Origin of the sequence: Arthrobacter sp. SRS-W-1-2016, assembly GCF_002009585.1 — a bacterium.
GTDB lineage: Bacteria > Actinomycetota > Actinomycetes > Actinomycetales > Micrococcaceae > Arthrobacter > Arthrobacter bambusae_A.
Map to the genome: position 1 here is coordinate 1 of NZ_MTPV01000013.1, position 51,247 is coordinate 51,247.

General features: G+C 64.8%; 47 protein-coding genes and 1 tRNA gene. 15 read left to right on the plus strand and 33 right to left on the minus strand.

Features of this window, described 5'->3' with window-relative positions:
* Positions 1 to 103: 103 nt before the first annotated feature.
* Together BMF89_RS02925 and BMF89_RS21860 are read right to left on the minus strand one after the other, a co-directional pair.
* Positions 104 to 457: an Rv2175c family DNA-binding protein gene (locus BMF89_RS02925; RefSeq protein ID WP_059389151.1), complete on the minus strand. Its 354-nt coding sequence runs from the start codon at positions 455 to 457 to the stop codon at positions 104 to 106.
* Positions 450 to 725: a hypothetical protein gene (locus tag BMF89_RS21860; RefSeq protein WP_216353781.1), complete on the minus strand. Its 276-nt coding sequence runs from the start codon at positions 723 to 725 to the stop codon at positions 450 to 452. Before BMF89_RS21860 ends, BMF89_RS02925 begins: the two co-directional genes overlap by 8 nt.
* On the opposite strand from BMF89_RS21860, the gene BMF89_RS02930 reads away from it, so the two are divergent.
* Together BMF89_RS02930 and pknB are read left to right on the plus strand one after the other, a co-directional pair.
* Entirely contained in the window at positions 682 to 2,052 is a 1,371-nt protein-coding gene (locus BMF89_RS02930) for a lytic transglycosylase domain-containing protein (RefSeq protein ID WP_078105584.1), read from the plus strand. The two genes, BMF89_RS21860 and BMF89_RS02930, sit on opposite strands and share 44 nt — an antisense overlap.
* A gap of 73 nt (positions 2,053 to 2,125) precedes the next feature.
* Positions 2,126 to 4,216 carry a Stk1 family PASTA domain-containing Ser/Thr kinase gene (gene pknB, locus BMF89_RS02935; protein WP_078105585.1) on the plus strand — a complete coding sequence of 697 codons (2,091 nt, stop codon included), beginning with the start codon at positions 2,126 to 2,128 and terminating at the stop codon, positions 4,214 to 4,216.
* 71 nt (positions 4,217 to 4,287) lie between these two features.
* Here pknB and BMF89_RS02940 read toward each other — a convergent pair whose 3' ends face one another.
* Positions 4,288 to 5,658 (minus strand): class II 3-deoxy-7-phosphoheptulonate synthase, encoded by a 1,371-nt coding sequence (locus BMF89_RS02940; RefSeq protein WP_253190678.1) that lies wholly within the window; start codon positions 5,656 to 5,658, stop codon positions 4,288 to 4,290.
* Positions 5,659 to 5,781: 123 nt separating this feature from the next.
* Positions 5,782 to 6,582, minus strand: coding sequence for a lysophospholipid acyltransferase family protein (locus BMF89_RS02945; protein ID WP_078105587.1), 801 nt, complete (start codon positions 6,580 to 6,582; stop codon positions 5,782 to 5,784).
* 156 nt (positions 6,583 to 6,738) lie between these two features.
* Here BMF89_RS02945 and BMF89_RS02950 point away from each other — a divergent pair, with 156 nt between their 5' ends.
* Complete coding sequence (locus BMF89_RS02950; protein ID WP_078105588.1) at positions 6,739 to 7,554, plus strand: alpha/beta fold hydrolase; 816 nt, start codon at positions 6,739 to 6,741, stop codon at positions 7,552 to 7,554.
* Positions 7,547 to 8,095 carry a hypothetical protein gene (locus BMF89_RS02955; RefSeq protein ID WP_078105589.1) on the plus strand — a complete coding sequence of 183 codons (549 nt, stop codon included), beginning with the start codon at positions 7,547 to 7,549 and terminating at the stop codon, positions 8,093 to 8,095. The genes BMF89_RS02950 and BMF89_RS02955 overlap by 8 nt, the downstream gene beginning before the upstream one ends.
* Before the next feature lie 41 nt (positions 8,096 to 8,136).
* On the opposite strand, the gene BMF89_RS02960 is transcribed toward BMF89_RS02955, so the two are convergent.
* The gene (locus BMF89_RS02960; RefSeq protein WP_078105590.1) at positions 8,137 to 9,252 is read right to left on the minus strand and encodes an ROK family glucokinase; all 1,116 of its coding nucleotides are present in this window, start codon (positions 9,250 to 9,252) and stop codon (positions 8,137 to 8,139) included.
* 207 nt (positions 9,253 to 9,459) lie between these two features.
* On the opposite strand from BMF89_RS02960, the gene BMF89_RS02965 reads away from it, so the two are divergent.
* Entirely contained in the window at positions 9,460 to 11,271 is a 1,812-nt protein-coding gene (locus tag BMF89_RS02965) for a long-chain fatty acid--CoA ligase (protein ID WP_078105591.1), read from the plus strand.
* Positions 11,272 to 11,368: 97 nt separating this feature from the next.
* Here BMF89_RS02965 and BMF89_RS02970 read toward each other — a convergent pair whose 3' ends face one another.
* Entirely contained in the window at positions 11,369 to 14,764 is a 3,396-nt protein-coding gene (locus BMF89_RS02970) for a pyruvate carboxylase (protein ID WP_078105592.1), read from the minus strand.
* Positions 14,765 to 15,076: 312 nt separating this feature from the next.
* Between BMF89_RS02970 and BMF89_RS02975 the strand changes: the two genes are divergently transcribed.
* On the plus strand, positions 15,077 to 15,895 hold the full coding sequence (locus BMF89_RS02975; RefSeq protein ID WP_078105593.1) for a ParA family protein: 819 nt from the start codon (positions 15,077 to 15,079) through the stop codon (positions 15,893 to 15,895).
* Positions 15,896 to 16,038: 143 nt separating this feature from the next.
* On the opposite strand, the gene BMF89_RS02980 is transcribed toward BMF89_RS02975, so the two are convergent.
* The 5 genes from BMF89_RS02980 to gcvH form a co-directional block, all read right to left on the minus strand.
* Positions 16,039 to 16,632: a MerR family transcriptional regulator gene (locus BMF89_RS02980; RefSeq protein ID WP_078105594.1), complete on the minus strand. Its 594-nt coding sequence runs from the start codon at positions 16,630 to 16,632 to the stop codon at positions 16,039 to 16,041.
* A gap of 242 nt (positions 16,633 to 16,874) precedes the next feature.
* Positions 16,875 to 17,378 (minus strand): bifunctional nuclease family protein, encoded by a 504-nt coding sequence (locus tag BMF89_RS02985; RefSeq protein WP_078105595.1) that lies wholly within the window; start codon positions 17,376 to 17,378, stop codon positions 16,875 to 16,877.
* Positions 17,378 to 18,094: a MerR family transcriptional regulator gene (locus BMF89_RS02990; protein WP_078105625.1), complete on the minus strand. Its 717-nt coding sequence runs from the start codon at positions 18,092 to 18,094 to the stop codon at positions 17,378 to 17,380. The genes BMF89_RS02985 and BMF89_RS02990 overlap by 1 nt, the downstream gene beginning before the upstream one ends.
* Positions 18,095 to 18,114: 20 nt before the next feature.
* Positions 18,115 to 18,594 (minus strand): FHA domain-containing protein, encoded by a 480-nt coding sequence (locus tag BMF89_RS02995; RefSeq protein ID WP_078105596.1) that lies wholly within the window; start codon positions 18,592 to 18,594, stop codon positions 18,115 to 18,117.
* A 141-nt stretch (positions 18,595 to 18,735) separates the two neighbouring features.
* Positions 18,736 to 19,122 (minus strand): glycine cleavage system protein GcvH, encoded by a 387-nt coding sequence (gene gcvH, locus BMF89_RS03000; protein WP_078105597.1) that lies wholly within the window; start codon positions 19,120 to 19,122, stop codon positions 18,736 to 18,738.
* Between the two features lie 163 nt (positions 19,123 to 19,285).
* Here gcvH and BMF89_RS03005 point away from each other — a divergent pair, with 163 nt between their 5' ends.
* The gene (locus tag BMF89_RS03005; protein WP_078105598.1) at positions 19,286 to 20,179 is read left to right on the plus strand and encodes a DNA-formamidopyrimidine glycosylase family protein; all 894 of its coding nucleotides are present in this window, start codon (positions 19,286 to 19,288) and stop codon (positions 20,177 to 20,179) included.
* A gap of 21 nt (positions 20,180 to 20,200) precedes the next feature.
* On the opposite strand, the gene BMF89_RS03010 is transcribed toward BMF89_RS03005, so the two are convergent.
* Positions 20,201 to 21,424, minus strand: coding sequence for an MFS transporter (locus BMF89_RS03010; RefSeq protein ID WP_078105599.1), 1,224 nt, complete (start codon positions 21,422 to 21,424; stop codon positions 20,201 to 20,203).
* A 174-nt stretch (positions 21,425 to 21,598) separates the two neighbouring features.
* Between BMF89_RS03010 and BMF89_RS03015 the strand changes: the two genes are divergently transcribed.
* Positions 21,599 to 22,045 (plus strand): MarR family transcriptional regulator, encoded by a 447-nt coding sequence (locus BMF89_RS03015; RefSeq protein ID WP_078105600.1) that lies wholly within the window; start codon positions 21,599 to 21,601, stop codon positions 22,043 to 22,045.
* A 5-nt stretch (positions 22,046 to 22,050) separates the two neighbouring features.
* Here BMF89_RS03015 and BMF89_RS03020 read toward each other — a convergent pair whose 3' ends face one another.
* The 11 genes from BMF89_RS03020 to BMF89_RS03075 all read right to left on the minus strand — a co-directional run bounded on the left by BMF89_RS03020 (position 22,051) and on the right by BMF89_RS03075 (position 33,060).
* Positions 22,051 to 22,401, minus strand: coding sequence for a zinc ribbon domain-containing protein YjdM (locus BMF89_RS03020; protein WP_078105601.1), 351 nt, complete (start codon positions 22,399 to 22,401; stop codon positions 22,051 to 22,053).
* A gap of 845 nt (positions 22,402 to 23,246) precedes the next feature.
* Positions 23,247 to 23,320 (minus strand) — tRNA-Pro (locus BMF89_RS03030).
* 127 nt (positions 23,321 to 23,447) lie between these two features.
* Positions 23,448 to 24,998: a ribosome biogenesis GTPase Der gene (gene der, locus BMF89_RS03035; RefSeq protein ID WP_078105603.1), complete on the minus strand. Its 1,551-nt coding sequence runs from the start codon at positions 24,996 to 24,998 to the stop codon at positions 23,448 to 23,450.
* A 79-nt stretch (positions 24,999 to 25,077) separates the two neighbouring features.
* The gene (locus BMF89_RS03040; RefSeq protein ID WP_078105604.1) at positions 25,078 to 25,707 is read right to left on the minus strand and encodes a lysophospholipid acyltransferase family protein; all 630 of its coding nucleotides are present in this window, start codon (positions 25,705 to 25,707) and stop codon (positions 25,078 to 25,080) included.
* A gap of 25 nt (positions 25,708 to 25,732) precedes the next feature.
* Positions 25,733 to 26,446, minus strand: coding sequence for a (d)CMP kinase (gene cmk, locus BMF89_RS03045; protein WP_078105605.1), 714 nt, complete (start codon positions 26,444 to 26,446; stop codon positions 25,733 to 25,735).
* Positions 26,446 to 27,552 carry a prephenate dehydrogenase gene (locus BMF89_RS03050; protein ID WP_078105606.1) on the minus strand — a complete coding sequence of 369 codons (1,107 nt, stop codon included), beginning with the start codon at positions 27,550 to 27,552 and terminating at the stop codon, positions 26,446 to 26,448. Before BMF89_RS03050 ends, cmk begins: the two co-directional genes overlap by 1 nt.
* A 3-nt stretch (positions 27,553 to 27,555) precedes the next feature.
* Positions 27,556 to 28,821, minus strand: coding sequence for a pseudouridine synthase (locus BMF89_RS03055; RefSeq protein ID WP_078105607.1), 1,266 nt, complete (start codon positions 28,819 to 28,821; stop codon positions 27,556 to 27,558).
* Positions 28,822 to 28,980: 159 nt separating this feature from the next.
* On the minus strand, positions 28,981 to 29,646 hold the full coding sequence (locus tag BMF89_RS03060) for an SMC-Scp complex subunit ScpB (protein ID WP_078105608.1): 666 nt from the start codon (positions 29,644 to 29,646) through the stop codon (positions 28,981 to 28,983).
* On the minus strand, positions 29,643 to 30,440 hold the full coding sequence (locus BMF89_RS03065) for a ScpA family protein (protein ID WP_253190679.1): 798 nt from the start codon (positions 30,438 to 30,440) through the stop codon (positions 29,643 to 29,645). The genes BMF89_RS03060 and BMF89_RS03065 overlap by 4 nt, the downstream gene beginning before the upstream one ends.
* A 137-nt stretch (positions 30,441 to 30,577) precedes the next feature.
* Positions 30,578 to 31,477, minus strand: coding sequence for an AAA family ATPase (locus BMF89_RS03070; RefSeq protein WP_078105609.1), 900 nt, complete (start codon positions 31,475 to 31,477; stop codon positions 30,578 to 30,580).
* Between the two features lie 257 nt (positions 31,478 to 31,734).
* On the minus strand, positions 31,735 to 33,060 hold the full coding sequence (locus BMF89_RS03075; RefSeq protein ID WP_078105610.1) for a cation:dicarboxylase symporter family transporter: 1,326 nt from the start codon (positions 33,058 to 33,060) through the stop codon (positions 31,735 to 31,737).
* A 152-nt stretch (positions 33,061 to 33,212) separates the two neighbouring features.
* On the opposite strand from BMF89_RS03075, the gene BMF89_RS03080 reads away from it, so the two are divergent.
* The 6 genes from BMF89_RS03080 to BMF89_RS03105 all read left to right on the plus strand — a co-directional run bounded on the left by BMF89_RS03080 (position 33,213) and on the right by BMF89_RS03105 (position 39,998).
* Positions 33,213 to 34,880 carry an ATP-binding protein gene (locus BMF89_RS03080; RefSeq protein ID WP_139359520.1) on the plus strand — a complete coding sequence of 556 codons (1,668 nt, stop codon included), beginning with the start codon at positions 33,213 to 33,215 and terminating at the stop codon, positions 34,878 to 34,880.
* On the plus strand, positions 34,877 to 35,590 hold the full coding sequence (locus BMF89_RS03085) for a response regulator (protein WP_078105612.1): 714 nt from the start codon (positions 34,877 to 34,879) through the stop codon (positions 35,588 to 35,590). Before BMF89_RS03080 ends, BMF89_RS03085 begins: the two co-directional genes overlap by 4 nt.
* Positions 35,591 to 35,708: 118 nt before the next feature.
* On the plus strand, positions 35,709 to 36,350 hold the full coding sequence (locus BMF89_RS03090; RefSeq protein WP_078105613.1) for a GntR family transcriptional regulator: 642 nt from the start codon (positions 35,709 to 35,711) through the stop codon (positions 36,348 to 36,350).
* A gap of 8 nt (positions 36,351 to 36,358) precedes the next feature.
* The gene (locus tag BMF89_RS03095; RefSeq protein WP_078105614.1) at positions 36,359 to 37,879 is read left to right on the plus strand and encodes an MmgE/PrpD family protein; all 1,521 of its coding nucleotides are present in this window, start codon (positions 36,359 to 36,361) and stop codon (positions 37,877 to 37,879) included.
* Positions 37,880 to 38,788: a methylisocitrate lyase gene (prpB, locus tag BMF89_RS03100; RefSeq protein WP_078105615.1), complete on the plus strand. Its 909-nt coding sequence runs from the start codon at positions 37,880 to 37,882 to the stop codon at positions 38,786 to 38,788.
* 70 nt (positions 38,789 to 38,858) lie between these two features.
* Complete coding sequence (locus BMF89_RS03105) at positions 38,859 to 39,998, plus strand: bifunctional 2-methylcitrate synthase/citrate synthase (protein ID WP_078105616.1); 1,140 nt, start codon at positions 38,859 to 38,861, stop codon at positions 39,996 to 39,998.
* 74 nt (positions 39,999 to 40,072) lie between these two features.
* Here BMF89_RS03105 and BMF89_RS03110 read toward each other — a convergent pair whose 3' ends face one another.
* The 10 genes from BMF89_RS03110 to BMF89_RS22315 all read right to left on the minus strand — a co-directional run bounded on the left by BMF89_RS03110 (position 40,073) and on the right by BMF89_RS22315 (position 49,936).
* Positions 40,073 to 40,576, minus strand: a complete 504-nt coding sequence (locus BMF89_RS03110; protein ID WP_078105617.1) for an NUDIX domain-containing protein — start codon at positions 40,574 to 40,576, stop codon at positions 40,073 to 40,075.
* A gap of 47 nt (positions 40,577 to 40,623) precedes the next feature.
* Entirely contained in the window at positions 40,624 to 41,586 is a 963-nt protein-coding gene (xerD, locus tag BMF89_RS03115; protein ID WP_253190675.1) for a site-specific tyrosine recombinase XerD, read from the minus strand.
* Positions 41,587 to 41,588: 2 nt separating this feature from the next.
* The gene (locus tag BMF89_RS03120; protein ID WP_078105618.1) at positions 41,589 to 42,251 is read right to left on the minus strand and encodes an NUDIX hydrolase; all 663 of its coding nucleotides are present in this window, start codon (positions 42,249 to 42,251) and stop codon (positions 41,589 to 41,591) included.
* 27 nt (positions 42,252 to 42,278) lie between these two features.
* On the minus strand, positions 42,279 to 44,021 hold the full coding sequence (locus BMF89_RS03125) for a CTP synthase (RefSeq protein WP_078105619.1): 1,743 nt from the start codon (positions 44,019 to 44,021) through the stop codon (positions 42,279 to 42,281).
* A 211-nt stretch (positions 44,022 to 44,232) separates the two neighbouring features.
* Positions 44,233 to 45,972 carry a DNA repair protein RecN gene (gene recN, locus BMF89_RS03130; RefSeq protein WP_078105620.1) on the minus strand — a complete coding sequence of 580 codons (1,740 nt, stop codon included), beginning with the start codon at positions 45,970 to 45,972 and terminating at the stop codon, positions 44,233 to 44,235.
* A gap of 3 nt (positions 45,973 to 45,975) precedes the next feature.
* Entirely contained in the window at positions 45,976 to 46,998 is a 1,023-nt protein-coding gene (locus BMF89_RS03135) for an NAD kinase (RefSeq protein ID WP_078105621.1), read from the minus strand.
* A 13-nt stretch (positions 46,999 to 47,011) separates the two neighbouring features.
* Complete coding sequence (locus BMF89_RS03140; protein ID WP_078105622.1) at positions 47,012 to 47,824, minus strand: TlyA family RNA methyltransferase; 813 nt, start codon at positions 47,822 to 47,824, stop codon at positions 47,012 to 47,014.
* 2 nt (positions 47,825 to 47,826) lie between these two features.
* Entirely contained in the window at positions 47,827 to 48,081 is a 255-nt protein-coding gene (locus BMF89_RS03145) for a hypothetical protein (RefSeq protein WP_139359521.1), read from the minus strand.
* A gap of 9 nt (positions 48,082 to 48,090) precedes the next feature.
* Positions 48,091 to 49,080 carry an HAD-IIA family hydrolase gene (locus BMF89_RS03150; RefSeq protein WP_078105623.1) on the minus strand — a complete coding sequence of 330 codons (990 nt, stop codon included), beginning with the start codon at positions 49,078 to 49,080 and terminating at the stop codon, positions 48,091 to 48,093.
* Entirely contained in the window at positions 49,073 to 49,936 is an 864-nt protein-coding gene (locus BMF89_RS22315; protein WP_253190676.1) for a hypothetical protein, read from the minus strand. The genes BMF89_RS03150 and BMF89_RS22315 overlap by 8 nt, the downstream gene beginning before the upstream one ends.
* Before the next feature lie 21 nt (positions 49,937 to 49,957).
* On the opposite strand from BMF89_RS22315, the gene BMF89_RS22320 reads away from it, so the two are divergent.
* Positions 49,958 to 50,758 carry a hypothetical protein gene (locus BMF89_RS22320; protein WP_253190677.1) on the plus strand — a complete coding sequence of 267 codons (801 nt, stop codon included), beginning with the start codon at positions 49,958 to 49,960 and terminating at the stop codon, positions 50,756 to 50,758.
* Positions 50,759 to 51,247 lie beyond the last annotated feature (489 nt).

Consider the following 51,247-nt stretch of genomic DNA (forward strand, 5'->3'; position numbering starts at 1 on the left):
TCGCTTACAACCTTCCTGCCCCCCCCCCTCCCCCCCCCCCCTCCCCCCCCCGCCCGCCCCCCCCCCCCCCCCCCCCCACCACTGTATTTAAGGCAGGATTCCCTTACCAGGCGAGCGATTGGGCCCTGCGTCGGATTTCAGTTTTGCGACCTTCGCGGAGCGCATCGACAGGGCGGCCACGCAGCGACTCATCCGGAGTGAAAAGCCACACAATGAGCTCCTCATCCGTGTACCCGGCATCGCCAAGCACTGCGATGGTGCCTTTCAGGCTATCCACCACATGACCGTCCTGGATAAAGAGGGCAGGAATCGAACGGATATTGCGTTCGCCCACTCTCACAGCCACCACTGCACGCTCATCCAGAAGACCGTGGACCTTGGTGATTGAAACGTTCAGCAGCTCTGCCACATCGGGCAGCGGCAGCCATTCGGAAACGAGGCTTTCTACATTACTCACGGATCAAGATTGCCACGCCCTCGCGCTTTGCGCCTAGCCAGACGGGCAGCAGGGGCCGAATTTGTGCCTTCGAATTGCCCAAGAATCGAATGCGCAGTGATTTCTTGTGCGGAATCGAAAAATGTGAGAGATTCACATTGATCACATTTGCATCACTACTCACTTTAGTAACACTGGCAACAGCGGCATTCCCAACGTCCGCTGCTGAGATGAGGATTGCTCCCATGACGACGCCCCGCTCGCCCAAGAAGACAACGAGCATGCCCATAATTGCGGCCACCACAGCGGCGCTGCCCGCCGTCATGCTCTCTTCACTGGCGCTCGCCCAACCGGCAACCGCGCTTCCGGCGGTCCAAACCCAGAAGATCCCCGCATCATTGGCTGCGGCCATCCAGGCCCAGGCTCAGGCCTCGGCCGTGCCTGCAAACGTCATTCCCGCGTCCGCGGTTGCTGCGACCATTCCGGCCGCCATGCAGCCCATGGCACCCGCCGTTCCGGCCACCTACACCATCGTCCGGGGCGATACCATCAGCGGCATCGCGGCCCGCTACGGGTTGAACACCAACACCGTCCTGCAGCTCAACGGGCTCTCGGCCAACACCATCATCTACCCGGGCCAGCAGATCAAGTTGTCCGGTTCCGGGGCTGCTCCAAGCGCGCCGGCGCCCGCGCCAAGGCCGGCACCCAGCCCGGCGCCGTCGTCGTCGGCTGCCAGCTACACGGTGGTCCCAGGGGACACCCTCGGCGGCATTGCCGCCCGCCACGGCGTCGCGCTGTCCGACGTCTTCAATTGGAACGGCCTCAACGGCCGCTCCATCATCTACCCGGGACAGAAGATCAAGGTGAGCGCGGGAACGAGCGCACCGGCTCCCGCGGCACCGGCCCCGGCCCGCCCTGCGGCGCCGGCGGCACCTGCGCTTGCCAACACCGGCTCGTACACCATCAAATCGGGAGACACCCTGGGCGGCATCGCGAACCGCCTTGGCGTGTCCCTGTCATCGCTGCTGTCGGCCAACAAGCTGTCGATGAACACGATCATCTATCCGGGGCAGAAGCTCGCCATTCCGGGCGCTCCTGCCGCACCGGCCCCTGCTCCCGTCAGCACTCCCTTGGTCCCGAGCACATTCCTGGGCTACCGGTACCCGGACGCTGTGGTCAGTTCAGCCAACGCGAACAAGGCCCTGCTCAATGCGTCCCCGGTCCCCAGCACCGCCCAGATGAAGGGCATCGTGGCTGACACCGCTCGTCGGATGGGAGTGGACCCGTCGTTGGCCATGGCATTCGCCTACCAGGAGTCCGGCTTCAACCAGCGTGCGGTTTCTCCCGCCAACGCCATCGGCACGATGCAGGTCATTCCCTCCTCCGGCGAGTGGGCTTCCGAGTTGGTGGGCCGCAAGCTCAACATCCTGGACCCGTATGACAATGTGACCGCCGGCGTCGCCATTATCCGGGCCCTCGTCAACACAAGCAAGGACCTGCCCACTGCCATCGCAGGGTACTACCAGGGCCAGTACTCGGTGAGCAAGCACGGCATGTACGACGACACCAAGGCCTACGTCGCCTCGATCCTGGCCCTGAAGAAGAACTTCAGCTAAACCACATCGCATAACCCGGGCCCGGATCGCATGTCGATTCGGGCCCGTGTTTTTGCTCAACTAGGATCGTAGGGTGCAGGAACAAGTTTCGGACCATCTCCTCGGATCCCTCGTGGACGGGCGCTACCTGGTGCGGTCGCGCCTTGCAGGCGGCGGAATGTCAACCGTCTATCTCGCCACCGACGAGCGGCTCGATCGCGACGTGGCGCTCAAAGTGCTGCATCCGCACCTGGCCAACGACCAGAACTTCCTGGACCGCCTGCAACGCGAGGCCCGGGCCGCGGCCAGCCTTTCCCACCCGCACGTCGTGGGAGTCCTCGACCAGGGACAGGACGGCCACATTGCCTACATCGTCATGGAGTACATCAAGGGCCACACCCTGCGGGACGTCCTCAACGAGAAGGCAGCGCTTCCGCCCCGGCTGGCCTTCGCACTGATCGATCCCGTCATCGAAGGGCTCGCCGCGGCCCACTCGGCGGGGCTGATCCACCGCGACGTGAAACCGGAGAATGTCCTCATCGCCGACGACGGCCGCATCAAAGTGGGCGATTTCGGCCTGGCCCGGGCGGTCACCGCGACAACCAGCACCGGTGCCCTGATCGGCACCGTCGCGTATTTGGCTCCCGAGCTCGTCCTCGGCAAGCCCGCCGACGCCCGGAGCGACATCTACTCCACAGGCATCATGCTTTACGAAATGCTGACCGGTGGCCAACCCTACGCGGGCGAGGTTCCCATCCAGGTTGCCTACCAGCACGTCAATTCCGCCGTCGCTCCGCCGTCGCGCGCTGTGCCCGGACTTGCCGCGGACGTGGACGAACTCGTCCAGTGGTGCACCGCGAAGGAACCCGAAGAGCGGCCCGTGGACGGTTCGGCACTCCTGTCGGAACTGCGGCATATCCGTACAACGTTGAGCGACGCGCAACTGGACATCAACCCGCCGGCTGCCAAGGCGGCAATTCCGGAAGGCCATCAGGAAGCGGCCGGGGCAACCGCCGTCGTCGCGCCTTTCCACGCCGAACGCACGGAGCCCCTCGAACGGATCGGCCGTCCGACGGAGATCATCTCCAGCCAGCGCAATCCAACCACGGTGCTTCCGCCGTCGCGGTTCTCCCCCGGCGCCACGGCTTTCGACATCCAAGTGCCGCAGGACCGGGAGCCCGAGGCCCCGGACGAAGCCCCGGCGAGCAAACGCGACGTCAAACGGATGGCGCGCCAGGAAGAGAAGGACCGCGTCCGGGCCGCGGCCACGCCGTCGCGCACTTTGCGCGAAGGCAATCCGCGCCGCCGGGCGGTGATCTGGACGATTGTCGTGATTGTCCTGGCGATCCTGGCCACTGCGGCAGGCTGGTTCTTCGGGATGGGGCCCGGCTCGCCCGGAACCATCCCGGACACCAAGAACAAGACAGTGGCTGAGGCACAGCAACTGCTGAGAACCGCCGGCTTCCAATCCGAGCCCAAGGATGTGTACGACGACGACGTCACAGCCGGGTTGGCGGTTGGAACGGAGCCCGCGTCCGGCCAGGTGGTCCGGAAGTTCCAAGCGGTGTCACTTTTCGTCTCGAAGGGCCCACAGTTGTTTCCGCTTGCTTCGATGTCGGGATTGACACTCGACCAGGCCAAGAATGCCCTGGGCGTGGCCGGCATGACACTCGGCCAAGTCACCGGGCAGTATGACGACAAAGTGCCGTCAGGCTCGATCATCTCCCAGTCTCCGCCCCAGGACACCGCAGTCCGCCACGGTACCCCGGTGGCGCTCGTGGTCTCCAAGGGACCGCAGCCCCTCCCCGTTCCCGACGTCCGCGGCATGAACCAGCAACAAGCCGTCCAGGCGATCAGCGACGCCGGATTGACCGCGAAAATTGCGCCGGAACCCGTCAATGACAAGAAGGTCCCCGCAGGCGCCGTGGTCAGCCAGAGCCCCGCCAACGGCACTTTGGTCCGGGGTGACTCTGTCACGTTGACCCTGTCCAAGGGCCCGAAAATGGTGCATGTCCCCAACTTCATCGGCAAGCAGGCAGACGCCGCCCGCAAAGCCCTGGAATCGCTCGGATTCGACGTCAAGGTCAACAACATCCTGGGTGGCTTCTTCGGGACCGTCCGTGACCAGAACCCCGTGGACAGCGATGCGCCGGAGGGTTCCGTCATCACCTTGACAGTGGTGTAGGACGCGCGCAGACAGGAAAGGCGATCCGGAATATTCCGGATCGCCTTTCCTGTCTGCCGTGCACGTCTGGACTACCGCTTGGTGAGCGCCCCGGCTACGAGGAATGCCATTTCGAGCGACTGCATGTGGTTCAGGCGGGGGTCGCACACCGACTCGTAGCGGTCCAGGAAGGCGTCCTGGTCAATGGGATCGGCCCCACCAAGGCATTCCGCGACGTCGTCGCCGGTCATTTCCATGTGCAGGCCACCCGGTACCGTGCCGAGGGCGTGGTGAACTTCGAAGAAGCCGCGGACTTCATCCACGACGTCGTCGAAGTTGCGGGTCTTGTACCCGTTGGGCGAGGTGACCGTGTTCCCGTGCATCGGGTCCGTGACCCAGAGAACCTGGGCGCCCGAGGCAGTGACCTTCTCGACGACGGCGGGCAGCTTCTCGCGGATGTTCTTGGAGCCCATCCGGGTGATGAAGGTGAGGCGGCCAGGCTCGCGGTTCGGGTCCAGCTTGTCAATGAGCCGCAGCGCGTCGTCTCCGGAGGTCCCGGGACCGAGCTTGACGCCGATGGGATTACGCACGCGGGACAGGAAATCCACATGGGCATGGTCGAGCTCGCGCGTGCGCTCACCGATCCAGAGGAAATGCCCTGAGGTGTCGTACGGAAGCCCGGTGCGGGAGTCAATGCGGGTCAGGGCCCGCTCGTAGTCGAGCAACAATGCCTCGTGGCTCGCGAAGAACTCCACGCGCTTGAGGGCTTCGAAATCGGCACCGCAGGATGCCATGAATTTGATGGCTCGGTCGATGTCCCGTGCCAGGGACTCGTAGCGGGCATGGGCGGGGTTTTCGGTGAAGCCCTTGTTCCACAGGTGCACCAGGCGAAGATCGGCGAAACCACCCTGCGTGAAGGCGCGGATGAGGTTCAGCGTGGAAGCCGAGGTGTGGTAGGCCTTCAGCATGCGGCTGGCATCGTGGGCTCGGGATTCCGGGGTGAATTCGTAGCCGTTGACGATGTCGCCGCGATAGGCGGGCAAGGTCACGCCGTCGCGGGTTTCGTCGTTCGACGAACGGGGCTTGGCGAACTGTCCGGCCATGCGGCCCATCTTGATGACTGGCATGGCCGCACCATACGTGAGGACAACGGCCATCTGCAGGATGGTGCGGACCCGGGCACTGATCTTGTCCGCCGTCGCGTCCTCGAAAGTCTCGGCGCAGTCGCCGCCCTGCAACAGGAATGCCTTGCCCTGGGCCGCAGCCGCCAAACGCTCGCGCAATACGTCCACTTCGCCAGCGAAGACCAGCGGCGGAAGCACGGAGAGTTCTTTGACGGAGGCATCGAAGACACCCCTGTCGGTCCAGGTGGGTTGCTGCGAGATAGGCAGCTGGCGCCAATCGTCCAAGCCGGGATAGTTTGCCGCGCCGCTTTGCGCGGTGCTGGTCAGGGGGCTGCCCAGGGAACTGGTCAAGGGGCTCGTCACGGACGGTGCGGGGTTCGCGGATAGCTCAGTCACTCTCCAAGACTAGTTGCCTTGCCCGCTGTTCGGGGCACGGCTTCCGTAACCCTTATTCCACCGCCGTCACACTTTCCCGGCCACCGCGCCGTCGCCGTCCGGCCCCGAACCGTTGCCGGGGAGCCGCCTCCCCTTTTCACCGCCGTCGCGTGGATTCCCTTCGGACCCGCCGGCCGGCTCCGGAAGCTGCCCGGCGAGCCGCTGCTTGACGACGGCGGCGTACTCGTCCACGTATTCCTGCCCGGAGAGCCGCATGAGTTCGTACATGATTTCGTCGGTCACGGCGCGTTGCACGGAATGGTCTTCCTCCTGGCCGTAATACCGGCTGAAGCCCATCGGTTGACCGAAAATGATCCCGATCCGGCGGATATTGGGCAAACGTTTGCCGATGGGCTGGACCTTCTCAGTGCCGATCATCGCCACGGGAACAACGGGCACCCGGGTCTGGAGTGCAAGTTTCGCGACCCCGACTTTGCCCCGGTAGAGCCTGGCGTCGGGACTGCGGGTGCCCTCGGGGTAGATGCCCAGCAGTCCGCCGTCGGCCAGGACGTCCCTGCCGGCCTGCAAGGACAGCTCGGACGCGGCGCCGCCCGAACGGTCCATCGGCAACTGGTTGGTGAGCCGGAAGAACAAGGCCGTAAGCCTTCCTTTGAGCCCGGTGCCCGTAAAGTACTCGGACTTGGCAAGGAAACTGACGCGCCGGGGCACCATCACCGGCATGAAGATCGAGTCCGAAAAGGACAAATGATTGGAAGCGAGAATCGCGGGGCCATCGTGGGGAACATTGTCGAGGCCCTTGACCCAGGGACGGAACAGCAATTTGAGAAGCGGACCCAAAAAGATCCGCTTCATGACCCAATAGAACACGTTGGTTCCTCTCCGGGGCGGCGTCTGCAAGGCGTCCGGACGGTCCCGGTCCGCATTCAGAAGCCACCCTACTCCAGTGAGAAATGTCCCGAACAGTGACACGATGGACTCATCACGGAAAGCAGTGCCGCCAACTTCAGTAGCCTCGGAGTCATTATGAAAACCCTCCCCGATCCCTCGCCGTACGCCAGCGGCTTCACCGGTAGTGGACCCAGCATCGGCGTCGTGATGAGCCACGGCTTCACGGGCAGTCCGCACAGCATGCGCCCTTGGGCGGAGTATCTGGCCGCGGAGGGCTACGCGGTCCGCCTCCCGCTGCTTCCAGGCCATGGGACAACGTGGCAGGACATGGCAGCGAGGCACTGGCAGGAGTGGCACCATGCGGTGGATGCCGCTTATCTCGAGCTACAGGCCGAGTGTGACTTCGTCTTCGCCGCCGGCCTGTCGATGGGAGGAACGCTGGCCCTGCGGATCGCGGCCACGCGGCCCGTGGCCGGCACCGTCGTCGTCAATCCGGGACTGGTGATCGACGACCCGCGCGCCGCCGTGGTCGGCATCCTCAAGCACGTCATGAAATCCACCCCTGCCATCGCCAACGACATCCTCAAACCGGGCATGGATGAAGGAGCGTACCCCAGGACACCGGTTGCCGCCGCGCATGAGTTGAAAAAGATGTACAAGGACACCGTCACCCTGCTGCCCCGGATTTCCGAGCCGGTGCGCGTCTTCCGTTCCTCCGTGGACCACGTGGTTTCGGATCGAAGCATCAGGCAGTTGAAGGAGCGGGTCACGGCTCCGATGGAGTTCAGTACCCTGGAGAACAGCTACCACGTGGCTACGCTGGACAATGATGCTCCGGAGATTTTCCGGGGATCGGCCGAGTTCATCAGGAAGACAATGGCGGGAGTGGCAAGCAGTTCCGCCCCCGCCGGCCAGTCCGGCACCGAGCTCCGGGATTCACCCCATGAATAGGCCGGGGCCCGATTCCCCCGACCAAAGCGCCAACAAGGACGACGACGCCGTCTGGCTCGATCTGGTGGCCCGGCTTGAGTCGATGCCTTCCTCGGCGCTCGACGAAGCGCCGACGGCGGAGACGCCAGCCAGCGATTCCGGAACCGAGACGGGTACGGGTACCGGTCCGCAGGACGTTCCCGGCCGGTCGTCGTCCCGTTCCTTCCAGGACTTCGATCCCCTCGGGTTGTCCAAAAGGGGCGCTCCTGAAGAATCCGGGGGCAGCGGAGCTGCCGGTCCGCGCGACTACGACGTCGACGACGAAAACGGCTTCGTCCCGGAGGAGCCGCCGAGCCTGGCCGGCACCGAACCGCTGACCATGCTCGCTTGGCTCGGAGCCGTGGGCGGCCCGCTTGCCCTGCTGTTCACCGCGATGTTCTGGCGTTCGGCACCGCTCCTGGCTGTGATGGGCATCCTGGCAACCTTCCTGGCCTCCGTTGTGTACCTCATCATGAGGCTGCCCCAGGAAAAAGACGAGAACGACGACGGCGCACGCGTCTGAGCGGGCTGCCGCCCTGCGCATCCCCTCGCGGCTGAGGCTTGCTAGCCGCGTGCCCGGCCGCTGACCCTTGACAGGTCGGCGGCACCGATCATCCCGGCCCGCGGTCCGAGTGCGGCAAGCTTGATGGCGGCCACGGGACGGAAGCCGCGGCCGGTGAGGTTCCGGGCGAAGGCTGTCCGCGCGGGGCCGACAAGAAGCTCACCGGCGTCGCACAGCCCGCCGCCGATCACAAATGTTCCTGGGTCAAGGGCAGCCGCGAGGTTTGCAAGGCCAAGCCCGAGCCAGTGCCCCACTTCTTCCAGGAGCTCCCTCGACGCGGAGTCCCCGGCTTTTGCCCGCTCCGTCACGGTTACGCCCGTGATGTTCCCGGCAGAGCCCCCGGCAGCCTTGAGCAATTCGAAGGCAACCGGTGAATTCCGCAGGGCAAGCTCCCGGGCTTCCCTGCCGAGCGCATTACCGGAAGCATATTGCTCCCAGCAGCCCCGGTTGCCGCATTCACAGCGATGGCCGCCGGGCACCACGATCTGGTGGCCGAACTCCCCCGCTACGCCGAACCGTCCACGCTCCACCCGTCCGTCCATGACCATGGCGCCACCGATGCCTGTGCCGAGCGTGATGCAGACGAGGCGGCTCTCCCCTTGCCCCGCGCCGAAGCGCCATTCGGCCCAGGCAGCAGCGTCGGCGTCGTTGGTGACGAGTACCGGGCGCCTCAACAGGTGCTGCAGGTTTTCACGCAACGGCTCGTTTCGCCAGGCGAGATGCGGGCTGAAAAGCACCGTGCCGCCGTCGAGGTCCATCCAGCCGGCGGCGCCGATCCCCACGGAGGCTATGCGTTGGCTCCTACCCAACTCCTGGACAAGCTCGACGATCACTTGCTCTACTGCCCGGGCGTCATTGCCCGGCGTGGAGCGCCACGCTTCCTCGACCACGCGGCCCGAGGGATCCACAACTCCGGCTGCCACCTTCGTGCCGCCGATGTCGATGCCGATCGCCAAGCCCCTGCGGCCGAGATGGGAACGGCGCGCGGCCCACGGCACCGATTCCCAACGAAGGCCTCCGTGTGTGGAGCCGGCGCGCCGGCCGGTTGCGTTCGAACCGGACCAGGAAATCTTCCGGACTCTTGCCAGGATCTGGTCGTTGGATGAATTCAAGGGCATGTCGCCATCCTATTCCGCGTGCCGCATATGTACTGACATGGACGCTGCGCGGAGGGAACGTTCACACGCCCGCATTGGCGGAATTCCACGCTTCACGTAAAGTTACTCATCAGTAACTTGAGTATCGTGAATTGCGACACACCCATTACTTGGCCGTATAGAGTTAGAGCAGCCCCGCAATGGTCTGTTGATATCGAAGGAGCTATCGTGCGTGAATTCAGTGTTCCGCCCCTGGTGAATGTTGCCCCCGAAACCAACATCACGGACCTCGTGGTTCGTCAGGCCGCCAAGGCGTCCAACCCGGCACTGTTTGCCAAGCTCAACAGCGCCGGCCAATGGCAGGATATCCGGGCAACGGACTTCCTCAAGGACGTGTCGGCCCTCGCCAAGGGACTGATCGCCAACGGCGTCAGCGTGGGTGACCGCGTGGGCATCATGTCCAGGACCCGCTACGAGTGGTCCCTCGTGGACTTCGCCATCTGGTTTGCCGGCGGCATTTCCGTGCCGATCTATGAAACGTCGTCGCCGTCGCAAGTGGCCTGGAACCTCGGCGACTCCGGCGCGGTGGCCGCATTCGCCGAGTCCCCGCACCACGAAGACGTGATCCGGCAGGCCGTTACCGCCGAAGGCCTCGGCTCAGTCGCCCATGTCTGGCAGCTCGAAGGCGGCGGCCTTGACGCACTCCGCAACTCCGGCAGCGCCGTCAGCGACGAGGAACTCGAGGCGCGCCGCAGCAGCGCGGAACTGGCCGACGTCGCCACGATCATCTACACCTCGGGCACCACAGGCCGCCCGAAGGGTTGCGAACTCACGCACGGCAACTTCGTGGAACTCTCGGAGAACGCCCTGGCCTCCCTCGGGAACGTCGTCAACGAGAACGCCAAGACCATCATGTTCCTCCCGCTGGCCCACGTCTTTGCCCGTTTCATCTCGGTCCTGGCCGTCGCCGCGGGGGCCCAAGTGGCGCACACGCCCGATATCAAGAACCTCTTGGCGGACCTGCAGAGCTTCCAGCCCTCCTTCATCCTGGCTGTCCCCCGGGTCTTCGAGAAGGTCTTCAACTCGGCCCTCACCAAGGCGGAGGACGGTGGCAAGGGCGCCATCTTCCACAAGGCCGTGGACACCGCGATCGCCTACTCGAAGGCGCAGCAGTCGGGATCCGTCGGCTTGGTGCTCAGGCTCAAGCACGCAGTCTTCGACCGTTTGGTGTACGGGAAGCTTCGCGCTGCCATGGGTGGCCATGTCAGCCACGCCGTCTCCGGCGGTGGCCCGCTCGGTGAACGGCTGGGCCATTTCTTCCACGGTATCGGCCTGCAGATCCTGGAAGGCTACGGCCTCACGGAGACCACGGCGCCCATATCAGTCAACACCCCGTCCCTGATCAAGATCGGCACGGTGGGGGCGCCGCTCCCCGGCAATGCGGTCAGGATCGCCGACGACGGCGAAATCCTCGCCAAGGGCGTCTGCGTCATGAGGGGCTACTTCAAGCGGGATGACCTTGCCGCGGAAACCTTCGTGGACGGCTGGTTCCGCACGGGTGACATCGGTGAACTGGATGAACAGGGTTTCCTGAAGATCACCGGCCGCAAGAAGGAAATCATCGTCACCGCCAGCGGCAAGAACGTGGTGCCGGCCCTGCTGGAGGACCAGATCCGCGCGGACGCGCTGGTGTCCCAAGTCCTCGTCATCGGCGACAACCGGCCCTTCATCGGCGCGCTGGTCACCCTCGACGAGGAAGCCCTGCCCGGCTGGCTGGAGCGCCATGGCCTTCCCTCATCCACGACGACGACCGCTGCCGCGGACAACGCCCTTGTCCGGGCGGCGGTCCAGGAATTGATCAGCCACGCGAATCAGTCCGTCTCGCATGCGGAGGCCATCAAGTCGTTCCGGATCGTGCCGTCCGACTTCACCGAGGCTTCCGGCCACCTCACGCCGTCGCTGAAGGTCAAGCGCGCCCAGGTCATGAAGGACTTCGACGCCGTGATCGAGGAAATGTACTCGGCGCCCAAGGCGTCCTGACGCGCCACACGCGACGCATCGGTCAAAGCAATGAAGGAAGGTCCCGGGCTTTAGCCCGGGACCTTCCTTCATGTGTGCTCCACGGAGGAGCGGGCCGCTATTCGACCACGATCAGCAGATCGCCGCCCTGGACCTGCTCCACGTTGTTGATGGCGAGGCGCGAGACCGTGCCGGCCACCGGCGTCGTGATGGACGCCTCCATCTTCATTGCCTCGATAGTGGCGACGGTGTCGCCGGCCTTGACGGTGTCCCCGGCTTTGACAGTCAGCGTCACGGCGCCGGCGAACGGCGCTGCGACCTGGCCGGGCTGGGACGCATCCGCCTTCTCCGCCGCCTTCACGTTGCTGACGACGGACTTGTCGCGGACCACCACGGGGCGGGACTGGCCGTTGAGCTTGCACATGACGGTGCGCATGCCCTTTTCGTCAGGCTCCGAGACTGCTTCCAGGGAAGCGATCAGGCGCACGCCCTTTTCGAGCTCCATGACGTGTTCGGTACCGAGCTGGAGACCGTAGAGGTAGTCGCGGGTATCGAGCACCGACAGGTTGCCGTAGGTATCCACGCTCTTGAGGTAGTCCTTGGTGGGGCCCGCGAACAGCAACCGGTTCAGGGTCCTCTGGCGGGACTTCGAATCACCCTTGAGCGCCGCGCTGTCTTCGGCGCTCAATTCGACGTCGCGGACCTTGATGCTGCGGCCCTGGAGCGCCTTGGTGCGGAACGGCTCCGGCCATCCTCCGGGAGGATCTCCCAGTTCACCCGACAGGAAGCCGATGACGGAGTCCGGGATGTCGTAGTTCTGCGGGTTCTCGTTGAAGTCCGCAGGATCCGCATGGATTCCCACGAGGTGCAGGGCGAGATCACCGACCACCTTGGACGACGGCGTGACCTTCACCAAACGGCCCAGAATACGGTCCGCGGCGGTGTACATGTCCTCAATGGCCTCGAAACGCTCGCCAAGGCCGAGCGCGATGGCCTGCTGGCGCAGGTTGGACAGCTGGCCGCCCGGGATTTCGTGCTGGTAGACCCGGCCCGTAGGACCGGGAAGCCCGGATTCGAACGGTGCGTAGACCCGCCGGACCGCCTCCCAATAGGGCTCCATGGAGCTCACGCTGGCCAGGCTGAGCCCGGTATCGCGCGGCGTGTGTGCCAATGCGGCCACGAGGGCCGACGCCGACGGCTGGCTCGTGGTACCCGCCAGGGACGCTGACGCGACGTCGACGGCGTCCACGCCGGCGTCCACAGCCGCCAGCAAGGTGGCCAGTTGGCCGCCTGCGGTGTCGTGGGTGTGCAGGTGGACAGGCAGGTCGAAGCGTTCGCGCAAGGCGCTGACAAGCTTGGCTGCGGCCGCCGGGCGAAGCAGTCCGGCCATGTCCTTGATGGCGAGGATGTGCGCACCGGCGTCGACGATCTTCTGGGCGAGGTCCAGGTAGTAGTCGAGGGTGTACAGGGTCTCGTTCGGGTCGAGGAGATCGCCGGTGTAGCAGAGTGCCACCTCAGCTACCGCGGTGCCGGTGGCCCGCACTGCGCGGATGGCCGGAGCCATCTGGTTGACGTCGTTGAGGGCGTCGAAGATGCGGAAGATGTCGATGCCCGTTGCCGCGGCCTCGTTGACGAATGCCTCGGTGACTTCCTCCGGGTAGGGCGTGTACCCGACCGTGTTGCGGCCACGCAGCAGCATCTGCAGGCAGACATTGGGCAGGGCCTTGCGCAGGGCGGCCAGCCGGTCCCAGGGATCCTCGCCGAGGAAGCGCAAGGCGACGTCGTAGGTGGCCCCGCCCCAGGCTTCGACCGACAGCAGCTCGGGCAGCAGCGCGGAGACCGCAGGGCCGGCCGCGACGAGGTCGCGGGTACGGACACGGGTGGCGAGCAGCGACTGGTGCGCGTCGCGGAATGTTGTGTCGGTGACGGCGACGGCGGTCTGTTCGCGCAGCGCCTTCGCAAAGCCAACGGGACCAAGCTCCTGCAGCTTCTGGCGCGAACCGGCCGGTGCAACGATCCCTGCAACCGAAGGGAGCTTGGCCGCGGGATCCGTGTGGACTTTGAGTTCGCCGTTGGGCTTGTTGACCGTCACGTCGGCCAACCAGGTCAGCAGCTTGGTTCCGCGGTCCGCGGAGACGTGGGACTTCAGCAGTTCAGGGCGTTTGTCGATGAAGTCGGTCGCCACGTTGCCGGCAATGAAGTCGGGGTCCGCGAGGACGGCCTGGAGGAAGGGGATGTTGGTGGACACGCCACGGATCCGGAACTCGGCCAGACCGCGCCGGGCACGGGCCACTGCGGCCGGGTAGTCGCGTCCGCGGCAGGTCAGCTTGACCAACATGGAGTCGAAGTGCGGGCTGATCTCGGCACCCGAGTAGACCGTGCCGCCGTCGAGACGGACACCGGCGCCGCCGGCCGAACGGTAGCCGGTGATCTTTCCGACGTCGGGCCGGAAGCCATTGGCGGGATCTTCCGTGGTGATGCGGCACTGCAGGGCGGCGCCCTTGATGGATACCGACTCCTGGCTCAAGCCGAGGTCTGCGAGTGTCTCGCCCGAGGCAATGCGCATCTGCGCCTGGACGAGGTCCACGTCCGTGATTTCCTCGGTGACCGTGTGCTCAACCTGGATGCGCGGGTTCATCTCGATGAAGACGTGCTGGCCGGCCCGTTCGCCCTCGGTGTCCACGAGGAACTCGACCGTTCCGGCGTTGACGTAGTTCAGGGCCTTGGCGAAAGCCACAGCATCCCGGTAGAGGGCCTGGCGGATTGACTCGTCCAGGTTGGGAGCCGGAGCGATTTCCACGACTTTCTGGTGGCGGCGCTGCAGGGAGCAGTCGCGCTCGAAGAGATGCATGACATTGCCCTCGGCGTCCGCCAGGATCTGCACCTCGATGTGACGGGGACGCAGCACGGCCTGCTCCAGGAACATGGTGGGATCGCCGAACGCGGCGTCCGCCTCGCGCATGGCCGACTGGAGGGCTTCCGGAAGGTCCTCGCGGGTCTCCACCCGGCGCATGCCGCGGCCGCCGCCACCGGCGACGGCCTTGGCGAAGATCGGGAATCCGACCTCGTCCGCCGCGGCGATGAGCTCGTCGATGTCGCGGGACGGCGCACTCGACTTCAAGACCGGCACGCCCGCCTTGCGGGCGGCCTCGAGAGCGGCGACCTTGTTGCCCGCGAGCTCAAGCACCTCCGCCGGAGGGCCGACAAACGTGATGCCCGCCTCTTGGGCTGCCCGGGCGAGGTCAGGGTTTTCCGACAGGAATCCGTAGCCCGGGTAGATTGCGTCCGCACCCGCTTCCTTGGCGACCCGGACGATTTCATCCACGTCCAGGTAAGCGCGGACCGGATGACCCTCCTTGCCAATCAGATAGGCCTCATCAGCCTTCTGACGGTGGATCGAATTGCGATCCTCATACGGGAAGACCGCTACGGTCTTGGCGCCGAGTTCGTAGCCGGCGCGGAAGGCCCTGATCGCGATTTCGCCGCGATTAGCCACCAGAATCTTGGAAAACATGCTTCTCCTGCATCATTGCGGGTGTAACGGTCGGTGGTCACAGTGTGTAAGACCTCCATACCCAAACACAAATCTTTGTGGTGACTGTCACACGGGAATTCGTCACGAGCAGTGTACCTTCGCGCACGATGCAGTTTCACGTGCTAAAAGCTGATCGACTTCGGACGGCCCAAGCCGTTCCGGGCCGATAAGGCAGGAAACAGCGGCCACTCAACATATGATGTTGAAGGGCAGCGGCAGAGCCCCGGTTCCGGCAAGGCCGGAACACAAGCACCGCGACACGGCAACCGGCGTTAGGTTTTGGGTTTTCAAGTGCAAGTAGTCAGCATCAGCAGCCTCAAAGGCGGCGTGGGCAAGACATCCGTCACCACTGGGCTAGCCTCGGCCGCATTGGCCGCAGGGATCCCCACCCTTGTCGTGGACCTGGATCCCCACGCGGACGCCACCACGGCCCTCGGCGTCCAGGCCGGCGAGCAACTCGACATTGGCCGCATGCTGAAGAACCCCCGCAAGGCGAGGCTCTTGGACAACGTGGTCAGCAGCGGCTGGGTTGACCACCCCCGCGGCAATGGCGGAGGGACGGCCCTTGATGTCGCCGTCGGATCCGCCTACACCGGAATCTACGATCGGCCGGACCTTGGGCGCCGCGATCTCCGCCGCCTGACGGCAGTCCTTGCCGCGGCCGAAAAGTACGAGCTGGTACTCGTGGACTGTCCGCCGTCCCTCAACGGCCTCACACGCATGGCCTGGACCGCGAGTGACCGCGTGGTCCTCGTCGCCGAACCGGGGCTCTTTTCGGTAGCCGGCACGGAACGCACCATGCGCGCCATCCAACTGTTCCGCCAGGAGTTCGCCCCCCAGCTGGCCCCGGCAGGGATCGTTGCCAACCGCGTCCGTCCCGCCTCGTCCGAGCACACCTTCCGCCTCGCCGAGATGGAATCCATGTTCGGCGAGCTCCTGCTGGCACCGCACATTCCGGAGCAGGCCAACTGGCAGCAAATCCAGGGGGCCGCCCACGCAGTTCACCACTGGCCGGGCGACTCCGCCAAGAACACCGCCAAGCTGTTCGACACGCTTCTGGCGAATATGTTGTCCTCCCACAACGGCACGCGGGACCGCCGCAAACGCTGACGGGAGTCCTCGGGGCAGAAGCCGCCCTTTCGAGATCATCGATCGTCGAGAAAAGCCAATGGAGCCGCCTTCCTGTTGGAAGGCGGCTCCATTGGTCTTCAGTGGCATCTTCTGTGGCCGCTGGCGGCAAACCCGACGGCGGTTCAGCCCGTCCGGCGCGCGGAGCGGCGCTTACTGAGTTCGTCGTCCGGAAATGACTGTTCTGCGGCGTGTTCGCTCGGAAGGGCGGCAAGGCTGCCCTCGACTTCGCGCCACACGCGGCCTACCGCGATGCCGAATACGCCCTGGCCGCCCTGCACCAGGTCAATGACTTCGTCCGCGGAAGTACATTCATAGACGCTCGCGCCGTCGCTCATGAGCGTGATCTGCGCCAGGTCTTCCACTCCCCGTTCGCGCAAATGTTCAACGGCCGTGCGGATCTGCTGAAGGGACACACCTGTATCCAGCAGGCGCTTGACGACCTTGAGTACCAGGATGTCCCGGAAGCCATACAGGCGCTGCGATCCGGAACCGGCGGCGCCCCGCACTGCGGGTTCAACAAGTCCAGTACGTGCCCAGTAGTCCAGCTGACGGTAGGTAATCCCTGCCGCCTTGCACGCGGTGGGGCCACGGTAGCCGGCATCTTCGTCCAGGACCGGAAGGTCCTCGGTGAAAAGCAGACCCTGGGCACCGCTTGCGGGTACAGCAACGCCTGTCGAGGCCTGCTTTAGCTCGCCTGCTTCGCCTTTGGGACTCACGTGACCCTCCTTGTCAGAAATTCCCTTGGGGATGGTGCATACGGGGGCAACACGAAAAGGGGAAATGCACTCGTGTAATTTCAACGCGTCCGCACCTTTCAGTGTGACCTGCGCGGGTCCTGTACGCAACGGGAACTTGATATCTTCGACGTTAGGCGTGCCGGGGCCTCAGGTCAAAGACGTCCGGGCCCTTTTCGGATCGTGTCGAAACTTTCATCCTCCACTTTAACCTTAGGCTACCTTCAGCCTTCGAAATCCTCAGGCTCCACATCGTCCAGGAACTCCCGGAATCGGCGCAATTCCCGCTCTTCGTCAACTTCGGGACCCGGTTCGGCGTCTTCGCCTTCGTCGTGTTCCGTGATCCTGACGCCGGCTTCGTCCATCACGGCGTCGGCACACCAGATGCGGCATTTCGCCCGCAACGCAAGCGCCAGCGCGTCGGAAGCGCGGGAACTCACCACAGTGCCGTCGTCGAACTGGAGCTGGCCGTAGAAGATATTGTCCTCGACCGCCACGATGTTCACGCTGATGATCGTGTGGCCCAGCGCCTCCACGACGTCGATCATCAAATCGTGGGTCATGGGCCGGGGCGGCACCACGCCTTGTTGAGCCAGGGCGATGGCGCTGGCTTCGGGCGTGCCGATCCAAATGGGAACATGGCGTTCCCCGTGCATCTCACGCAAGAGGACCAAGGGCTGGTTTGAAGGCAGTTCAATCCGCACTCCAACGATCTCGACCTCAATCATCATGCATCCATACGGGAGATACGGTCCTGCACCAAAGCTCGATGCAGGCTGAGGCAGAGTTCGCTGATTTCCCGGGCGGCTTCGGCAGCCCGGGATTGCGATGCCGCATCCTTGCGGGACGTCAAGGGAGCGACAACACGTTCCACCAAGCCGAACTCGCGCTCAGCTGCCGCCTGGAAGGGACGGAGGTGCCGCGGTTCAAGTCCGTGGCTTTCAAGTTGGACACACGCGCGCGCCACTTGGAGGGCGTGTTCGTCGAATTTGCCGTTGACGTGACTGATGAGCCCATAACTGAGGAGTGACTGCAGGAGCGGAACGCTGGCGCCGGATTCCGTCCGCAGCTGTTCCTCGCTCAGGGCACGTGCGCGGCCCTGCAGCTCGGCCGCGAGTTCATCCGAGACAATACGGGGGGAAACCGACACCCCCGGCGGGAGGTTTTCGGGGCGCTCTCCACGGTCGATCGCGTCGAGGTAGTCCTTGATGACTTTGAGGGGCAGGTACTGGTCACGCTGGAGGGACAGCACGAAGCGCAGGCGTTCGACGTCGCTTTCGGCGTATTGCCGGTAACCGGCGGGCGTACGCTTCGGATTGATCAGTCCCTTTTCCTCAAGAAAACGGATCTTGGACGCCGTCATGGTAGGAAAGTCGTCGCTGAGTTGCGCGAGGACCTCTCCGATGTTGAGGACCTGCGGTCCTCGCCGTTCCGGCTGGGGCAGTGCCACAGGCGTACCCGGAATCAGTCTTGGCCTGCTGCGCGGGCAGGGCTCAGGTAGTAGGTGAGGCGGAACTTGCCGATCTGAACCTCGCTGCCGTTCTTGAGCAGCACGTTGTCCACCCGGTCCTGGTTGACATAGGTGCCGTTGAGGCTGCCGGTGTCGACGACTTCGAAGCCCTCGGGGGTGCGTACGAATTCCACGTGCTTCCGCGAAACCGTCACGTCATCCAGGAAGATGTCCGCATCCGGGTGTCGGCCGGCAGTGGTGGTGTCCGAGTCCAGGAGGAACCGCGCACCAGCGTTGGGGCCGGTGTGGGCAATGAGCAAGGCCGAGCCAGGAGGCAATGCCTTCACCGCGGCGCGTTCCTCGGCTGCCAGAGGCGGGCGGTCATCCGGCTCGTGATGGCGCACCGGGGTGAGCTGGATCGAGGTGGTCTCCGAGGTTGGCTGTCCTACAGCACCGTGCTCGTCCCGGGCGTGGTTCCGCTTACCGCCAACCATGGAATTCCTCCTCATCCGCCGGCCGTTGTCACCAACTGCCGGTTACGCAACTGCCCGGTTCCCCCGGGCCAAACAGGTCGCTGGCCCGCCGCCGTCGCTCCCCTGTTCCGGGGAGAACCGACTTGGCGGGCCAGATACCATTTAGCCTACCTGTTGTTCGTACTCTGATGCACTGAGAAGGGTCTCGATGGCGTCAGCTTCCGAAAGCTTTACTTCGAACAGCCAGCCGTCACCGTAGGGATCCGAGTTGATCAGGGCAGAGTCGGTGTCGAGAGCCTCGTTGCGGGAGACAATTTCGCCGCTGACCGGGGCGTATATGTCGCTCACGCTCTTCGTGGATTCCACTTCACCCACGACGTCGTTGCCCTTCACCGTAGTGCCGGGCTCGGGGAGCTGGGCATAGACGACATCGCCGAGGGCATCCTGGGCGAAGTCCGTGATGCCGACGCGCACGACGCCGTCTGCATTCGGGGCGCTGACCCATTCATGTTCGGCGGTGTAGGAAAGATCGGCAGGAATGTTGCTCATGAGTCGCCTTTCATCGGGACATTTCGGACCACGACGGCGGCCCGGTCATCCGGCCACCGCTGAAAGTATAAGCACATCCATGCCCCCTCCCCACAGGTGTCTGGAATGATTGGAAGCAGACTCGAGACGCATATTCCTGCACCGCCGTCGAAGGAGCGCGATCATGCCGGAGCTGCCCGAAATTACTGCCCTGGGCGACTTTCTGGACGAGAAGCTGGCCGGGGCCCAGCTCACGCAGGTATTGCTCGCATCGGCGTTCCCCCTGAAGATAGCGGATGTTCCCCACGAATCCCTGGTCGGGCGGACCGTCGAATCCGTCGGACGGCGGGGCAAATTCCTCGTTTTCGAGATCGCTCCCGAGGCTCCGGACAGCGGAGGCTTTGCAGAGCCCCTGTACGTGATCGTCAGTTTCGCGAAGTCCGGCTGGCTCACCTTCTCGGACAAGCAGCCCGGTAGCCAAGCACCTGCTGTGGGCGGATATTTCGCGGCGCAGTTGGACTTTTCCAACGATGGCAGCGATTTTGGCATCACCCTGACCGACACCGGAACGTGGAAGGGATTGGCCATCTTCATCGTTCGCGAGCCGGCGGACGTCCATGGCATTGCGGAGCTGGGGCCGGATCCCCTTGACCCCGCCTTCGGCCTGGACGAGTTCAGCCGGCTTTTCACGCACCGGCAGCAGGTCAAGGGGCTCCTGAAGAACCAGAAGCTTATGGCGGGTATCGGGAACGCCTACAGTGACGAAATCCTCCATGCGGCGAAGCTCTCTCCCGTTGCCCACGCTTCTTCGTTGGACCCGGACGCACTGAAGCGTCTCTTCACCACGATGCAGGACATTCTCACGGGTGCCATCAGGGGGCTGTCGGGCAAGAAACCGGAAGACCTGAAGGCGGCCAAGAAAGCCTCGATGAGCGTGCATGGCAGGACCGGCGAGCCTTGCCCGGCCTGCGGGGACACTGTGCGCGAGGTTGCCTTCGTGGGGACTTCGCTGCAGTACTGCCCTACGTGCCAGACCAACGGCGAGATCCTGGCCAAACGCCGTTCGGGCGAAGACTGATCCTGAGGGACCTGCTTTTCGCTAGGCGACCGGCGCCTCCTCAGGTTCGCGTACGACGTCGGGGGCTGCTTGCTGCGCGGAAGCTGGCTGCTCCGCTCCCCCGCGCCGGGCGGCTGCCGCGGCGGCAATCATGACGAGCAGGGCCGCTACGGTGATGGCGGCACCGGCCCAGATCGGCGAGGTGTACCCCAGGCCCATGGTGATGGTGATGCCGCCCAGCCAGGCGCCGAGGGCGTTGCCCAGGTTGAAGGCGCCGATATTCGCGCCGGAGGCGAGGGTGGGTGCGGTGGCGGCAAAGTGCATGACGCGCATCTGCAGTCCCGGAACGGTGGCGAAGCCGAATCCGCCCATGAGTGCCAGCGAGAACAGGGTGGCCACCGGGCTCGCGGCGGTGAGTCCGAAGAACACGAGCACGAGCACCAGCCCCGCGAGGATGACAGTGAGCGTTTTGTCGATGGATTTGTCGGCCGCTTTGCCGCCGGCGATGTTGCCGACGAACAGCCCGGCGCCAAACAGGACCAGCAGCCACGGGACGGCGCGGGGATCGAACCCGGAGACGTCGGTCAGGGTGAAGGCAATGTAGGTGAAGGCACCGAACATGCCGCCGAATCCGAGAATTGTGACGATAATCGACAGCCAGACCTGGCCGGACTTGAACGCTCCGAGCTCGCTGCGGAGGCTGCTGGCGACTGCCCCTTCTTTAGTGCGCGGGACCATGAGGGCGATGCCGATGAGGGCGACGACGCCGATGATCGTGATGGCCCAGAAGGTGGACCGCCAGCCGAGGTTCTGGCCAAGGAAGGTTCCGAAGGGCACGCCCAGCACGTTCGCGGCGGTGAGGCCCGTGAACATGATGGCAATGGCTCCCGCCTTTTTGTGGGCCGGGACCAGGCCTGCCGCGACCACTGAGCCGATGCCGAAGAAGGCTCCATGGCAGAGCGCTGCGACAATGCGTCCGATCAGCATTGCCTGGTAGCTGTCCGCGATGGCGGACAGGAAATTGCCCGCGATGAACAGGACGAGGAGCCCGATCAGCACAGGCTTGCGGGGCAAGCGGGTGACGGCCGCTGTAACCAGGAGGGCGCCGACAACGACGCTCAGCGCATAGCCGGTGATGAACCAGCCGGCGGCCGCTTCGCTGACTCCGAAGTCGGTGGCAATTTCTGGCAAGAGGCCCATGATGACGAATTCGGTCAAGCCAATGCCGAATCCGCCGAGGGCAAGGGCGATCAACCCTGCGGGCATGTTGTTGCTCCTTTGTGGGGATGGATTCCCGTGAGACTGGAAGTGCGTCGCCGAGAACCGTAGAATATTAGTTGCAGACGCTGCATATATAGTTGCACACGCCATGTAATTGCGCAAGCAACTACTTTTGCGTGCGTCTGGTTTCTTCATCGATCGGCAGGAGTTACGGGAGACATGGGCATCAAGGACGACGCCGTTGAGGTGCGGGCGCAGGGGTGGCGGACTCTCGCGGCGCTGCACGGCAACATCGAGGCAGCACTGGAGAAGGCGTTGCAGTCCGCCGCGGATCTTTCCGTAGTCGAGTACACGGTGCTGGACGCGCTGAGCCGCCAGGACGGCTGGCACATGCGGATGCAGCAGCTCGCCAGGGCCACGGCGCTTTCCAGCAGCGCCACGACGCGTTTGGTGAACCGACTCGAAGACCGGGGGCTGCTGACCAGGATCCTGTGCGCCGACGACCGGCGAGGGATCTACACGGAACTCACCGAGGCCGGCCAGAAGCTGTTACTGGCCGCCAGGCCCGTGCATGACGAAACCCTCGCGGAGTCCCTGACGGCCGCAGAATCGGTGCCCGAGCTTGAGCCCCTGGTGAAGGCGTTGGGGGCGTTGCAGGGGGCTTGAGGGCGTTAGACCTTCTTGACCACGCTTGACTTGAGCTGCATGGGTCCGAATCCGTCCACCTTGCAGTCGATATCGTGATCCCCCACGCCGTTCACGAGGCGGATGTTGCGGACCTTGGTGCCGACCTTGATGGCCGTGGCGCTCCCCTTGACCTTGAGGTCCTTGATCACCGTCACGGTATCCCCGTCTGAGAGGACGTTGCCCACGGCGTCCTTGATCTCCGTTGACTCGGCTTCCGCTTCGTCAGAAGCCGCCGGCGCCCATTCGTGCGCGCACTCGGGGCAGACCAGCAAGGCACCCATCTCGTAGGTGTATCCGCTGGCGCATTCGGGGCAAGGGGGAAGTGTTTCGCTCACCGTCCAATGATAGATGGAGGCGGTCCAACACGGAGACGTAGACCCGGACACACGGAGACGCCCGGGGTCGAACACGGAGACGGCGACCCGGGCACACGGAGACGCCCGGCGAGAACCCCGGAATCTCGCGGAATTGAACACGTAGATGGGAACTGGAGACCACTTAATTCTTGAGTTTGACCACTGAGAGACCACATTTCGGCCATATATTGCCAATGCCCAAGACATCGAAAGTTGGTGCATGAACCGTGCAGTTGCCTACATGGGGCCTCGTGCTGGGATGGCTGGTCGTCGGCATATATCTTCGCTCGCCCAGGCTCTTCGCCCTGATGACAGTCTGCGCCCTACCTGGGCTGGCGGCGCGTGCAATGTCGACAATTCTCGCCGAACCCTTGCATTTGACGGCAAGCCAACAGACCGGGCTGAGCGTCTTCTCTTCTATCTGGATCTACCTGACGCTGATCCTTTCCGTAGGTATCCGGCGAATGACTGGGCCAAGCTGAGGCGCCGGCCCCACCTCCGAGGTTGCAAGTCTCAAGACGTGTGGGCGCCGCCCTGACCTTCTTTGGTTTGGGAAATCGCTTACGACACGGCGGGTCACGTCATTTCCACGCTCTGGCCCTTCAAACAAGGTCAGGACGGCGAGGTCAGATCGGGAGAATCATGTGGACGGCGTCGATTTTGCCGGATCATTCTGTTCGCCGACGTTTCCGGTCCCGTGATTCCGCAGATCCATTCGAATGATTGAGCAGAATCCAACGCGCACTCAAAGCCACACCAACGATTAAACGCAAAAATCCCGGGAACCCATAGGTTCCCGGGACTTTGCTATCCATACCTTGCGGTCGGGCTGACAGGATTTGAACCTGCGACCCCTTGACCCCCAGTCAAGTGCGCTACCAAGCTGCGCTACAGCCCGTCAGTCCTGCCGTTCTCCGCCTAGGTTTTCACCTAAGCAGTCCGGCCGAACCACCTCAAAAAGCTTACACGATGTTCGAGGTTCCCAATGACACCTTGGCGGGTGTCATCTGTGATGCGCGTCTCAATTAGCGCTTCTTGCCGCGCTTTTCACGGACGCGCATGTTGACCTCGATCGGCGTGCCGTCGAAGCCGAAGGTTTCGCGCAGCCGGCGGGTGATGAACCGGCGGTATCCGGGGTCCAGGAAGCCCGTGGTGAAGAGCACGAACTTCGGCGGACGGCTGGACGCCTGGGTGCCGAACAGGATGCGGGGCTGCTTGCCGCCGCGGACCGGGTGCGGGTGGGCAGCCACGAGCTCGCCCAGGAACGCATTCAAGCGACCCGTGGGGATGCGCTTGTCCCAGCTCTCCAAAGCGAGGTCCAGTGCGGGCACCAGGCGGTCCTTGTGCCAGCCGGTCTTGGCGGAGATGTTGACTCGCGGAGCCCATTCAACGTGTGCCAGGTCCTGCTCGATTTCACGCTCAAGGTAGCGGCGGCGTTCGTCGTCGAGCAGGTCCCACTTGTTGAACGCGAGCACCAGCGCGCGGCCGGACTCGATGGCGAGCTGCAGGATGCGGACATCCTGCTCGCTGAGCACCTCGTCGACGGCCAGGAGCACGACGGCGACCTCCGCCTTTTCGAGCGCGGCCTGCGTACGCAGGGAGGCGTAGAAGTCCGCGCCCTGGGCCATGTGCTGGCGGCGTCGGATGCCTGCGGTGTCCACGAAGCGCCAGGTGCGGCCACCGAGTTCGATGAACTCGTCCACGGGATCGCGGGTGGTCCCGGCGAGGGGATCAACGACGACGCGCTCGGAGCCGGCCAGCTTGTTCAGCAAGGAGGACTTGCCGACGTTCGGGCGGCCGATGAGGGCGATGCGGCGGGGACCACCTGAGCGCTCGACGCCTTCGACGGTGGAGAACTCCGGCAGGGTGTCCATGACGTGGTCCAGGAGGTCGGCAACGCCGCGGCCATGGAGGGCGGACACCGGGTACGGCTCGCCGAAGCCCAGGCCCCAAAGCGTTGCCGAGTCGGCCTCCTGCGCAAAGTCGTCAACCTTGTTGGCCACCATGATGACCGGCTTCTTCGACTTGCGGAGCATCTTCATGACGCCTTCGTCCGTGGCGGTGGCGCCCACGGCGGAGTCCACCACGAAGAGCACGGCGTCAGCCAGTTCCACGGCCATCTCGGCCTGCTCGGCGACGCGGGCGTGGATGCCCCTGGCATCGTGCTCCCAGCCACCGGTGTCCACCAGCGTGAAGTTGCGGCCGTTCCAGTGAGCCGAGTACATGACACGGTCACGGGTAACCCCGGGGGTGTCCTCGACCACGGCCTCGCGGCGGCCGAGGATGCGGTTCACCAGCGTGGACTTACCGACGTTGGGGCGGCCAATGATGGCCAGGACCGGGTCAAGCTTGAGGGGGCCGTCTTCGCCTTCGTCGTCGTAGAGTCCGCTCAGCAGGGCTGCGTCGTCCTCGTCGAGGTCGTAGTCTTCCAGGCCTGCGCGGAGGGAGGCTGCGCGGAGTTCGGCTTCGTCGTCGTCCAGGGCGGCGAGGTTTTCAGCCACCTGGTCGGTGCCGGTGGGCGTGTATTCGTCGTCGCCGGCTCCGATGTTGCCGGATTTGTGAGTCGTATCGCTCATTGCACTTTCCTTAGTGGTGATCTGCCGGCGTCCCGGCTACTTCTTCTTGGCGGTGCTGCATTGGCTGTGGGCCGGCGCATTAGTCCCTCGGAAGGGACTGACCGGTGGTCTTGACGGCATCCTGGACGTGTCCAGCCAGCGCAGCGCGGATCTCCGCAGCCGCCCTGTCCATTGAAACACGCCCCGACTCGCCATTTCTGCGGGTCACATTGAAGGGGGCTCCGAAACTGACCTGCAGCTGGCGGCGCAGCCTCGGAATGTGATCACGGTGTTCGTCTCCGATCCGCGTTCCGAGGATGGCCACGGGAATCACTGTGGCTCCGGTCATCAGCGCGAGCCATGCGACGCCGTTGCTGATGTTGCCGGCGGTGCCGCTTCCCCGCGTTCCTTCGGGGAGAATCCCCACGCAACGGCCGGCGTCGAGCACTTTCTTTCCGAGCTGGAGCGCCGAGCGGTCGCCCGAGCGGTCGATGGAAATCTGTCCCGACGCACGAAGCACCTTTCCCAGGAACCCCTTGAACATCTCTTTCTTGACCAGGATGTGCATGGGCCGTGGAGCCGCGCCGAACATCACCGGCCCGTCCAGGAAGCTGATGTGGTTGCCCGCAAAAATGACCGGGCCGGATTTGGGAACATTGGAGCGTCCCGTGATCGCGGTCCGGTACAGGACATGGTCCAACAGCCAGCCAACAGGCCGGCTCCAGATCATGGTCCAGCGTGCCGGGAGCCGGGGCTCAGTCACCGTAGATGACCTTGCCCACAATGCTCAGCGCCGTTTCGACCGTTTGTTCGAAGTCCAGCTCCGAGGAATCCAGGGTGACCACGCCGTCGGCCGCCTGCGTGAAGTTCACCACGGTGGAGTCCTTGGCATCGCGGTGGATCACTTGGGCGGCCAGCTGCTCGTGGCTCTGCGTTCCGCCCAACTGGAGGCCGCGTCGCCGCAGCCTCGCTTCCTCGCTGGCGGTCAGCAGCATGCGGACCTCCGCAGAGGGCGCGACGACGGTGGTGATGTCCCGTCCCTCCACCACCATGCGGCGGTGGTGCTGTTCGATCAGCTGGCGCTGGCGGCGAATCAACTCGTTGCGGGCACCCAGCGTGGTTGCCACTGCGCTGACGGATGACGAGATCCTCGGTTCACGGATTTCCTCAGTGATGTCCACCCCGGCAACGCTGACGTATTCGGCGTTGGCGCTGGTGCTGAGTTCCAGCGGCAGGTCCTTTGAGGCCTGCTCGACGGCGGCGCCGTCGCTGAGGTCGATGCCGGTCTTGAGGCAGTACCAAGTCAACGCACGGTACATGGCACCCGTGTCGAGATAGGCGAGCTTCAAGCGCCGGGCCACTTCCTTGCTCACGCTGGATTTGCCGGATCCTGACGGGCCGTCGATGGCGACGACGAGCGGCTTGCCCGGACGAACTACGGTCTCCGGGCCGAAAAGTTCACGTGTCATTACTGGAGTACCCGCCATCCACGGTCGGTCAAGGCTTCAACAAGGAGGTCATGTTTGTTCGGCATGACGGAGAGTTCCACCATGCCAACGTTCTGCCCTGACGAGTGATCCAGGCGGAGATCTTCAACGTTGACGCCGATCTCACCGATCTCCGTCAACAGCCTGGCGATCTGCCCGGGCCGGTCGTCTACCAGAACTGTAAGCCATGAATATGCCTGCGGGGGTCCGCCGTGCTTTCCCGGGATCCTGGCCTGCCCCGCGTTGCCCTCGCTGATGAGCTGGGCAAGGTCCAGCCGGGCGCCGGGTGCCGTGGGATCCTCCAGGGTACCGATCAGACGGTTGAGGTCCTCGCGGACGCCATGAAGGATATGCACCATCTTGGCCGCATTGTTGCCCAGGATCTGCACCCATAGGGTGGGATCGCTGGCAGCAATCCTCGTGGTGTCCCGCAACCCGTTGCCAGCCAAAGACAGCGCGTGGAGCGGCGTCCCCTGCAGGCGGCTGGCCAGAAGCGAAGACATCACCTGGGGCAAATGCGATACCAGCGCAACCGCTTCATCGTGCTCCTCCGCCGTGAACTGGGAAACTATTGCCCCCAGGTCACCGGCGAGGGAACGCGCAGCGTGAAGCGCGTCGGCGCTGGTCTCGTCGGACGGGCAAAGGACCCAGGGCATGGACGTGAAGAGCTCGCCGCGGGCAGCGACGGGCCCCGATTTCTCGCGCCCCGCCATCGGGTGCGTCCCGACGTAACGGGACATGTCCACTCCACGGCCCCGGAGCTCGGCCTGGATTGCCAGCTTGACGCTGGCTATGTCCACCACAACGGCCTCCGGGTATTCACCCAGGGCACGCTCGACGACGTCGGCAGTCACATCCGGCGGTGCAGCGACAACAACCAGCTGGGGTGGGTTCTCAAGCTCGGAGAGAGGCCTGCCCGCACCGATATCCACGGCCACGGCCTGGTTGGTTGGCGACGGGTCCGAAAGGAACACGGAGACACCCCGGCCACGCAGGCCGAGACCGATGCTGGCTCCGAGCAGGCCGGTGCCGAAAACGACCACCGGGCCGTCAAGGTGGCCCCGGCCGTGCGAGTGGAATGCCGACATGCCTTACAGTCCTACGGAGGCCAGGAGGTGTCCGACTTCCTGCTTGCCGAGGTTGCGGATGCTCCCCTGGCGCTGGTCGCCCAGGCCGATGGGACCGATCTTGACGCGCACGAGACGGAGCACGGGGAACCCGACGGCTTCGAACAGACGGCGGACAATTCGGTTCTTGCCGGAGTGCAGCACGACCTCGATCAGGACGTGGCCCGGAGTAGAGTCCACCAGTTTGAAGGAGTCGACGGACGCGATGCCATCTTCGAGCTCGATGCCTTCCTTCAACTTCGCGCCGACGCCCTGCGGGAACGGACCACGGACCTGGACCAGGTACGTCTTGGGCACCTCATAGGAAGGGTGCGTCAAGCGGTTGGCGAGTTCGCCGTCGTTGGTCAGCAGCAGCAGGCCCTCGGTGGCGACGTCGAGGCGGCCGACGTGGAAGAGACGCTCGCCCTTGTTCTTGGCGGACTTGAGGAAGTCGCTGATGCAGGGACGGCCTTCGGGATCTTCCATCGTGGAAACGACGCCCTTGGGCTTGTTGAACACCATATAGAGCATGGTGTCATCGAGCTGGATGCGGATTCCGTCTACGTGGATCACCGCGGTAGCGGGGTCCACGCGCATGCCCAGCTCGGTGGTGAGCTGGCCGTTGACCTCGACGCGGCCTTCCTCGATCATTTCCTCGCAGACGCGGCGGGAAGCCACGCCCGCCTGGGCCATGACCTTCTGCAGGCGCACGCCATCGGCGTCGTGCTGCTCGGACTGCGCCACCTCGCCGCGGCGGCCGCGGGGCTTGCGGATCGGGCCAAGGTTCTGGCCGAAGCGCTCACTGCCGAAGGCGCGGGAAGCGTACTGCTTCTTGTTGCTGGCTTTGGGCTTCAATGCGCCCGGCGTGCCCGGAGCCTTGCCGAAGCCGGGCTTGTTGGAGCCAGGCTTGCGAGGGGCCTTGGCCGGCCTGGGATCTTGGCGGCCGGCGTCTTCACGGCGCCCGTAGCCTCCGGCCGACGTGGGGTTGTCCGGATCGAAGGGGCGCTCTTCACGCGGACGCGTGGGCTTGAAGGGGCGTTCTCCGCCCGGGGAGAAGCTGCGCTTGCTGCCTCCGGAGGCGCCGCCGGCACGGCTTGCGCCACCCCGGCCGGCACCGAAGCCGCTGCCTCCGGCGCGGCCGGCACTGCTGCGGCCGGCATTGTTGCGGCCTGAGTCTTGCGACTCGTTGCGTCCGGAATTGTTTCGTCCCGAACTGTTACGTGGTGAACCCTGGCGTCCCGCCTGTGTCATGACCCGTCCTTTTGTTATGGTGGCCGGCTTGTTCTTTCTCAACGTAAGCCAGCCGGACAGAGAATATCTGTCCCGTGTGTCTGCCCGCTACTAGCCGGGCGTTTGTAGATCCTTGCAATATTGAGTTGTTCAGCTTGCCTGCGGCCGGGTTTCCCGCGACTACATGCGTTCGGCGTCGAAGAACTCCTCGATGCCCTCCAGCCCCGGGAGGTGGGGGGACAATTGAGGCAGTTCCGCCACCGAGCCAATGCCCATGCGTTCGAGGAAGTACGAGGTGGTCCGGTAAAGGATCGCCCCCGATTCAGGATCGGTACCCGAGTCCTCGATCAGCCCGCGTTGGACAAGGGTCCGAACGACTGAATCGACATTGACGCCGCGGATGGCCGACACCCTGGCCCTGGAAACCGGCTGCCGGTACGCGATGACCGCCATGGTTTCAAGGGCTGCCTGCGTCAGCCGCGCGGTCTGGCCTTCGAGAACGAACCTGCCCACGACGTCGGCAAAATCCGCGCGTGAATAGATCCGCCACCCTCCGGCAACGTTCCGCAACTCAAAACCCCGGGGTGCAGCGCTGGCACTTGCATCAGTGTGCAAGTCATCAGCGTCCCTGCCCGGGGCTTTAACAGTATAGCCGCTATACTCCCGCCGCAGTCCCTCCAGCAAATCCTCGACGACGGCAACCGTCACGTTGAGCCCGGCGGCCAGTTCTTCCGCGGTGGCCGGTTGGTCGATCACCATCAGGATGGCTTCGAGGGCTGCGCGGGCCCCGCCCGGCAAGGCTTCAAGCTCGGCGAGGCCGTCCCCGCCGGTTTCCTGCTCGCTCACAGCGGTTCCTCTCCTTGGTCGATCTGCTCGTACTCGTCGCTCACATTGTCGCTGCTCCATCCTTCGGGGCGCCCTGTCCAGCGGACCGTCAGTTCGGCGAGCGGACCCGGTTGATCAAACGCCACCACACGGTCGCGGAACAGCTCGAGGAGCGCCAGGAACCGGACCACGACGACGAGCGTGGATTCGGCGTCGGCGATCAGTGCCCTGAATGTTTGTGGCTGGCCCCGCTGCAGGCGGTACCCGATGATCTCGGCTTGTTCCTTGACACTGACGGGTGTTCCGTGAAGGTGGTCGAGCCCGACTTCCTCGGGCGTGTTGTCCTTGGGTGCCAGCGTCTTGGCCGCCAGCGCGGCGAACTGTTCGGGCGTATGGCGCCAGATCAGCTCCGGCAGCATTGCCGCGAAATGCCCTTCCAACGCGACTTGCCGCGGGAAGCGCCGGGCTTCCGATTCCAGGGTGCCGGACATGATCGCGGACACTTGTTTGAAGGCCTTGTACTGCAACAGCCTGGCGAAGAGGAGATCCCGGGCCTCCAGCAAGGCAATGTCCTCGGCATCTTCGACCTCGCCGGCCGGCAGGAGCCTCGCCGCTTTGAGGTCCAGGAGCGTTGCGGCGATGACCAGGAATTCGCTGGCCTCGTCCAGGGCCCAATCCTCCCCCAGTTCCTGCAGGCGCCGGATGTACTTGATGAACTCATCCGTGACGGTCGCAAGCGCAACTTCCGTGATATCCAGCTTGTGCTTGGAGATCAGGCCGAGCAGGAGATCGAAGGGGCCGGTGAAGTTTGCCAGCCTGACTTCGAAGCCGGCCTTCCGTCCGGAAGGCCGGGCTCCGGCGTCGTCCGCGTTGCTTTCAGGTGGGTTCGACGGCGGCGCGTCGTCCGCCAGGACGGTCGCGGTTTCAGGGGTGAGTGGCTCGGCCACGCTGGCTAGGGTGCGCCGCCGCGCGAAATCAGTTCCTTGGCCAGGCGGCGGTAGGCGTCGGCACCGATGTGGTTTCCGGCGTAGCTGGTGATGGGCTCCGCGGCGACCGTGGCGTCGGCGAACTTGATGGAACGTTTGATGACGGTCTCGAAGACCTTGTCCCCGAACGCCTCCACGAGCCTGGAAATGACTTCGCGGCTGTGCAGGGTGCGGGCGTCGTACATCGTGGCGAGCACGCCGTCCACCTGCAGGCGCGGGTTCAACCGGTCCTGCACTTTTTCGATGGTTTCGACGAGCAGCGCCACCGCGCGGAGGGCGAAGAATTCGCAGATCAGCGGGATGATGACGCCGTGCGCAGCCGTCAAGGCGTTGACCGTGAGGAGGCCGAGGGACGGCTGGCAGTCGATGAGCACGACGTCGTAGTCGTCCTCGACGCTCTTGAGCGCGCGGTCCAGCACTTGCTCGCGCGCTACTTCGTTGACCAGCTGGACCTCGGCTGCGGAGAGGTCGATGTTCGCCGGCAGGAGGTCGATGCCTTCGACGCCGGTCTTCTGGATGGCGTCGCGGATGTCCACTTTGCGGTCCATCAGGACGTTGTAGACAGTGAGGTCGAGCTCGTGCGGGTTCGCGCCCAGGCCCGCGGAAAGAGCTCCCTGCGGGTCGAAGTCAACGAGCAGCACACGCCGGCCGAATTCTGCGAGCGCAGCGGCGAGGTTGATGGTTGACGTGGTCTTGCCCACGCCACCCTTCTGGTTGACCATGGCAATGACGCGGGCCGGGCCATGGGAGGCCAGTGGCGCGGGCTCGGGGAAGTCGCGGTGCGGGCGGCCCGTGGGCCCCATGACGGCGTCTTCCAGATCGAAATCCGTGCCCTCCAGCGTAGTCGTTCCCCGTTCGCTGCTCACGTATCTATCCACTCTCTCCACGACGGTCATTTCCTGCGGCTGTCTCCAGCACCAGCACTGCTCCCCACCTAGGCTACAGCGCCCGACACGGCATTCTGCGGAACTTGACATTGCCCGCAGTTTGAGCCTTTACCTTCTAGCTGAGGTAGAAGGTTGGGTCGGCGTGCAACAAAATGTGCCCGCAAAACGCAGGCAAGGCAGGTCCCCTGACGGGTTCCTGCCTTGCCTGCGTGGATACTTCCAAACAGTGTGCCGGACTAAGCGGCCACGGCCTCTTTCACCTCGGGTTCGGCGTGGTGGCTGATCATGGTCAGCTCGTCGAAGGGCGTCGCACCGGACAGGACGTTGGTGACCTGGTTGCGGTCGATTTCTTTGACCCAGGTACCGATCAGCACCGTGGCGACGGCGTTGCCCGTGAAGTTGGTCAGGGCGCGGGCTTCGGACATGAAGCGGTCGATCCCGACGATCATGCCGACACCGCCCAGGAGTTCGGGCCGGTGTGCCTGCAGGCCGGCTGCGAGGGTGGCCAGGCCGGCACCGGAAACGCCGGCCGCCCCCTTGGAAGCAATGATCATGAAGACCAGCAACGATACCTGGGCGCCCAGGTCCAGCGGAATACCCATGGCGTTGGCGACGAACAGCGAAGCCATGGTCAGGTAGATGGCGGTTCCATCCAGGTTGAAGGAGTAGCCGGTAGGCACCGTGACACCGACAACCGGCTTGGAGACGCCGAGGTGCTCCATCTTGGCGATAAGCCTGGGCAGCGCCGCTTCGGAGGATGAGGTGGAGAAGATGAGCAGGTACTCGCGGGCCAGGTACTTCATCAGCTGGAAAATGCTGACGCCGGCAACGACCCGCAGCAAGCTGCCGAGTATCACCACGATGAAGAGGGCGCAGGTGATGTAGAAAGCGACCATCAGGGTGAGCATGCCGAAGATGGCTTTCACTCCGGTGGCTCCGACCACCGCGGCGATCGCACCGAAGGCCCCGACGGGCGCCAGCCACATGATCATGATGAGGATGCGGAAGACGAGCGCCTGCCCATGCTGGATGGCTTTGAGCACCGGTTGGCCCTGCGAACCCATGCGCTGCAGCGCGAAGCCCACCAGGATGGCAACCAGGAGCGTCGGCAGCACGGGAATGTCTCCCGGGATGATGCCCAGCAGGAAGTCGGCGGTGCTGTTCGAAGAAGCAGGCGCGTTCGGGTTGTACGGGATCAGCTTCAGCCCCTCGCCCGGGTGGATGATGTTGCCGACGACCAAACCAATGGCGAGCGCGAATGTTGACATCACCAGGAAGTAGATGAGTGCGAGGCCGCCGACCTTGCCGACCGTGGCAGCCTTGGCGATCGACCCGATGCCCAGGACGATGGTGCAGAAGATGACGGGCGCGATCATCATCTTGATGAGCTTGATGAATCCGTCACCCAAAGGCTTGAGTGATTTGCCCACTTCGGGGAAAAGCAAGCCGACGACGGCGCCCAGCACAACTGCGGCGATCACGGCGATGTAGAGGTAATGCGACTTGTCCAGCCCCTTGCGCCCGGCCTTCGCGGGTGCAATCTCTCCTCTTTGAGAGGTCATGGCTTTGCTCCTTATAGATACTCTGGAAAGCGCCGTGGTCCCTGCAAAATGTCCCTGCGTCGCTCTGCTGTGATACCCATCATTAGGCGCGGCGTGACATGTATCACTGTTGCGTTCATATTGGTCACAGGATGGCCCGTGGAAAGGAGCACGTGATCCGACGCTGGAGCATTGCCCGGAGACTCTTTGTGGCGAATCTGCTGTTCATTCTGGCGCTCACCGCGATCGTGGGAACGGCGGCCTTCGTGGACGCCCGGGACCGGGCCTACAACGATGCCGGCCAGCGCATGCAGGCTGTGGCCGCGGCGATCGCAGCCAACCCCCTCGTCCTTCAGGCCGCCGGCACACCAAACCCGTCCGCCGCCCTGCAGCCCTACGCCCAAGTGGTCATGGCCAACGCCCATACCGACTTCATCACCATCATGGCCCCGGACCGGACGCGCTGGACCCATGCGAACCCCGACGAAATCGGCAAACCCTACATCGGCACCATCGATCCCGCCCTCCACGGCCAGACCTTCACCGAGGTCACCGCCGGTACTCTCGGCCCGTCCGTCCGCACCATCGTTCCGGTGGAGGATTCCTCCGGGAAGGTACGGGCCCTGGTCGCCGCGGGTGTCACGGTGCGGACGGTGGACGTCGCGGTCTCAGCCCGGCTCACGACGATCATCGCCTTCTCCCTGGCCATGCTCGCCGGAGGCTCGCTGGCCTCCTGGTTGTTGGGCCGCTACCTGCGTTCGGTCACCCGGGGGTGGGGACCGGAGCAATTGGCGCAGTTGTTCGCTTACTACGAGTCGGTCCTGCATTCTGTCCGCGAAGGCGTGGTGCTGATCGACACGGAAGGCCGCGTGGTCATGTACAACGACCAAGCCGCGGAGCTGCTGGGACTGGAGCGGTCCGACGTCGATCCCGCCGCGGGAGCCGCACCGCGCCTTGCGGACCTGCCCCTCGAGCCCAGCCTCCACGGGCTCTTCGAGTCCGGCCGGACGGCGCACGACGAAATCCACCTGACAGGGTCCCGGATCCTGGTGGTGAACCAGGCGCCCGCCGTGGGACCCCCGGGAATGAGGGGCCGGCAACGACCCGCCGTGTTCGGGACCGTGGCCACGCTCCGGGACAGGACGGAAATCGAGTCCTTGGGCAGTGAACTCGAAACCATGAAGACCCTGTCCGACGCCTTGCGGGCCCAGACACACGAACATGCCAACCGGCTGCACACCATCGTGTCCCTCATGGAACTCGGGCGGACCACCGACGCCCTGGACTTTGCCACCAAGGACCTTGAACTGAGCCAACAACTGACCGACCACCTCGTGGCATCGGTGGACGAACCTGTCTTGAGTGCGCTCATCATGGGGAAGTCCGCCGAGGCGCACGAACGCGGGGCGGAGCTCACGGTCACGGTGACGGGCGGGGACGGACTCCAGGGCCTGGCTGTCCAGGACCTCGTGACGATCCTGGGCAACCTGCTCGACAACGCGCTCGACGCCGCTGCTGCCGCTCCCCCGCCCCGCAAAGTGGAACTGGGCATCGAATCGGGCCCCGAAGGAACCACGTTCACGGTGGTCGATTCCGGGCACGGGATCGATCCCGCCATCGTGGACGACGTCTGGCACTACGGATACAGCACCAAGGCGGCCGGCATCGGACAAACCGGGCAACCTGGAGCCCCGTCGCGCGGCGTGGGACTGGCCTTGGTGCGGCAAGCGGTACAGCGGCTAGGCGGTACGCTGTCCATCAGCGACTCCACGAGCGCCTTGGGCGGTGCGTTCTTCCGCGTAGCGCTCCCCGCGCCGGACTCCAGGAAAGAAACCGAATGACCGAGATCCGCGTCCTCGTTGTCGAGGACGAACCCATCGCCGCCGATGCCCATGGCGTCTACGTCGGCCGAATCGACGGCTTCACCGTTGCCGGAACGGCCCCTGACGGACAATCGGCCCTGCGGCTGCTCAACGAGTTCGCTGTTGCCGGGCAACCGGTGGACCTCGTCCTGCTGGACATGAACCTGCCGGATCTTCACGGACTGGACGTTGCCCGCCGGATGCGTGCTTCGGGACTGCTTGCGGACATCATCGCCATCACCGCCGTCAGGGAAGTGAACATTGTCCGCAGTGCGGTGTCAATCGGCGTGGTGCAGTACCTCATCAAGCCCTTCACGTTCGCGACATTCGCGGACAAGCTCGCCAGCTACCGCGCCTTCCGTGAGCAACTCGCCGCACCGGCGTCGGGCGCGCGGGCGAGCGGTGCGTCCCAAAGCGATGTGGACCAGGCGTTCGCGAGTCTCCGCGCCCCCTCCGAAGTCCCACTGCCCAAGGGCCTTTCCGCCCATAGCCTGGAGTCCGTCAAAGACCTCCTGGCCAGCCTTGGCCGACCGGTGTCCGCGAGCGAGGCAACCGTCGCCCTGGGGATGTCCCGGGTCACCGTACGCCGCTATCTCGAGTACCTGGCCGACGCCGGAATGGTCACCCGGAATGCCCGATACGGCACTCCGGGGCGGCCGGAGAACGAGTACCGCTGGAACCGGGGTTAGCCACAATTCATCTGGATGTATACATAGCTCGATCATTGGCCGGGCATTCTCGGGAAAAGCTAGGCTTGATGGCCATTTGTGTATACACTGAGGACGTCCACCCAGCGAAGGAGGGTCCATGCGTGCCAGCGACAAAGCCTATGCGGCCCTGCGCGAAGACATCATTGAGTGGCGCCTGGCACCCGGAACGGTCCTCGCGGAAGTGGAACAATCCGAACGATTGGGCGTGTCCCGCACACCGGTCCGGGAGGCGCTGAGCCGGCTCAGCGCGGAAGGGCTGACGACGGCGGCAGGCGGCCGCGGCGTCGTCGTCACCGACATCTCGCTGGACGACATCGACGAACTGTTCGAGCTGCGCGAAACCCTGGAAGGCAAAGCCGCCGCCCTCGCCGCGGAACGCGGTGATCGCCCCGTGTTCGAGCAACTCCACGCCGAGCTCCTCCGGGCGCCCGAGATGCTCAACGACAGCGATCCCGCACGGCACGACTACTACGCCCTGGTGGGACGGCTCGACAACGCGATCGACGAAGCCATCTCCAATTCCTACCTCGCCCAGGCCATGCGCAGCTTGCGCGTCCACCTCGTGCGGGTCCGCCGCCTCGCGGCCGACGACGCCGAACGCCTCCATGCCGCCGCGGCTGAGCACGCCGCGATCGCCGAAGCCATCGCGGCAGGCAACCCCCGGCTCGCCGAAGCCGCCACCACCCTTCATCTGCACCGCAGTCTCTCCCACGTCAAAGCCACCCACACACCTCACTAAGGAGCACCATGGTGAAGAACAACCACGTCCGCGTCTATAAGAGCGAAGAAAACCTTGCCCGCGAGGAGCAACTGGCGCACAAGATCGCCACCGTCGCCGCCGACCCCGTCGAGGTGACTCCCGAGGTCACCGACATGATCATCAACCGGATCATCGACAATGCTTCCGTCGCCATCGCATCCTTGAACCGTGCCCCGATCGTCGCCGCCCGGGCTCAGGCTTTGACCCACGCGCCGACCACCAACGGCAAGGGCTCGTCCGTCTTCGGCATCAGCGACAAAGTCTCCCCCGAGTGGGCCGCCTGGGCCAACGGCGTCGCCGTGCGCGAACTCGACTACCACGACACGTTCCTGGCCGCGGACTACTCCCACCCGGGCGACAACATTCCCCCGATCCTCGCCGTGGCGCAGCACGTCGGCGCGGGCGGCAAGGACCTGATCCGCGGCATCGCCACGGGCTACGAAATCCAGGTGAACCTGGTCAAGGCCATCTGCCTGCACAAGCACAAGATCGACCACGTAGCGCACCTCGGCCCGTCCGCCGCTGCAGGCATTGGCACTCTCCTGGGCCTCGACGTCGAGACGATCTTCCAGTCCGTCGGCCAGGCCCTGCACACCACCACGGCCACGCGGCAGTCCCGCAAGGGCGAAATCTCCACCTGGAAGGCCCACGCCCCCGCGTTCGCCGGCAAGATGGCCGTCGAAGCCGTGGACCGCTCCATGCGCGGCCAGACCTCCCCCGTGCCGATCTACGAAGGCGAAGACGGCGTCATCGCCTGGATGCTCGACGGCCCGGACGCCTCCTACGAGGTCCCGCTCCCCGAGGCCGGAGAGCCCAAGCGGGCCATCCTTGACACCTACACCAAGGAACACTCCGCCGAATACCAGGCCCAGGCCTGGATCGACCTCGCCCGCAAGCTGAACAAGGAGCACCCGGAGGCCACGGACCCGGCCAACGTGAAGTCCGTCCTGATCAAGACGAGCCACCACACCCACTACGTGATCGGCTCCGGCGCCAACGACCCCCAGAAATACTCGCCCACCGCGTCACGCGAGACGCTGGACCACTCCATCCCGTACATCTTCACCGTCGCCCTGCAGGACGGTTCCTGGCACCACGTCGACTCCTACAGCCCGGAACGCGCAGGACGGGCGGACACCGTGGAACTCTGGCACAAGGTCACCACCGTCGAGGACCCGGAATGGACCCGCCGCTACCACTCCCTGGACATCGCGGAGAAGGCCTTCGGCGGCACCGTGGTCATCACCCTCAACGACGGCACCGTCATCACGGATGAGATCGCCGTGGCCGATGCCCACCCGCTCGGCGCCCGGCCGTTCGCCCGCGAACAGTACGTGAACAAGTTCCGCACGCTTGCTGCCGGTTTGGTCGAGGAGGCCGAGATCGAAAGGTTCCTCACCGCCGTCGAGCGCCTCCCTGAGCTCGGCCCGGGCGAGCTGGACCAGCTGAACATCACCGCCGCTCCCGGCGTCATCGACCTCGCTGCCGCACCGAAGGGGTTGTTCTAGATGTTGTACTCCAAGACCACGCCTGAGCAGAAGCGCCTCGCCCTCCGCGAGATGCTCGCTTCCGGGACCATCGTCCAGTTTCCCGGCGCCTTCAACCCGCTCTCGGCACGGCTGATCGAGGAGAAGGGCTTCCCCGGCGTCTACATCTCCGGTGCCGTCCTCGCCAACGACCTCGGCCTGCCCGACATCGGACTCACGACCCTTACCGAGGTCGCCACCCGTGCAGGGCAGATCGCCCGCATGACCGAACTTCCGTGCCTCGTGGACGCGGACACCGGATTCGGCGAACCGATGAACGTGGCCCGCACCATCCAGGAGCTCGAGAACGCCGGGCTGGCCGGTTGCCACATCGAGGACCAGTTCAACCCGAAGCGCTGCGGGCACCTTGACGGCAAGAACGTCGTCGACGTCGATACCGCTGCCAAGCGCATCCGTGCGGCAGCCGACGCCAGGCGCGATGCGAACTTCCTCATCATGGCCCGGACCGATATCCGCGCCGTCGACGGGATCGAGGCGGCCCAGGAACGCGCCCGGGCGCTCGTCGACGCCGGCGCCGACGCGATCTTCCCCGAAGCCATGAAGGATCTCAGCGAGTTCCAAGCCATCCGTGATGCAGTGGACGTGCCGATCCTGGCCAACATGACCGAGTTCGGCAAGAGCGAGCTCTTCACCGTGGAACAGCTCCAAGGCGTGGGCGTGAACATGGTGATCTACCCGGTCACCCTGCTCCGCATTGCCATGGGGGCTGCAGAGCGTACGCTGGAAACGATCAAGGCCACAGGAACGCAGGAGGCGCAGGTGGAGAACATGCTCACCCGTGCGCGGCTCTATGACCTCGTGGACTACGAGGCTTACAACCACTTCGACACGAGCGTTTTCAACTTCCAGGTTCCTGGGCTCAGCCGGTAACTGGATCAACCAAGGGATGCAGGCGCTCCGGCTATTCCGGAGTGCTTGCCGATGAACGAAGGAGAACAGCATGGTAGCTGTTGAGATCAAGAAGGGCCTGGCCGGCGTCGTGGTTGACTACACCGCGATCTCCAAAGTCAATCCGGACACCAACTCGCTGCTGTACCGCGGCTATCCCGTGCAGGAACTCGCCGCCAAGTGCAGCTTCGAAGAAGTTGCCTTCCTGCTGTGGAACGGCGAGTTGCCCACGCCGGAGGAGCTCGCAGAGTTCACAGCCCGCGAGCGCGCGGGCCGCGCCCTTGACCCCGTGGTGAAGCAGGTCATCGATGCTCTGCCGACGACTGCCCACCCCATGGATGTGTGCCGGACGGCCGCTTCGGTGCTGGGCGCACGGCACCCCCTGGCCGAGGATTCCACGCCCGAGGCCAACATGACCAAGGCAATTGACTTGTTCGCCGCGATGCCGGCGGTGGTCGCCTACGACCAGCGACGCCGGCGCGGCCAGGGAGTGGTGGATCCTCGCGAGGACCTCGGCTACTCCGCGAACTTCCTGTGGATGACCTTCGGCGAGGATCCCGTGGACGAGGTCGTGAAGGCGTTCAACGTCTCGATGATCCTCTACGCGGAGCACTCCTTCAACGCGTCCACCTTCACGGCGCGCGTTGTCACCTCCACGCTCTCGGACCTGCACTCCGCGGTCACCGCGGCGATCGGCGCCCTCAAGGGTCCGTTGCACGGCGGCGCCAACGAGGCCGTCATGCACACCTTCGAGGAAATCGGCATCCGCACCGAGGAATCGCTGGATGAGGCCGCCAGCCGGGCGAAGACCTGGATGGAACACGCCCTGGCGCAGAAGAAGAAGGTCATGGGATTCGGGCACCGCGTCTACAAGCACGGCGACTCCAGGGTTCCCACCATGAAGGCCGCACTGGACAAGATGATCGCCCACTACGGCCGGCCCGAAATACTGGGCCTGTACAACGGCCTCGAGCAGGCCATGGACGAGGCCAAAGCGATCAAGCCCAACCTCGACTACCCCGCCGGACCCACGTACCACCTCATGGGCTTCGACACCCCGACCTTCACCCCGCTGTTCGTCGCCAGCCGGATCACCGGCTGGACCGCACACGTCATGGAGCAGCTCGGATCGAACTCCCTGATCCGTCCGCTCAGCGAATACAACGGCGTGGACGAACGGCACCTGCCGTAATTTTCTGAACGTACGACGTCGGGCCGGTCACCTCAGGGGGCCGGCCCGGCGTCGTTCTGGTTTCTGCCAGGAAGTCAGCGCGCGGCTCCCGAATCCAGCCACTCGGCCGTGTGGACTTCGGCGACGCTTTCATTGTCATGGGCAAGCACGACTTCAACGGCGATGCGTTGGCCGGAAATCATGGCCGGCAGCCAGTGTTCGGCGTCGGCCCACATCTGTTCGACTGGGAGTCCCTCCACCCGATACCACTGTGGCGCTATTTCATCGCTTTCGGCGGGTTCGCCGGTCCATTGCCCGGTCAGATACACCGTGGTGTACATGTTCCATTCGGGCTTGGCGGGGAAGACGAAATCCACAGTGCCCGCGGGGATGAGGTCCTCTTCTTCCACGTGGACGAAGATCTCCTCGTGGACTTCCCGGCATACGGCTTGGGCCGCCGTCTCTCCGGCCTCCACGTGTCCGCCGACACCCACGACCTTTCCGGTGCCGAAGCCGGTCTTTTTCCGGCCCAGGAGCACCTCCTGTCCGGCGTTGCCGTCGCGGAGCAGGAAGCACAGGGTGACGTGGGCTGCGGTCATTGACCAAGCCTAACCCTGCAGCCCCGCATCGGGTTCAGGGCGACGCGTCAGCCGAGCGCCCGCGGGTGCGCAGCGGCGTACACTTCGCGCAAGGTGTCGGCAGTGACCAAGGTGTACACCTGCGTGGTGGTCACCGATGCGTGGCCCAGGAGCTCCTGCACCACCCGGACATCGGCGCCGCCCTCCAGGAGATGCGTGGCGAACGAATGCCGGAGGGTGTGCGGCGAGACATCCTTGGTGATGTTTGCCTTCTCCGCCGCTGTCTTGAGAATGGTCCAGGCGCTCTGCCGGCTGATCCGGCCTCCGCGAGCATTCAGGAACAGTGCCGGGGTGCCTTTTCCTTTGGCAGCCAGCGCCGGTCTTCCCCGAACCACGTAGGACCCGACGGCGCGGGCACCGTAGGACCCCAGCGGTACCAGGCGCTCCTTGGAACCTTTTCCGAAGAGCCTGACGATCGCGGGGCCATCGGATTCCGCTTCGAGGGAGACATCGTCGACGTCGAGCCCCACCGCTTCGCTGATGCGGGCGCCCGTGGAATAGAGGAACTCCAACAGGGCCCGGTCCCGCAATCCGGTGGCGGTATCGGCGCCGGCAGCCTCAAGGATCCGGGTCACTTCGCCGACGCTGATGGCCTTCGGCAGCCGCTTGCCGGGCATGGGCGGGTGGACATCGCTCGCCGGATCGGCCGTCGTCGTGCCCTCCAGGGCCCAAAACTTGTGGAGCCCCCGGACGGCGACCACGGTGCGGGCAGCGGAGCGGACCCCGAGGGCGGCGCCACCATCCGAGCCGTCGGACAGTGCCTGGACAAAGGCCGTGACATCGTGGCGGGAGATGTTGCCCGGTTTGTCCACGCCGGACGCGGCCAGGAAGTTCGAATAGCGGGACAAGTCCCGGCGGTAAGCGGACAAGGTGTTGCTTGCGAGGCCACGTTCCACGCCGAGGTGTTGCAGGTAATCCGTGACGGCCCGGTCAATGGAGGTCTGGACCCGGGTCTCCGCGAGCTGGGGCACGGTCAGCGCTGGCTCGGGTGGGCGGGCCAGGGAGCATTGGCGGGGCGCAGGTTCCTGAAGCCGTCCGCGCGCGCGGCGGCGGCCGCGAGGATCCCGACGACGGCGGACGGGTTGTGCAGCCGGCCTTCGAGCACCGCTGAAACGGCTTCGTCGAGTGTCACCCACACGAGCTCGATTTCGGCTTCTTCATCCGTGCGGACGTGCCGTTCGGCCTCGGGAACGCTTCCCAAACCGCGTGCCAAATAGATGCGAATCGCCTCGCTCGAGGAGCCGGGCGAGTTGAAGAAGTCCGCGAGGACATTCCACGTGGCCGCAGTAAGATCGGCCTCTTCCGCGAGCTCCCGGGCTGCACCGACGACGAAGTCTTCGCCGGCCACGTCAAGAAGCCCGGCGGGAATCTCCCACAGGTCCATGCCCACGGGATGGCGGTATTGCTTGAGCAACAGGATTTCGCCGTCGACATTCATCGGCAGCACCGCAACAGCACCGGGGTGGTCGATGTAGTCGCGGATCAAAGTGCCGGTGTCTTCGCCCAGTTCGAACGCGTCACTGACGACGTCCCAGATCCGGCCTTCATAGACCTTGCTGGACGACAAAAGACGGCGCGGGCTCGGCATGTCCGAAACCTTCCGAAAAGTGCTGGGGGTTTCAGAAAAACCGGGCATCGCGCCGTCCTTCGTTTGTGTGAGCGATTACTTTGCAGCTACCTTGCGGGCCGACTTTGCTCCGGCGTCCACGCCCGCCTGACGCTCCAGCGCAGCCTTCACGAGGCCGGCAAACAGCGGGTGGGGGCGCGTGGGGCGGGAGCTGAGCTCGGGGTGGGCCTGCGTTGCCACGTAGTACGGGTGTACTTCGCGCGGCAGTTCCACGAACTCGACCAGCTTGCCGTCGGGGGACGTCCCGGAGAACACGAGCCCCTCGGCCGCAATCTGCTCGCGGTACTTGTTGTTGACCTCGTAGCGGTGGCGGTGACGCTCGCTGACCGTCGTGGCACCGTAGGTCTCTGCGACCACGGAGCCTTCATCCAACGTGGCTTCGTAGAGGCCCAGGCGCATCGTGCCGCCGAGGTCGCCCTTGCCGTCCACGATGTCCAGTTGCTCTTCCATCGTGGCGATGACCGGGTACTTGGAGTCGGGTTCGAACTCGCTGGAGGACGCCCCCTCGAGGCCGACCACATTGCGGGCGTACTCGATGACCATGCACTGAAGACCGAGGCACAGGCCCAGCACGGGAAGCTTCGTCTCGCGGGCAAACTTGAGCGCGCCGAGCTTGCCCTCGAGGCCACGGATACCGAAGCCACCGGGAACACAAATGGCGTCAACGCCGGCCAAGGACTTGGTGGCGCCTTCGAGGGTTTCGCATTCGTCGGAGGGGACCCAGCGGATCTTGACCTTGGTTTCGTTCGCGAAACCGCCGGCACGCAAGGCCTCAGTCACGGAGAGGTAAGCGTCCGGGAGGTCGATGTACTTGCCCACCAGCGCAATTTCAACGTGGTGCTTGGGGTTGTGGACTGCTTCGAGGAGCTTGTCCCAGCTGGTCCAGTCGACATCCTTGAACGGGAGGTCCAGGGCGCGGACGACGTAGGAATCAAGGCCTTGGGAGTGCAGCGTCTTGGGGATGTCGTAGATGCTCGGAGCATCGGCGGCGTTGACCACGGCGTCGATATCGACGTCGCACATGCGGCCAATCTTTTCGCGCATGGCCTCGGGCACTTCGCGGTCCGAACGGATCACGATCGCCTCCGGCTGGATGCCGAGGGAGCGCAACGCGGCAACGGAGTGCTGGGTTGGCTTGGTCTTCAGTTCCTGCGAAGGTCCGATGTATGGCACCAAGGAGACATGGAGGAAAAAGACGTTGTTGCGGCCGATGTCCTGGCGGACCTGGCGTGCCGACTCGAGGAAAGGCTGCGACTCGATGTCGCCAACGGTGCCGCCGATTTCGGTGATGATGACGTCAGGAGCGTTCTTGCCCTCAGCGGGGAGGCGCATGCGGCGCTTGATCTCATCCGTGATGTGCGGGATGACCTGGACGGTGTCGCCGAGGTACTCACCACGCCGTTCCTTGGCGATAACCGTCGAGTAGATCTGGCCGGTTGTGACGTTGGCCGAACCCTCGAGGTTCTCATCGAGGAACCGCTCGTAGTGTCCGATGTCGAGGTCGGTTTCGGCGCCGTCGTCAGTGACGAAGACTTCGCCGTGCTGGAAGGGGTTCATCGTGCCCGGATCCACGTTGAGATAGGGATCGAGCTTCTGCATAGTTACAGACAAACCGCGTGCCCGCAGCAGGTGGCCGAGGCTCGAAGCCGTCAGTCCCTTACCGAGCGAGGACGCCACACCGCCAGTGACAAAGATGTGTTTGGTCGTCTTGGACGAGCCCGGAAACCGGGAATTTACACGGGAATTTGATCGCTGCACCACGGAATTCGAGCCTATCATCAATTGCGCCTCCAAAGGATCCGCTAGCCGTTTTCCCAAATGCTCAATAGTCCCCTGCCATCGGGCAAGGATCAAGAGTAAAGCCCACCCGGAACGGCAAAACGGCTCAGCCGCCCGGGAATCAGCTGCTTGGCCTCAGGTACCGCAGAAGGAGCCTCCCTGTCCGGCGAAAGCGCGCATGTGACCGATGTCCTAGGCCGCAGCCGGGTAGCTACGCCTGCTGCGGCAGAAGCTTCGCGTCGTCCAGCAATTCCTGGGCATGCGCCCGCGCGGACTCCGAGTCTTCCTGGCCCGCCAGCATCCTGGCAAGCTCTTTCACGCGTTCCTCGTCATCGAGGAGCTGCACGTCGCTGGACGTGAAGCCCGTGGCAGTCTTGCCGTCGCTTCCCCTGACCGAGGTCTTGGTGACGCGGATATGTTGGTCGGCGAAGGCAGCCACCTGCGGCAAGTGGGTTACCACCAGCACCTGGACGTGGCGGGCCAGCATGGCAAGCCGGCGTCCGATCTCCACGGCCGCGCGCCCGCCAACTCCGGCGTCCACCTCGTCAAAGACGAAAGTCGGCACCGGATCCACGGCCGCGAGGACCACTTCGATGGCGAGCATGACGCGTGACAACTCGCCACCGGACGCCCCCTTGCCAAGGGGGCGGGCAGGGGCACCCGAGTGTGGCTGCAGGAGGAAGGAGATGTCGTCGACGCCGTGGGGGCCCAACTGTCCTTGGCTGTCCACCTCGATCACCAGGGTTGCGTCGGCCATCGCGAGGGCGGTGAGTTCCGCGCTCACGCGCGTGGAAAGTTCTTTGGCTGCCTTCGATCGCGACTTCGAGATGCGCGCGGCTTCCTTCCGCAGCATGGACTCCGCGGCAGTCACTTCGGCCTCGAGGGCTTCGATCCGACTCGAGTCGTCCTGCAGTTCGTCGAGCCGGGTCCTCGAAGCTGCGGCCCATTCCAAGACCTCGTCGATGCTCGGGGCGTACTTCCGGATGAGTTTGGCCAGGGCGGCGCGCCGTTCCTCGATCTCCGAGAGCCGTTCGGGTCCCTCGGAGTCCAGGGAGGCCTGGTAGCTGGACAGCTCCCCCGCGATGTCGTTGATGAGGAAGCCGATCTCGGCGAGCCGTGCAGCAGCTCCCGCCAACGCTTCGTCATGCTCGGAAACCTGGTCCAGCGCCCGTTTCGCGGAGTCGATCAGTGTGGTCGCGTCGGCTGTTTCGCCGAATTCCTCCGAAATCAGTGCTTCGTGCGCTGCCGCGGCGGCAATGCGGAGCTCTTCCACGTTCGCCAGCTTCACTGCCTCGGCCTTGAGGGATTCGTCCTCGCCCGGCTGCGGATCGACGTCGTCGATTTCACTGAGCGCGACCGCGAGCGATTCCGCCTCGCGCAGCCTTTCCCGCGCCTCGCTGCGGAGGGTATCGAGCTCCGCCTGGCTGGACTTCCAATGGGTGTAAAGCTCCTGGTATTCCGTGAGCGTCGCGGCGAGATCGGCACCGGCGAAGCGGTCCAGTGCGTGCCGCTGCGCCACGGCACCCTTGAGCCGGATCTGGTCCGACTGGCCATGCACCACCACCAGGCTCTCGCCAAGTTCCGCCAACACGCCTACAGGCGCCGATCGGCCGCCCACGAACGCACGGCTGCGGCCGTCCGCACCCACGGTGCGGGCCAGCAGGAGCTGGGTGCCGCCGTCGTACTCTTCCGCGTCGCCGCCCGCCTCCACGGCCCTTTCCACGGCACTGTGCGCCGGATCGAGCAAGAGCGTGGCCTCAGCAGAGGCCGACTTTGCACCGGAGCGTACCGCACCGGCGTCGGACCGCGCGCCCAGAAGGAGGCCGACGGCGGTGACCACCATGGTCTTGCCGGCGCCGGTTTCGCCCGTGACGACGCTCAGGCCTGGCCCCAACGGCAGGGTGGCGTCGGTGATGACGCCGAGATCACGGATCCGGAGTTCCTCGATCATGGTTTACATCTCCTTTGTGGGATCGGCCGCTCTGCCTGTCCGCACGTCGTGGGGCGTCGGCAAAGGGCTGGGCTTGAAGGTCCTGATCACGGGGGTCGGGCCCGTGTGGATGTCGGCCGAACGGGGTGCCGGACCCCGCCAGCCGTGGATGGGGAGCTCAAACTTCCGAACGAGCCGCGCTGAGAACGGGGTCTGGTGCGTGCGCGCAAGCCGCACAGGCCGGGTGGACCGGGTGACTTCGATGCGGGCGCCGGGCGGCAGGTCCACGGAACGGCGGCCATCGCACCACAGCACGCCCTGGGCATCCGTCCGGGTGAGGATCTCCACGGCCAGCTTGGACCGCGGCGAAACCACGAGGGGCTTGGCGAAGAGGGCGTGGGCGCTGATGGGGACAATCACCAGTGCCTCCACCTCGGGCCACACTACCGGGCCGCCGGATGAGAAGGCATAGGCCGTGGAGCCCGTAGGGGTAGCCAGCACCACTCCATCGCAGCCGAAGGACGTCAGCGGACGCTCATCCACTTCGGTCACCACTTCGATCATGCGCTCCCGGTCCGCCTTTTCAATGGCGGCTTCGTTGAGGGCCCAGGTATGCCAGATCTTCTGGCCCCGGACCCACACCTGGACGTCGATGGTCATGCGTTCTTCCACGGTATAGTCGCGGCTGGCAATCCACTCCACAGTCTGGGCGAGATCGGCACGCTCGCTCTCGGCGAGGAAGCCGACATGCCCGAGGTTGACGCCCAACAGGGGAACATCGACGTCGCGGACCAGCTCGGCCGCGCGCAGGATGGTGCCGTCGCCGCCAAGAACCATGACGAGTTCGACGTCCTCCAGCCGGACATCCTCATGGAGTATCTCAATCGGCTTGTCCACCACGCCATAGAACCGTTCGATATCGTCCAGTTCGGACTTCTGCATCACGGGGATCAGTCCGGAGTAGTGGAGCTGCCCGCAGGCATCCCAGGCCGCGCGAAGGGAGTCCTCGCGCCCGGTGTGGGCAAGGACCATAACGCGCCTGCTCATGGTGTTCTGCTTTCTAGTGGGTGGTCCAGATTCGTTCCATCAGTGCAGCAACTTCCTCGTCCCGCTCTTCGATCTTAGGCAAGTCCACCTGCATCCTGCGTCTTATCCACAGGAAGTACTCCACATTTCCGTCCTGGCCGGGCAAGGGGCTCGGTGCAAGGCCGCAGAGTTCAAGCCCTGCATCCACGGCGGCTTGCGCGACTTGGGCCACCGCGCGCCGCCGTTCATGGTCCGAGGTGACCACGCCGGTGCGGCTCAGCCGCTCCTTGCCCACCTCGAATTGCGGCTTCACCATGAGCACCAGGTCTCCCCCGGGTTCGGTGCACGCCGCGAGCGGGTGCAGAACCAGCGTGAGGGAAATGAAGGACAAGTCTGCCACAGTGAGCGCGGCCGGCCCGCCGATCTGCTCGGGCGTCATGTAGCGGACGTTGAGGCCCTCATGGACTGCCACACGGGGATCGTTCCGCAGGGACGGCACCAACTGGTCATGCCCGACGTCGACCGCCACCACGTGCGCGGCACCTTGCCGGAGCAGCACGTCGGTGAAGCCACCGGTGGAGGCTCCGGCGTCGAGGCACCGCTTCCCCTCGACAACGACGGAAGGGAACGCCGCCAGCGCACCGGCAAGTTTGTGTCCGGCGCGGCTGACGTAAACGTCCTCGGCGTGGGCCTGAACGTCGATTTCCGTTTCTTCGGAGACCTGTTGCGCTGCCTTGGCGAGAACGCTGCCTCCGGAGCTGACTTTCCCGTCCGCAATGAGTTTCGCGGCATGGGTCCGCGATCTCGCCAATCCACGGCTGACGAGTTCCTGGTCGAGCCTGGCCATGCTCAGCGTTCGTCGGCGTCGAGGGCCGCCAGCAAGGAGTCGTGGATCTCGGCGTAGAGCCCGCTGTGTTCGGCCACCGGCGCAGCGGAGACCCCGGCCAGTCGCCCCAACGCGGAATCCACGGCGGCGTCACCTGTGGCGACCGTGTCGTCCGGCCATGGGGCATCGTGCGGCTCGACGCTTTGCGGCTCGAGGCCGTCCAGATCGATGGCGTCCATTTCGGCTGCGCTCTCCGGGTGATCGTTCAACTCGCTCATTGGACCAGTCTAGTTTTCCAGCCATTCGAGCCGCGGCGATGTAGCCTCTGCAGCGTCGGGGGTGGCCGCCCACCAGGCTGCGCATGCAGCGCGCCAGGCGTCCAGGTCCTTCTCGGACCCGGAGACCTTGATCAGGCCATCCTGGACTTCGGCAGTTGCTTTTCCGCAGCGGAACGTGCTGTGCTCCTCGACGATCTCGGGGTACGGCTCGTACAGTTCCGTGAGGTCAGCCAGCAAGTAGCCGGGGCGTTCAGAGCTGCGCGCAGCAAGGATGGACCCGGGCGTGTCGACGCCCGTGAGGACGGCCGCCGTCGCGAAGCCCGCACGGTTACCGCCAAGGATGTCAGTGTCCAAGCGGTCTCCCACAACGATCGGCCGCTCGGACTTCAGCCTCCGGGCGGCCGAATGGAAGAGCGGGGCCTCCGGCTTGCCGGCGACCCGCGGTTGCTTGCCCGTGGCAGACGCGACGGCAGCCACGAGGGTGCCGTTTCCCGGGGCAATCCCCCGGGCCTGGGGTATGGACATGTCCGTATTGGTAGCCACCCAGAGGGCGCCCGCGGCAACAACATAGGATGCCTCGGCCAGGTCCTTCCATGCGATTTCCGGGTTGAAGCCCTGGACCACAGCCACAGGCTTCTCTTTGGCGCTGTGGACGGGGGTGAGGCCCACGAGTTCGATCTCGTGGGCCAAGGCCGCGCTTCCCGTGATCATGACACGCGAACCCGGAGCGAGGAGTTCGGCCAGAAGATCCCCGGCAGCCTGCGAAGAACTGACCACTTGGTTATCCTCGGCAGGCGCGCCAAGTTCACGAAGATGGGCTGCCACCTGTGCCGGGGTACGCGAGGCGTTGTTGGTGACATAACCCAGCCGCACCCCGACGGACTCAAGCCGCTGCAGGGCTTCCACTGCGCCCGGGATGGCATGTGGACCTGCGTAAACTACTCCGTCCAGATCGGACAGAACGGCGTCGAAACGCGAAACCAGTGAGGCTTCAGTCATTCCTGGACTCTTCGCCGGCGTGGGAAGCCTCTTCTCCGTCTTCTTCAGCGTCGTCGTCTTCCTCCACGGAATCGCGGTCCGACTCGGCGTCGTCGGACTCAAAGTAGTCAGACTCGGCGTCGTCGAGTTCCACTTCGTCCTGTTCGGGGGCTTCATGGGCGATAACTGTCTCTGCGCGTGCCGGTGCGTCCGCGGACTGGCGCTCCTCGGCTCGCTCGGTGTTCCCTTCGAGATTCCGGAAACGAGGTTTGCGTGCTTCGTTTTCGTCGTCTTCGCCGAGGTCGATGATGTCCGGGTCCTCGAAGTCTCCAACGCCGAGGGCGTTTTCGGCCACGACCGCCTGGCGCTGCCACTTGCCGGCTTCTTCCGTGCGACCCACTGCCGTCAGGGCGTCGGCATAGGCACGGAACAAGCGCGGGCTGTAGGAGAAGGCGCGGTTGATGTCGAGCTGGATGATCTCCAGTTCGGCCACGGCAGCGTCCAACTGGCCAAGATCGCTCCGGGCGCCCGAAGCCACAATGGCGAGCTCAACCTTGCCGGGAGCGTCGAGATCCTGCGCCTCGGGTGAACGGACGACGTCGAGCGCACGGTCCGGCCGCCCCAGGCCGCGTTCGCAGTCGGCCATGAGGGGCAAATGGACGTTGGAGCCGCTGATCCGCCGGTAGGTGCGGAATTCGCGAAGAGCCTCGCCATAGTGGCCGGCGGCATAGGCGGTCAGGCCCACGGCTTCACGGACGGCTGCCAAACGCCCGCCGCGACGGCTCGCGGCCAGGGCGTGCTGGAAGGACAGCTCAGGGTCGATATCGATGAGGCGGCCGGCCATCACCAGGTGCTTGGCGACCCAATCGGCATTCATGCCTTCAAGGGTCTTGATCTGGTGCTTCGTGACCCGGTCGAGTTCCTGGCCCGTGACGTCGTCGTCGATCTCGGGGGAACGCTCGCGGTCCGGGCGGTTGGCGCTGCGCAGATCCGCCGCGTTCGGAACCCGCGCGGGACGTTCTTCCCAGGATCCGCCGCCGAAGCTGCGTCCCTCGGTACGTGGGCCATCGAACTTGCGGGGACCGCGCTCCGGGCGGTCGCCGAAGCTACGACGCTCTCCGTCGCCTTCGCGGCGCGGACGGTCACCGAAGGGCTTGCGGTCACGATCACCGAAAGGCTTCCGGTCACGATCACCAAAAGGCTTCCGGTCACGATCACCGAAAGGCTTCCGGTCACGATCACCGAAAGGCTTCCGGTCACGATCACCGAAACTCGGGCGCGCATCCCCATCACGACGAGGACGATCACCAAACGGCTTACGATCCCGGTCACCGAAGGGCTTACGATCCCGGTCACCGAAGGGCTTACGATCCCGGTCACCGAAGGGCTTACGATCCCGGTCACCGTCGCGGCTCGGCCGATCACCAAACGGCTTACGATCCCGGTCACCGAAACTCGGGCGCGCATCTCCATCACGACGAGGACGATCACCAAAGCTACGGCGCTCACCATCGCCGACCGGCTTCCGATCCCGGTCACCGCCAGCGGCGCCGTCACGGTTGTCCCTGGAACGGAACCCTCGGGGGTCGCCCCCGGAATTGTTGTTGGCGCGGAACGGGCCGCGCTCGCCACGGCCACCGCCGAAGTTGCCGCGATTGCCGCCGTTGTGCTCAGCCATGATGGATTCCTCCTGTTGTGAGCTGACCACTGGCGCATGCGCAGCCGCTCTTATCCGTATTTTGTTCTCACGCCGCCGGGATCCGGCTCGTATCTCTTATGCAATTCTAGGTGAACAGCCATCGGCGAACGCATTCGAAGGCCGCGTATTCAGCTTCCCGTGGGAATCATCACAACTTGATGCCCCGGCAAACACCCTTCGGCCCTCTGGGAACCAAGCCCGCGGCCGGCGTGTCAGTTCTTAGAAGCCGTCAAGTCTACCCAATCCCTCCAACAACGCCCGCTCACATATAGCGGTCCCCGACCGGACGCCCGCTCACCTATGAGGGGTCCGAGCCGGACTTATGTGAGCGGGGGTTTGTGGAAACCGGCCCATAGGTGAGCCGGGGTTTGTGGAAACCGGCCCATACGTGAGCCGGCGCTTGGTGAAACGGGCTTATATGTGAGCGGGGGTTGGTGGAAACCGGGCCGTATGTGAGCGGGGGTTTGATCCGCCGGACCCTCGCTCACG

Excerpts from the sequence above, each read along its gene's own strand:
- BMF89_RS02930 (WP_078105584.1), top strand. The coding sequence starts at position 682 with ATGACGACGCCCCGCTCGCCCAAGAAGACAACGAGCATGCCCATAATT.
- BMF89_RS21860 (WP_216353781.1), bottom strand. The coding sequence starts at position 725 with ATGGGCATGCTCGTTGTCTTCTTGGGCGAGCGGGGCGTCGTCATGGGA.
- BMF89_RS02950 (WP_078105588.1), top strand. The coding sequence starts at position 6,739 with ATGAAAACCCTCCCCGATCCCTCGCCGTACGCCAGCGGCTTCACCGGT.
- BMF89_RS02955 (WP_078105589.1), top strand. The coding sequence starts at position 7,547 with ATGAATAGGCCGGGGCCCGATTCCCCCGACCAAAGCGCCAACAAGGAC.
- BMF89_RS02960 (WP_078105590.1), bottom strand. The coding sequence starts at position 9,252 with ATGCCCTTGAATTCATCCAACGACCAGATCCTGGCAAGAGTCCGGAAG.
- BMF89_RS02970 (WP_078105592.1), bottom strand. The coding sequence starts at position 14,764 with ATGTTTTCCAAGATTCTGGTGGCTAATCGCGGCGAAATCGCGATCAGG.
- BMF89_RS02985 (WP_078105595.1), bottom strand. The coding sequence starts at position 17,378 with ATGATTGAGGTCGAGATCGTTGGAGTGCGGATTGAACTGCCTTCAAAC.
- BMF89_RS02995 (WP_078105596.1), bottom strand. The coding sequence starts at position 18,594 with ATGGTTGGCGGTAAGCGGAACCACGCCCGGGACGAGCACGGTGCTGTA.
- gcvH (WP_078105597.1), bottom strand. The coding sequence starts at position 19,122 with ATGAGCAACATTCCTGCCGATCTTTCCTACACCGCCGAACATGAATGG.
- BMF89_RS03005 (WP_078105598.1), top strand. The coding sequence starts at position 19,286 with ATGCCGGAGCTGCCCGAAATTACTGCCCTGGGCGACTTTCTGGACGAG.
- BMF89_RS03010 (WP_078105599.1), bottom strand. The coding sequence starts at position 21,424 with ATGCCCGCAGGGTTGATCGCCCTTGCCCTCGGCGGATTCGGCATTGGC.
- BMF89_RS03015 (WP_078105600.1), top strand. The coding sequence starts at position 21,599 with ATGGGCATCAAGGACGACGCCGTTGAGGTGCGGGCGCAGGGGTGGCGG.
- der (WP_078105603.1), bottom strand. The coding sequence starts at position 24,998 with ATGAGCGATACGACTCACAAATCCGGCAACATCGGAGCCGGCGACGAC.
- BMF89_RS03040 (WP_078105604.1), bottom strand. The coding sequence starts at position 25,707 with ATGATCTGGAGCCGGCCTGTTGGCTGGCTGTTGGACCATGTCCTGTAC.
- cmk (WP_078105605.1), bottom strand. The coding sequence starts at position 26,446 with ATGACACGTGAACTTTTCGGCCCGGAGACCGTAGTTCGTCCGGGCAAG.
- BMF89_RS03050 (WP_078105606.1), bottom strand. The coding sequence starts at position 27,552 with ATGTCGGCATTCCACTCGCACGGCCGGGGCCACCTTGACGGCCCGGTG.
- BMF89_RS03055 (WP_078105607.1), bottom strand. The coding sequence starts at position 28,821 with ATGACACAGGCGGGACGCCAGGGTTCACCACGTAACAGTTCGGGACGA.
- BMF89_RS03075 (WP_078105610.1), bottom strand. The coding sequence starts at position 33,060 with ATGACCTCTCAAAGAGGAGAGATTGCACCCGCGAAGGCCGGGCGCAAG.
- BMF89_RS03085 (WP_078105612.1), top strand. The coding sequence starts at position 34,877 with ATGACCGAGATCCGCGTCCTCGTTGTCGAGGACGAACCCATCGCCGCC.
- BMF89_RS03090 (WP_078105613.1), top strand. The coding sequence starts at position 35,709 with ATGCGTGCCAGCGACAAAGCCTATGCGGCCCTGCGCGAAGACATCATT.
- BMF89_RS03095 (WP_078105614.1), top strand. The coding sequence starts at position 36,359 with ATGGTGAAGAACAACCACGTCCGCGTCTATAAGAGCGAAGAAAACCTT.
- prpB (WP_078105615.1), top strand. The coding sequence starts at position 37,880 with ATGTTGTACTCCAAGACCACGCCTGAGCAGAAGCGCCTCGCCCTCCGC.
- BMF89_RS03105 (WP_078105616.1), top strand. The coding sequence starts at position 38,859 with ATGGTAGCTGTTGAGATCAAGAAGGGCCTGGCCGGCGTCGTGGTTGAC.
- BMF89_RS03110 (WP_078105617.1), bottom strand. The coding sequence starts at position 40,576 with ATGACCGCAGCCCACGTCACCCTGTGCTTCCTGCTCCGCGACGGCAAC.
- BMF89_RS03120 (WP_078105618.1), bottom strand. The coding sequence starts at position 42,251 with ATGCCCGGTTTTTCTGAAACCCCCAGCACTTTTCGGAAGGTTTCGGAC.
- BMF89_RS03125 (WP_078105619.1), bottom strand. The coding sequence starts at position 44,021 with ATGATAGGCTCGAATTCCGTGGTGCAGCGATCAAATTCCCGTGTAAAT.
- recN (WP_078105620.1), bottom strand. The coding sequence starts at position 45,972 with ATGATCGAGGAACTCCGGATCCGTGATCTCGGCGTCATCACCGACGCC.
- BMF89_RS03135 (WP_078105621.1), bottom strand. The coding sequence starts at position 46,998 with ATGAGCAGGCGCGTTATGGTCCTTGCCCACACCGGGCGCGAGGACTCC.
- BMF89_RS03140 (WP_078105622.1), bottom strand. The coding sequence starts at position 47,824 with ATGGCCAGGCTCGACCAGGAACTCGTCAGCCGTGGATTGGCGAGATCG.
- BMF89_RS03145 (WP_139359521.1), bottom strand. The coding sequence starts at position 48,081 with ATGAGCGAGTTGAACGATCACCCGGAGAGCGCAGCCGAAATGGACGCC.
- BMF89_RS03150 (WP_078105623.1), bottom strand. The coding sequence starts at position 49,080 with ATGACTGAAGCCTCACTGGTTTCGCGTTTCGACGCCGTTCTGTCCGAT.
- BMF89_RS22315 (WP_253190676.1), bottom strand. The coding sequence starts at position 49,936 with ATGAATGCCGATTGGGTCGCCAAGCACCTGGTGATGGCCGGCCGCCTC.